The organism is Streptomyces sp. NPDC004134 (genome assembly GCF_042874195.1).
Taxonomy (GTDB): Bacteria; Actinomycetota; Actinomycetes; order Streptomycetales; family Streptomycetaceae; genus Streptomyces.
The window spans coordinates 287,087-335,922 of record NZ_JBIAMS010000006.1 but is presented as its reverse complement, the minus strand read 5'-3'; the positions used below and the strand labels follow the sequence as shown (position 1 = coordinate 335,922).

General features: G+C 74.0%; 48 protein-coding genes (1 of these 48 cut by a window edge). 39 read left to right on the top strand and 9 right to left on the bottom strand.

Annotated features, from left to right (window positions below; translation table 11 throughout):
- Together ACFYVJ_RS11745 and ACFYVJ_RS11740 are read left to right on the top strand one after the other, a co-directional pair.
- Positions 1 to 878: acyl-CoA carboxylase subunit beta (locus tag ACFYVJ_RS11745; RefSeq protein ID WP_388889336.1), on the top strand; the 878-nt coding region annotated here is incomplete at its 5' end.
- 223 nt (positions 879 to 1,101) lie between these two features.
- A complete protein-coding gene (locus ACFYVJ_RS11740; protein ID WP_388889333.1) occupies positions 1,102 to 1,929 on the top strand; it encodes a BTAD domain-containing putative transcriptional regulator in 828 nt (275 codons plus the stop codon).
- A 57-nt stretch (positions 1,930 to 1,986) separates the two neighbouring features.
- Here ACFYVJ_RS11740 and ACFYVJ_RS11735 read toward each other — a convergent pair whose 3' ends face one another.
- Positions 1,987 to 2,982: a BTAD domain-containing putative transcriptional regulator gene (locus ACFYVJ_RS11735; RefSeq protein ID WP_388889331.1), complete on the bottom strand. Its 996-nt coding sequence runs from the start codon at positions 2,980 to 2,982 to the stop codon at positions 1,987 to 1,989.
- Between the two features lie 398 nt (positions 2,983 to 3,380).
- Between ACFYVJ_RS11735 and ACFYVJ_RS11730 the strand changes: the two genes are divergently transcribed.
- Entirely contained in the window at positions 3,381 to 4,205 is an 825-nt protein-coding gene (locus ACFYVJ_RS11730; protein ID WP_388889329.1) for a BTAD domain-containing putative transcriptional regulator, read from the top strand.
- A 135-nt stretch (positions 4,206 to 4,340) separates the two neighbouring features.
- On the opposite strand, the gene ACFYVJ_RS11725 is transcribed toward ACFYVJ_RS11730, so the two are convergent.
- On the bottom strand, positions 4,341 to 4,625 hold the full coding sequence (locus ACFYVJ_RS11725; protein WP_388889327.1) for a DUF6059 family protein: 285 nt from the start codon (positions 4,623 to 4,625) through the stop codon (positions 4,341 to 4,343).
- Between the two features lie 213 nt (positions 4,626 to 4,838).
- On the opposite strand from ACFYVJ_RS11725, the gene ACFYVJ_RS11720 reads away from it, so the two are divergent.
- The 4 genes from ACFYVJ_RS11720 to ACFYVJ_RS11705 are packed head-to-tail and all read left to right on the top strand — an operon-like array spanning position 4,839 to position 9,092.
- Complete coding sequence (locus ACFYVJ_RS11720) at positions 4,839 to 5,795, top strand: SRPBCC family protein (protein WP_388889324.1); 957 nt, start codon at positions 4,839 to 4,841, stop codon at positions 5,793 to 5,795.
- Positions 5,792 to 7,537, top strand: coding sequence for an acyl-CoA dehydrogenase (locus tag ACFYVJ_RS11715; protein ID WP_388889322.1), 1,746 nt, complete (start codon positions 5,792 to 5,794; stop codon positions 7,535 to 7,537). The genes ACFYVJ_RS11720 and ACFYVJ_RS11715 overlap by 4 nt, the downstream gene beginning before the upstream one ends.
- A gap of 2 nt (positions 7,538 to 7,539) precedes the next feature.
- Complete coding sequence (locus tag ACFYVJ_RS11710) at positions 7,540 to 8,634, top strand: 4'-phosphopantetheinyl transferase family protein (RefSeq protein ID WP_388889319.1); 1,095 nt, start codon at positions 7,540 to 7,542, stop codon at positions 8,632 to 8,634.
- Positions 8,635 to 8,636: 2 nt separating this feature from the next.
- Positions 8,637 to 9,092, top strand: a complete 456-nt coding sequence (locus ACFYVJ_RS11705; protein ID WP_388889315.1) for a pyridoxamine 5'-phosphate oxidase family protein — start codon at positions 8,637 to 8,639, stop codon at positions 9,090 to 9,092.
- Between the two features lie 49 nt (positions 9,093 to 9,141).
- Here the strand turns inward: ACFYVJ_RS11705 and ACFYVJ_RS11700 are convergent, their stop codons facing one another.
- Positions 9,142 to 9,597: a nuclear transport factor 2 family protein gene (locus ACFYVJ_RS11700; RefSeq protein WP_388889313.1), complete on the bottom strand. Its 456-nt coding sequence runs from the start codon at positions 9,595 to 9,597 to the stop codon at positions 9,142 to 9,144.
- Positions 9,598 to 9,774: 177 nt separating this feature from the next.
- Between ACFYVJ_RS11700 and ACFYVJ_RS11695 the strand changes: the two genes are divergently transcribed.
- The 11 genes from ACFYVJ_RS11695 to ACFYVJ_RS11645 all read left to right on the top strand — a co-directional run bounded on the left by ACFYVJ_RS11695 (position 9,775) and on the right by ACFYVJ_RS11645 (position 20,974).
- Positions 9,775 to 11,235 carry an FAD-dependent monooxygenase gene (locus ACFYVJ_RS11695; RefSeq protein WP_388889310.1) on the top strand — a complete coding sequence of 487 codons (1,461 nt, stop codon included), beginning with the start codon at positions 9,775 to 9,777 and terminating at the stop codon, positions 11,233 to 11,235.
- A 51-nt stretch (positions 11,236 to 11,286) separates the two neighbouring features.
- On the top strand, positions 11,287 to 11,982 hold the full coding sequence (locus ACFYVJ_RS11690; protein ID WP_388889308.1) for an antibiotic biosynthesis monooxygenase: 696 nt from the start codon (positions 11,287 to 11,289) through the stop codon (positions 11,980 to 11,982).
- A gap of 31 nt (positions 11,983 to 12,013) precedes the next feature.
- Positions 12,014 to 12,346: a TcmI family type II polyketide cyclase gene (locus ACFYVJ_RS11685; protein ID WP_388889305.1), complete on the top strand. Its 333-nt coding sequence runs from the start codon at positions 12,014 to 12,016 to the stop codon at positions 12,344 to 12,346.
- Positions 12,343 to 13,614, top strand: coding sequence for a beta-ketoacyl-[acyl-carrier-protein] synthase family protein (locus ACFYVJ_RS11680; protein WP_388889303.1), 1,272 nt, complete (start codon positions 12,343 to 12,345; stop codon positions 13,612 to 13,614). Before ACFYVJ_RS11685 ends, ACFYVJ_RS11680 begins: the two co-directional genes overlap by 4 nt.
- Positions 13,611 to 14,849 (top strand): ketosynthase chain-length factor, encoded by a 1,239-nt coding sequence (locus ACFYVJ_RS11675; RefSeq protein ID WP_388889300.1) that lies wholly within the window; start codon positions 13,611 to 13,613, stop codon positions 14,847 to 14,849. Before ACFYVJ_RS11680 ends, ACFYVJ_RS11675 begins: the two co-directional genes overlap by 4 nt.
- Before the next feature lie 19 nt (positions 14,850 to 14,868).
- Positions 14,869 to 15,144: a phosphopantetheine-binding protein gene (locus ACFYVJ_RS11670; protein ID WP_101420559.1), complete on the top strand. Its 276-nt coding sequence runs from the start codon at positions 14,869 to 14,871 to the stop codon at positions 15,142 to 15,144.
- A 21-nt stretch (positions 15,145 to 15,165) separates the two neighbouring features.
- On the top strand, positions 15,166 to 15,951 hold the full coding sequence (locus ACFYVJ_RS11665) for an SDR family NAD(P)-dependent oxidoreductase (RefSeq protein WP_388889297.1): 786 nt from the start codon (positions 15,166 to 15,168) through the stop codon (positions 15,949 to 15,951).
- Between the two features lie 21 nt (positions 15,952 to 15,972).
- Positions 15,973 to 16,920, top strand: coding sequence for an aromatase/cyclase (locus ACFYVJ_RS11660; protein ID WP_388889295.1), 948 nt, complete (start codon positions 15,973 to 15,975; stop codon positions 16,918 to 16,920).
- 1 nt (position 16,921) lies between these two features.
- Entirely contained in the window at positions 16,922 to 18,541 is a 1,620-nt protein-coding gene (locus tag ACFYVJ_RS11655) for an FAD-dependent monooxygenase (protein ID WP_388889292.1), read from the top strand.
- 64 nt (positions 18,542 to 18,605) lie between these two features.
- Positions 18,606 to 20,120, top strand: coding sequence for an FAD-dependent monooxygenase (locus ACFYVJ_RS11650; protein WP_388889349.1), 1,515 nt, complete (start codon positions 18,606 to 18,608; stop codon positions 20,118 to 20,120).
- Positions 20,117 to 20,974, top strand: coding sequence for an alpha/beta hydrolase (locus ACFYVJ_RS11645; RefSeq protein WP_388889290.1), 858 nt, complete (start codon positions 20,117 to 20,119; stop codon positions 20,972 to 20,974). The genes ACFYVJ_RS11650 and ACFYVJ_RS11645 overlap by 4 nt, the downstream gene beginning before the upstream one ends.
- A gap of 63 nt (positions 20,975 to 21,037) precedes the next feature.
- On the opposite strand, the gene ACFYVJ_RS11640 is transcribed toward ACFYVJ_RS11645, so the two are convergent.
- Positions 21,038 to 21,907 (bottom strand): sigma-70 family RNA polymerase sigma factor, encoded by an 870-nt coding sequence (locus ACFYVJ_RS11640; RefSeq protein ID WP_388889288.1) that lies wholly within the window; start codon positions 21,905 to 21,907, stop codon positions 21,038 to 21,040.
- Between the two features lie 274 nt (positions 21,908 to 22,181).
- On the opposite strand from ACFYVJ_RS11640, the gene ACFYVJ_RS11635 reads away from it, so the two are divergent.
- From ACFYVJ_RS11635 to ACFYVJ_RS11625, 3 genes are all read left to right on the top strand, one after another.
- On the top strand, positions 22,182 to 24,362 hold the full coding sequence (locus ACFYVJ_RS11635; protein WP_388889285.1) for an MMPL family transporter: 2,181 nt from the start codon (positions 22,182 to 22,184) through the stop codon (positions 24,360 to 24,362).
- Positions 24,363 to 24,437: 75 nt separating this feature from the next.
- Positions 24,438 to 25,211 carry an SDR family oxidoreductase gene (locus ACFYVJ_RS11630; protein WP_388889282.1) on the top strand — a complete coding sequence of 258 codons (774 nt, stop codon included), beginning with the start codon at positions 24,438 to 24,440 and terminating at the stop codon, positions 25,209 to 25,211.
- 138 nt (positions 25,212 to 25,349) lie between these two features.
- Complete coding sequence (locus tag ACFYVJ_RS11625) at positions 25,350 to 25,808, top strand: carboxymuconolactone decarboxylase family protein (protein ID WP_388889279.1); 459 nt, start codon at positions 25,350 to 25,352, stop codon at positions 25,806 to 25,808.
- Positions 25,809 to 25,929: 121 nt separating this feature from the next.
- Here the strand turns inward: ACFYVJ_RS11625 and ACFYVJ_RS11620 are convergent, their stop codons facing one another.
- Both ACFYVJ_RS11620 and ACFYVJ_RS11615 read right to left on the bottom strand, forming a co-directional pair.
- Positions 25,930 to 26,709, bottom strand: a complete 780-nt coding sequence (locus ACFYVJ_RS11620; RefSeq protein ID WP_388889276.1) for a gamma-glutamyl-gamma-aminobutyrate hydrolase family protein — start codon at positions 26,707 to 26,709, stop codon at positions 25,930 to 25,932.
- A gap of 13 nt (positions 26,710 to 26,722) precedes the next feature.
- Complete coding sequence (locus ACFYVJ_RS11615; RefSeq protein WP_388889273.1) at positions 26,723 to 27,187, bottom strand: VOC family protein; 465 nt, start codon at positions 27,185 to 27,187, stop codon at positions 26,723 to 26,725.
- A 176-nt stretch (positions 27,188 to 27,363) separates the two neighbouring features.
- Between ACFYVJ_RS11615 and ACFYVJ_RS11610 the strand changes: the two genes are divergently transcribed.
- The 8 genes from ACFYVJ_RS11610 to ACFYVJ_RS11575 all read left to right on the top strand — a co-directional run bounded on the left by ACFYVJ_RS11610 (position 27,364) and on the right by ACFYVJ_RS11575 (position 37,021).
- Positions 27,364 to 28,881: an FAD-dependent monooxygenase gene (locus ACFYVJ_RS11610; RefSeq protein WP_388889271.1), complete on the top strand. Its 1,518-nt coding sequence runs from the start codon at positions 27,364 to 27,366 to the stop codon at positions 28,879 to 28,881.
- 254 nt (positions 28,882 to 29,135) lie between these two features.
- Positions 29,136 to 29,465, top strand: coding sequence for a 4Fe-4S dicluster-binding protein (locus tag ACFYVJ_RS11605; RefSeq protein ID WP_388889268.1), 330 nt, complete (start codon positions 29,136 to 29,138; stop codon positions 29,463 to 29,465).
- Positions 29,462 to 31,429, top strand: coding sequence for a hypothetical protein (locus ACFYVJ_RS11600; RefSeq protein WP_388889266.1), 1,968 nt, complete (start codon positions 29,462 to 29,464; stop codon positions 31,427 to 31,429). The genes ACFYVJ_RS11605 and ACFYVJ_RS11600 overlap by 4 nt, the downstream gene beginning before the upstream one ends.
- Entirely contained in the window at positions 31,426 to 32,853 is a 1,428-nt protein-coding gene (locus ACFYVJ_RS11595) for an amidase (RefSeq protein WP_388889263.1), read from the top strand. Before ACFYVJ_RS11600 ends, ACFYVJ_RS11595 begins: the two co-directional genes overlap by 4 nt.
- Positions 32,854 to 32,856: 3 nt before the next feature.
- Positions 32,857 to 34,353, top strand: coding sequence for a glutamine synthetase family protein (locus tag ACFYVJ_RS11590; RefSeq protein ID WP_388889261.1), 1,497 nt, complete (start codon positions 32,857 to 32,859; stop codon positions 34,351 to 34,353).
- A 58-nt stretch (positions 34,354 to 34,411) separates the two neighbouring features.
- Positions 34,412 to 35,701, top strand: a complete 1,290-nt coding sequence (gene purB, locus ACFYVJ_RS11585; protein ID WP_388889258.1) for an adenylosuccinate lyase — start codon at positions 34,412 to 34,414, stop codon at positions 35,699 to 35,701.
- A complete protein-coding gene (locus ACFYVJ_RS11580; RefSeq protein WP_388889255.1) occupies positions 35,685 to 36,089 on the top strand; it encodes a GNAT family N-acetyltransferase in 405 nt (134 codons plus the stop codon). The genes purB and ACFYVJ_RS11580 overlap by 17 nt, the downstream gene beginning before the upstream one ends.
- Before the next feature lie 68 nt (positions 36,090 to 36,157).
- Entirely contained in the window at positions 36,158 to 37,021 is an 864-nt protein-coding gene (locus ACFYVJ_RS11575; RefSeq protein ID WP_388889253.1) for a response regulator transcription factor, read from the top strand.
- A 45-nt stretch (positions 37,022 to 37,066) separates the two neighbouring features.
- Here the strand turns inward: ACFYVJ_RS11575 and ACFYVJ_RS11570 are convergent, their stop codons facing one another.
- Complete coding sequence (locus ACFYVJ_RS11570) at positions 37,067 to 38,098, bottom strand: ParB/RepB/Spo0J family partition protein (protein WP_388889250.1); 1,032 nt, start codon at positions 38,096 to 38,098, stop codon at positions 37,067 to 37,069.
- Between the two features lie 231 nt (positions 38,099 to 38,329).
- On the opposite strand from ACFYVJ_RS11570, the gene ACFYVJ_RS11565 reads away from it, so the two are divergent.
- The 3 genes from ACFYVJ_RS11565 (at position 38,330) to ACFYVJ_RS11555 (ending at position 41,837) form a co-directional block, all read left to right on the top strand.
- Positions 38,330 to 39,814: a multicopper oxidase family protein gene (locus ACFYVJ_RS11565; RefSeq protein WP_388889247.1), complete on the top strand. Its 1,485-nt coding sequence runs from the start codon at positions 38,330 to 38,332 to the stop codon at positions 39,812 to 39,814.
- A 3-nt stretch (positions 39,815 to 39,817) separates the two neighbouring features.
- Entirely contained in the window at positions 39,818 to 41,266 is a 1,449-nt protein-coding gene (locus ACFYVJ_RS11560; protein WP_388889244.1) for an MFS transporter, read from the top strand.
- 157 nt (positions 41,267 to 41,423) lie between these two features.
- A complete protein-coding gene (locus tag ACFYVJ_RS11555) occupies positions 41,424 to 41,837 on the top strand; it encodes an enediyne antibiotic chromoprotein (protein ID WP_388889241.1) in 414 nt (137 codons plus the stop codon).
- Between the two features lie 120 nt (positions 41,838 to 41,957).
- Here the strand turns inward: ACFYVJ_RS11555 and ACFYVJ_RS11550 are convergent, their stop codons facing one another.
- On the bottom strand, positions 41,958 to 42,410 hold the full coding sequence (locus ACFYVJ_RS11550) for a YdeI/OmpD-associated family protein (protein WP_388889238.1): 453 nt from the start codon (positions 42,408 to 42,410) through the stop codon (positions 41,958 to 41,960).
- Between the two features lie 168 nt (positions 42,411 to 42,578).
- On the opposite strand from ACFYVJ_RS11550, the gene ACFYVJ_RS11545 reads away from it, so the two are divergent.
- Positions 42,579 to 43,037 (top strand): carboxymuconolactone decarboxylase family protein, encoded by a 459-nt coding sequence (locus ACFYVJ_RS11545; protein WP_101420538.1) that lies wholly within the window; start codon positions 42,579 to 42,581, stop codon positions 43,035 to 43,037.
- Between the two features lie 32 nt (positions 43,038 to 43,069).
- Here ACFYVJ_RS11545 and ACFYVJ_RS11540 read toward each other — a convergent pair whose 3' ends face one another.
- Entirely contained in the window at positions 43,070 to 44,155 is a 1,086-nt protein-coding gene (locus ACFYVJ_RS11540; protein ID WP_388889235.1) for a methyltransferase, read from the bottom strand.
- 250 nt (positions 44,156 to 44,405) lie between these two features.
- Between ACFYVJ_RS11540 and ACFYVJ_RS11535 the strand changes: the two genes are divergently transcribed.
- The 6 genes from ACFYVJ_RS11535 to ACFYVJ_RS11510 all read left to right on the top strand — a co-directional run.
- Complete coding sequence (locus tag ACFYVJ_RS11535) at positions 44,406 to 45,521, top strand: ScyD/ScyE family protein (protein ID WP_388889233.1); 1,116 nt, start codon at positions 44,406 to 44,408, stop codon at positions 45,519 to 45,521.
- Between the two features lie 66 nt (positions 45,522 to 45,587).
- A complete protein-coding gene (locus tag ACFYVJ_RS11530) occupies positions 45,588 to 46,307 on the top strand; it encodes a ScbR family autoregulator-binding transcription factor (RefSeq protein ID WP_388889231.1) in 720 nt (239 codons plus the stop codon).
- Positions 46,304 to 47,023 carry an NAD(P)-dependent oxidoreductase gene (locus tag ACFYVJ_RS11525; protein WP_388889228.1) on the top strand — a complete coding sequence of 240 codons (720 nt, stop codon included), beginning with the start codon at positions 46,304 to 46,306 and terminating at the stop codon, positions 47,021 to 47,023. The genes ACFYVJ_RS11530 and ACFYVJ_RS11525 overlap by 4 nt, the downstream gene beginning before the upstream one ends.
- Before the next feature lie 308 nt (positions 47,024 to 47,331).
- Entirely contained in the window at positions 47,332 to 48,189 is an 858-nt protein-coding gene (locus tag ACFYVJ_RS11520; protein ID WP_388889225.1) for a DMT family transporter, read from the top strand.
- Positions 48,190 to 48,389: 200 nt separating this feature from the next.
- Entirely contained in the window at positions 48,390 to 48,740 is a 351-nt protein-coding gene (locus ACFYVJ_RS11515) for a hypothetical protein (RefSeq protein WP_388889222.1), read from the top strand.
- Positions 48,741 to 48,744: 4 nt separating this feature from the next.
- On the top strand, positions 48,745 to 48,836 hold the 5' end (the start) of the coding sequence (locus tag ACFYVJ_RS11510) for a hypothetical protein (protein ID WP_388889219.1). 808 nt of this gene lie beyond the right edge of the window; 92 of the gene's 900 nt are visible here — the first part of the coding sequence; its start codon is at positions 48,745 to 48,747; its stop codon lies beyond the right edge, outside the window.

Sequence of the window (48,836 nt, the reverse complement as noted above, 5' to 3'; positions counted from 1 at the left end):
TGTGTCACTTCGCGTATGACGACGAGGTGACGTGCCTGGAGGAGGTGCGGTATCTGCTGTCGATGCTGCCGCAGAACAACCGTGAGAACCCGCCGGGTGTGCAGGCGGAGGACCCCGCGGACAGGTCCGGGGATGTGCTGCTGGATCTGGTGCCTGCGGATGGCAATCGGCCGTATGACATGCGCAAGGTGATCGAGGAGCTCGTCGATGACGGCGAGTATCTGGAGGTGCACGAGCGCTGGGCGACGAATCTGATCTGTGCGCTTACCCGGCTGGATGGTCAGGTGGTGGGGATCGTCGCCAATCAGCCGCAGTCCCTTGCGGGTGTCCTGGACATCGAGGCGTCCGAGAAGGGTGCCCGCTTTGTTCAGATGTGCGATGCTTTCAACATTCCGATCGTCACCCTGCTCGATGTGCCGGGCTTCCTGCCGGGTGTGGATCAGGAGCACGGCGGGATCATCCGGCACGGGGCGAAGCTGCTGTATGCGTACTGCAATGCGACCGTGCCGCGGATCTCGGTGGTGCTGCGGAAGGCGTACGGCGGTGCGTACATCGTGATGGACAGCCAGTCCATCGGTGCCGACCTGACGTATGCCTGGCCGACCAACGAGATCGCGGTCATGGGCGCCGAGGGCGCGGCGAACGTGATCTTCCGGCGCGACATCGCGGCCGCGGACGACCCCGACGCCAAGCGCACCGACATGGTCAAGCAGTACAAGGCCGAGCTGATGCACCCCTATTACGCGGCCGAACGCGGCCTCGTCGACGACGTCATCGACCCGGCCGATACCCGCGCGGTACTGATCCGCTCATTCTCGATGTTGCGTACGAAACACGCGAATCTCCCCGCCCGTAAGCACGGCAACCCGCCCATGTAGTGCGGAACATCACATGTCACCGAAGAGCGGTGCTTTCTCCGGGCGCCGCAGCTCAACGCGATGCTCGCCAAGGGTGACAGTTTTGTCGACACGGTGATGCATTGACAAACAGACCGCTCCGTATCTTTAATCGAGTGATTCGCGTCACGGTGCACACTGTGATCAGGGGCAGCAGTGGACACGGGGCACGTCAAGCGTGGTCCGCTGCACAAATGGGGGAGCGATGAACATCGAAGTGCTTGGTCCGTTAACAGTGCACATACGGGGGAAAGTCGTTCTCCCGACGGCACCCAAACCGAGGAAGCTGCTCGCCATGCTGGCGCTGCGGGCCGACCGGATGGTGCCGATACCGGTCCTGATCGATGAGCTCTGGGGCGAGAACCCGCCGCGGAGCGCACGCACCACCATGCAGACGTACGTCCTCCAGCTTCGCGAACTCATCGGGGAGGCGCTGGAGCTGGGCGGCGGCGACCGCGCGGCCGCCAAGGACGTCCTGGTCACCCTGCCGGGTGGGTACCGGCTGGAGACCGGCGGCGGCAGCGTCGACTTTCGCGAGTTCGACCGCCGGGTGGTCGCCGGCTACCGCGCGTTCGACGCGGAGGACTTCCACGCCGCCGCGCGGCTGCTGCGCAGCGCGCTCTCGCTGTGGACGGCGCCCGCCCTCGCGGACGTCCAGTCGGGCCCGTACATCCGGATGGAGATCAACCGCCTGGAGGAGGCGCGCCTGTGCGCGCTCGACCGGCGGATGGAGGTCGACCTGCGCCTCGGCCGGCACCGGGAGGTCCTCTCGGAGCTGACGCTGCTCGTCAACCAGCACCGCACGCACGAGAGCCTGCACCGGCAGTTCATGCTTGCCCTGCACCGCTGCGGGCGGCGCGGAGAAGCGCTCAGCGCCTATCAGCGGCTGCGCGCCACGCTCGTGGAGGAGCTGGGCCTGGAGCCCTCGCCCCAACTGCAGCGGCTGCAGCGGGCCATCCTCACCTCGCGGGGGACGCAGGCCCCGGCGCGCGGGATGGTCAAGCGGCCGGTGGCGCCGGCCCGGCACGGATGACCGATGGGGTCAGCGAGCCGCTCGTCGCGCCCGCGGGCCGCGGTGGGCGGCCGTCGGTCAACGGCTGCCGGCGGGGCGGGCGGCGAGCTGGTCGAAGCGCTGGAGCAGCGCCTGATGGTCGCGGGTGAGCCGGTCGAGGTGACGCCGCAGGCGGGCGATCTCACCGTGCAGGGCACGGTCGCCGCCGTCCGCCGGCGCCGCGGCCTCTGTACGCGCACGGGGGTCCCGCGTGTCGGGGAGGGGCCCCATGGCGACGGCGAGCCGCGCCGGGTGCCCGGCGCAGTCCGGCGGATCGAGCGCCGGATCGTGGTCGAGCACCGCGCCGAGCCGGCCGCGGAGCGCCGGCCCCGGCTCGATGCCCAGCTCCTGGGCGAGCCGCGCGCGTGCCCTGTCGTAGACGCTCAGCGCGTCTGCCTGCCGGCCGCAGCGGTAGAGCGCCACCATCAGCAGGTCGTAGAAGCGTTCCCGCAGCGGGTGGTGGACCGTCAGCTCGGTCAGCTCGCCCGTGATCTCGTGGTGCCGCCTGGTCCGCAGGCACGCCTCGTACAGCGCTTCGAGCGCCACGAGCCGCGCCTCCTCCAACTGCGCCACCTCGCCGGCGCACATGTCGAGCGGCGCCCCCTCCAGTACGGGGCCCCGCCAGAGCGCCAGCGCCTGCCGCAGCAGCCGGGCGGCGCGTTCGGGATCGCGGTCGAGGAGTGAGCGACCCTCCAGCGCGGCCCGGCGGAACCGGCCCGCGTCCGTCGCCGCCCCGCCGAGGCGCAGCGCGTAGCCCGCCGCGCAGGTGGTGATCCACTCCTGCTGCGGCTCGTCGGGGCGGGAGGGGGGCAGGAGCCGGCGCAGCCGGCGGATGTGGGCCTGGAGGGCGTTGGCCTTGTTGGCGGGCGGGGTCTGGGCCCAGAGCTCGTCGATGAGCCGGCGGGCTCCTACCGTCCGGTTCGCCTTCGTGATGAGCGCACCGAGCAGCGCGCGCTGCTTGGCTCCGCTCGGCACGATGCGCAGACCGGTGCGCTCGTCGTGGACCTCCACGGAGCCCAGGATGCGAAACTCCATCGCTTTTACTCCTTGCCCCTTGGGCTCGAACCGGAACGAGTGCTCCCGCGAAAAAGCTCTGGTGGTGGAACTGATCGGGTTCTTCGCGGTGTTTATCCAACGAGGATCTTAGAGCCCCGGGAAGGTTGCGGCTTGTCTGCTCAAGCGGCTTCCAGGGCGTTGTGTAAGGAGACTCAAGTCTGCGGAGTGGTCATTCCTGAGTTCTGGGTCAAAGGAATTGGAGAGCCGCTTGAAGAGCGATCCAGGGGCAATGGGGGGAAGCCGGGATGGTTGTTAACGTGCTTCCTGCCATGGCTCGGGCGGAAGAGCGTCGGAGTCCCACGATGCGACAAAATCGACATCAACGGCCGGCTGCCTGTCCGGAAACGGCGGCGGCCGGGTGAGGTACGGAGGCAACCGTGCGCATGAAGGTTTTGGGTCCGCTGAACGCCGAGGTCAACGGGTCATCCGTGGTACCCACGGCCAGCAAGCCTCGTCAGATCCTGGCACTGCTCGCCCTTTATCCGGGGCGGGTTGTTCCGGTATCGACACTCATGGAGGAGATCTGGGGTACGAAACTGCCGGCGAGCGCGATGACGACACTGCAGACCTACATACTCCAGCTCCGCAGACGCCTCGGCACCGCGATGGGCCCCGATGCTCCCGGGACGGCGAAGGACATCCTCGCCACCCGGTACGGGGGTTACGTCCTGCAGATCCCGCCTGAACGGGTCGACGTCTACGAGTACGAACGCCTCGTGGCGGCCGGTCAGCGGGCCGTCGAGGAGCAGGGCGACGACCGGGAGGCGGCCGAGCTGTTCCGGCGCGGCCTCGACCTGTGGGACGGCTCCGCCCTCGTCGACATCCGGGTGGGCCCGGTCCTGGAGATCGAGGTGACCCGGCTGGAGGAGAGCCGGCTGGTGACCCGGGAGCGGTGCATCGACGCCGACCTGCGGCTCGGCCGGCATATCGAGCTGATCGCCGAACTCACCGACCTCGTCGCCCGCTACCCGCAGCACGAGGGGCTGCACTCCCAGGCGATGGTGGCCCTCTACCGATCCGGCCGTCAGGCGTCCGCGCTGGAGATCTACCGCCGGCTGCGCCGCCGGCTGATCGAGGACCTGGGCGTCGAGCCTTCCCCCCAGCTCCAGCGGCTGCACCACGCCATGCTGTCCGTCGACCCGCAGCTCGACGTCGCCGCGGGCCCCCGCCGGACGTCCACCTTCGACCTGTACGCCGTCTGACGTCCGTACGCCGTCCGAAGTCACCCGCCGCCCCGGCCCGTACGAGCCGCGCCGCGCCGGTGCCGCCGTGAGGCGCACCGCACGGCGAGCCGCCCGGCCACCGGGGCCGCCGAGACCCCCCACCCGCCGTTGCCGCTAGGGGGTGTCTTCAATCTCGCGCCGCAGACGGGAGATTGAAGACGGACCCCAGGGCCGCCGGTTCAGTTCCTGCTCGATGGACTGCTCCAGCGGGGTGAGGGCCATGCCGGGGCAGAGCCGTTCCGGATGGCCCGCCGGTGGCCCCTTTGGCTCCGCGGGCCGCTCCTCCGAGGCCGTCCCGGGCTCCCGGACCGCGCCCGTGTAGTGCGTGCCGAAGGCCACCAGGCAGCGGTACAGCTCCCGCGTCACGCACTTCCCGAGGGCTCGCACGAAGGCTCGCATGGAGGTGCTCACCCCTCCTTCCCGTGTCGGCCGGGTCCGTCGTCGTCACGTATCCGTCCGTACGTACCCGTCATCGGCACGTACACCCTCGGCGAGCCGGGTCGAGTGCCCTTCGAAGCCGCCTCAAGCGCCGCGCCGCAGGCTGGGCCGACGGCGCGAGCGGAACGCGAGCCGGGCGAGAGCCCGGCCGCCGGCCCGAGGAAGGGGCACCACATGCCGACGAGCGGCGTGCACCGCACCTGCCAGCGGATGGAGGTGGCGTCTCCCGCGGGCGTGGTCTACGGCCTCATCGCCGACGCGGGCCGGTGGCCGATGTTCTTCCCGCACCACATCCACGTGGAGCAGCTCGCCTTCGACGGCGGCGTGCAGCGGCTGCGGATGTGGGTGAGCGCCGCGGGCGAGATCAGGTCCTGGCACCTCGTCCGCTCGCTCGACGCGGTACGCAGACGCGTCGAGTTCCGGCTGGAGTTGCAGGCGGAGCCGGTGAGCGCGGTCGTCGGAAGCTGGAGCGTCGACCCCCTCGGCTCCGGGCGGGCCCGGGTGGCGCTGCGGCACCACTTCTTCGTCGCCGGGGACGCGGCCGACGACGTCGCCTGGGTGGTGCGGGCGATGGACGACACCAGCAGGGTCGAGCTGGCGCAGCTCAAGTCGCTCGCCGCCCGCTGGACCCGCCTCGACGACCTCGTGCTCACCTGCGAGGACTCCGTCCACGTCAACGGCCCCGTGGAGCGCGTCTACGACTTCTTCTACCGCGCGGGGCACTGGCCGCGGCGGGTCCCGCACATCTCCCGGGTGCGGTTGCGGGAGCGGCAGCCCGGGATCCAGACGATGGCCATGGACATCCGGGCGCCCGACGGCAGGATGCGCCGCTCGCAGTCGGTGCGCCTCGGCTTCCCGCACGCGGGGCGGATCGTCTACAAGGACACCGCGATGCCGTCGCTGATGGCCGCGCACACCGGCGAGTGGTCGATCGAGCCGGAGATCCACGGCGTACGGGTCGTCTCCCACCACCAGGTGGTGCTCCAGGAGGACGTCGCCCGCTCCCTCGACGGCACCAGGACCGGACTCGCGGCCGTCAGACGGCGCGTCAGGGAACGGCTGGGGCGCAGCAGCGTCGCCGCGATGAACCTGGCGAAGAGGCACGCGGAGAGCGCGGTCCGGCCTCGGTGACCGGCAGCCCGTCCACCCCGACCCCGCCGGCCGGCCCGGCGGCGGACCGCGCCGCCCGGCTGGAGGCGCTGCTCGGCGACCCGCGGGAGCCGCGCAACCCGCACGGGCGTGCCGCGCTGCTGCGGGCGGACGAGGCCGGCGAACTCCCGGCCGCCACCGAGCCGCTGCTCGTCGCGGTGTCGCTGGCCGCGGAGCTGGTGCCGCGCGCCCTCGGCGGCCGCCTCGGCGGACTCGACGGGCTCGACGGGCTCGCCGCCGTGCTCCGTCCCCTGGGGCGGCGGCACTTCCGGCTCGGCTGGACCCGGGGCGCGGCGCCGTTCGCCGCCGCGGCGGCGGTGTGGGCGGACGGCACCGAGGGGCAGCGCACGGCGACGGCGCACCTGCTGCTCGGCGGCGGCCGGATCGCCACGCTGGCGCGCGGGCCCGCGACCGGTGCGGCGGCGGCACGCGACGGGCTGCGGGCCCGGCCCGCGGGCGGCGGCTTCGTGCTCAGCGGGTACGGCACCGCCGTGCCGGAGGCGGACCGGGCCCGGGCGCTCCTCGCGTACGCCCGCACCGGCGGCTCCGCGGGACCCCGCAGCCACTCGGCGCTGCTGCTCGACGTCCGCGGGCTGCCCGCCGGGCGGCTGCGCCGCGGCCCGCGTTCGGCGGCGCCGTACGGCAGCTTCGCCCGCGTCGGCCTGGACGCCTGTCCCGTACCACGGTCGCGGCTCGTCGGGGAGGAGGGGGCCGGGGTGCCGCTGGAGGTGCGCACCGCGCAGGTCTCCCGGTGCCTGCTGCCCGCCGTGGCCGTCGGCGCCGTCGACAGCGTCCTGCGGGACGCGGTGGACGTCTCGTACGCGGAGGACCGCCCCGTGCGCCGCGGCGGGCGGCGGCACCGCGTGCTGGCGGGCGTCTTCACGGACCTGCTGACCGGGGACTGCCTCGTCCAGGCGGGGCTGCGCACGCTGACGTGCGCGCCGGAGAGCGCATCCGCCGTCGCCGCCGCGGCCCAGTACGTGGCCGCCGCCCTCTGCCGGGACGTCCTGGACGACCTCGCCGGGGCGCTGGGCGCCCGCGTGTACGAACCGGCGCCGGCCGGCGAGGCGTTCAGGCGGACGGCGCGCGACCTGGCCGCCGCCGGGCTCGGCCCGGCCGGGCAGCGCGGCAGCCTCGGCACGCTCGTCGCGCACCTGCGGCTGCTCGCGGCCGGCGTACCCGGCATCGAGCCGCACAGCGGCATCTTCCACCCTGGCCCGTCCGGCGCCCCCTTCGACGCCGCCCGGCTGGTGCCCGCCGCGCGCGCCGACGTGCTCACCGCGGCCCTCCTCCACGCCGCCGCCGGGACCCCGGCCGCGCGCGGCGGCGCGGCGGCGGCGCTGGCCCGGCTCACCGGCCTGTTCGCGGACGAGGTACGGGCCATGGGCCGCCGCTGCGCGGCGCTGCCCGGCGTCGGCACCACCGCCCCCGCGCTGCCCGAGGCACTGGTGCTCGCCGACCGCTATGCCTGGGTGCTCGCCGCCGCGGCGTGCGTGGCCGTGCGGCGGGAGCACGAGGGCCGCTCCTGGCTGGGCGAGCCCGCCTGGGCGCTCCTCGCGCTCGGGCGCATCGGCCGCAGGCTGGCCCTGGACGTACCGCCGCCCGGGGCGCGGACCGTCGACGCGGTCGTCGCCGAACTGCTGGGGCGCCACCGCCGGTTCCGCAGCTTCGACCTGTACGGCGTCCGCCTCGCCGGCGGGGGCGCGGCGTACGGGAGGCGATAGCCGTGGGCACGGCCGCGATCGCGGCACCGGTCCACCTGCCGGTGCCGGAGTACGCGGGGCGCGCGGTCACCCGGCGGCTGGCGCGGGACGGCAGCGTCGTCGTCTTCGCCACCTGGGGCGAATGGCTGCCCACGGTGCTGACCGTGCCGGGGCTGCGCGGCCTGCTCGGCAGCGACTGGCCGCGCTACCGGCAGCGCCCGCACGGCGCGGTGCGCTACCGGTTCGCCGCGGCCGGACTGCTGCTGCGGTTCGCGGCCGCCGCCGCGCTGCGCACCGAGCCGGGGGCGCTCGACCTCGCGCGCCGCCCCGGCGGCCGCCCGTACCTGCGCGGCCTGGAGGAGCTTGAGGTGACGCTCACGCACTCCGACGAACTGGTGGCGGCCGGGCTCAGCCGGGTCGGCCGCATCGGCGTGGACGCCGAACCGGCGGACCGGCGGCCGGCCCTGGACGCCGTACGCTCGCGGATCCTCACCCCGGCGGAGTCCGCCGACCTCGACCGGATGCCGGCGGGCCGGCGCACGGCGCACCTGCTGCGGCTGTGGACGCTGAAGGAGGCGTACGCGAAGGCCATGGGCCAGGGGCTGCGGATGGACTTCACCGCCTTCGGGTTCGGGCCGCGGGGGGATTCGCTGCGCCGCCGGAACGGCACGGCCGCGCCGGGCTGCGGCGACTGGGCGTTCGCCACCCACCGGGTGCTGGGCCGATATCTGCTGAGCGTGGCCAGGCAGGACGCCGGCCGCGGCGACGGGCCGGGCGACGCGGCGGGCACCGGGCTCGACCCGGCCGCGCTGGCCGTCGAGTCGGCGCCCGCACCGATCGCGCCCGAACGGCGTGCGGCGGGTGCCGCGGCGGTGCCCGAGCCCGGTTCCACGGTGCGTCGAGCCGGTCTTCAGGCACCTCTCCATCGAGCCCTTAGCGCGGCGCGTGAAGCTGCTCTGACGGCGCGACCGCCGACGGACTCCGAGGAGGGGACCATGGACGAAGAGGATTCCGTGATCCGTCCGACCGACATCCCGCAGCCCGCCCCGATGCTCAGGCTGCCGGGCTGCGACGACGACGATCCGACGGAACCGAACGTGGTACGGGGGATCGACTGACCATGACGCTGTCCCACCGCCCCGAGGCAGCGCGCGGCCAGGAAGGACCCGAGGCCGTGCCCGCGGCCCCGCCCGAGGTCACGCCGGGCGTCGCCGCCTTCCTGACCGCGCCGCACGCCGCCGTGCTCACCACCCTCAGGCAGGACGGGTCCCCGCACCTCGCGCCGGTGCGCTTCACCTGGGACCCCGCCGCGGGCCTCGTCCGGGTGCTGACGGTGCGGACCGCGCGCAAGGCCCGCAACCTGCTGGCCGGTCCGGGGGCGGCGACCGCGCTGTGCCAGGTCGACGGCTTCCGGTGGGTGACGCTGGAGGGCCCGGCCGAGGTCTCGGACCACCCCGCCCGGGTCGAGGAGGGCGTGCGCCGGTACGCCGAGCGCTACTGGTCGGCGCCGCCGAACCCGCCCGGGCGGGTGGTCGTGGAACTGCGGGTCGAGCGGGTGATGAGCCTCAACTGCTAGCCGGTGGGCGGCGGCCCCCGCCGGAACCCGGGGGCCGGCCCCCGGGACGTCAGCTCCCGGGCGGCGTCCCCTCCAGCCAGATGACGGTGAACTCCAGCAGCGTGAGCCGCCACCGGCCGTCGTCCGTGCGCCGGGCCTCGCCGCTCACCCCGGTGCCGGTGACGAAGAGCGGCGGCCGGTCGCCGCCCGGGTGGTGCACGTGCGTGGAGACGAGGTTCGCGCGCAGTCTCGCCGTGTTCCCGCGGACGTCGGTCACCACGGGCGAGTGCAGATGCTGGGTGCGTGCGAACGCGGCGAGCGACGCGCGGTGCCATTCCGCCATGCCAGAGATGCCCTCGTGCCGGCTCATCGGGAACACCACCGCGGCGTCCTCCGTGAAAAGCCCGCGGGCCCAGTCGTCGTCCAGTTCCCCGGTGTCGAGACCTATCAGATAGGCATCCACGAGTCCGGCCACGGCGGCGGCGTCGAGAAATGCGGGAACGGCAGGTGATTCGGTGGAAGTCATGGCACGAGGATGCTCCAGGGACCTGCCGGGGCCAAGCACGGATGTCCTTCCTCTGACATTCTTGACGTTCTTCTGTAATTTACTGTCAGAGTTCTGTACTGATTCGCCTTTACCGCTCGTGAGCCGCCTGCCCATACTCGTCTCAACACCCGTGGGAACGACGACAGTTGGGCGACGATGGATAATCATGACGCAGATGTGGTCATCGTGGGCGCCGGGCCCACCGGACTCATGCTCGCGGGCGAATTGAGCCTGCACGGAATATCGGTCGCGGTGCTCGAGAGGCTCACCGAGCCCATGCGGCAGTCCCGGGCCCTGGGCTTCTCCGCCCGTACGATAGAGGAATTCGCGCAGCGCGGTCTGCTCGGCCGGCTCGGCGACGTGGACGTCATTCCCGTCGGGCACTTCGGCGGCGTACCGCTCGATTACCGCGTGCTCTCCGGCGGTTCCTACGGCGCCCGCGGAATTCCGCAGTCGCGCACCGAGGCCATGCTGGCGGGCTGGATCGGCGAACGCGGCGTCGAGGTGCGCCGCGGCGTCGAGGCGAGCGGCCTGGCGCAGGACGCGGACGGGGTCACCCTCACCCTCGCGGACGGCGGCAGCCTGCGGGCGCGGTACGTGATCGGCTGCGACGGCGCGCGCAGCGTCGTGCGCACCGCCGCGGGCATCGACTTCCCCGGTACGGAGCCCGCCGTCGAACTGCGCTTCGCCGACATCTCCGGGGTGCAACTGCGGCCCCGGTTCAGCGGCGAGGCGGTGCCCGGCGGCATGGTGATGGTGCTGCCGCTCGGCCCCGACCGCTGCCGCATCATCTACTACGACCGCCGCGAGCCGCTGCGCACGAGCTCCGAGCCGATCACCTTCGCGGAGGTCACCGAGGCGTTCGGGCGGCTGGCCGGCGAGGACATCTCCGGCGCCACCCCGCACTGGGTCAGCTCCACCACCGACGTCAGCCGGCAGGCGGCCGAGTACCGGCGCGGCCGGGTCTTCGTCGCCGGCGACGCCGCCCACATCCACTTGCCGATCGGCGCGCAGGGTATGAGCGCGGGCGTCCAGGACGCGGTCAACCTGGGCTGGAAGCTCGCCCTGGTGCTCAAGGACCGGGCCCCCGACGCGCTGCTGGACACGTACCACGCGGAGCGCCACCCGGTCGGCGCGCGCATCCTCGCCAACACCCTCGCGCAGCGCATCCTCTACCTGGGGGACGACGAAGTCACGCCGCTGCGCGACGTGTTCGCCGAGCTGACCCGGCACGACGAGGTGCAGCGGCACCTGGTCGGCATGGTCACGGGCCTGGACATCAGGCACGACATGGGTCCCGGCGCGCACCCGCTGCTCGGCCGCCGGCTCGAGGACGCCGAGCTGGTCAGGGACGGCTCGAAGACCACCGTGTACGAGCTGCTGCGGACCGGCCGCGGCGTGCTCCTCGACCTCTCCGGCGGCCCGCGGCTGCGGGCGGCGGCCGGCGGCTGGGGCGACCGGGTCGACGTGGTGGCCGCGGAGCCCGGCGAGGGGCTGCCGGAGAGCACCGCGATCCTCGTCCGCCCCGACGGCTACATCGCCTGGATCGCCGGGACCCGGGAGGGTGCGGCGGGCCTCGACGAGGCGCTCACGCGCTGGTTCGGCCCCGCGGCCTGACCCCCGGCACCGTACGCAAACCCGCTTCTGCACCGACTCAAGGAGACACGCATGCCCATTCTCTCCCCCGAGGACAAGCACCTGACGGTCCTCAACCTGTTCACCACCGACAAGCCCGAGAACCAGGACCGGCTCATCACGGAGATGCGGAAGATCGTCGACACCGCCGCCTTCGAGGGCTGGCTCTCCTCCACCGTGCACGCAGGCCAGGAGAGCCCGGGGACCGCCAACTTCATCCAGTGGCGCAGCGGCGAGGACCTGGAGGCGCGGTACGCGGGCGAGGAGTTCAAGCACCGCACGCTGCCCGTCTTCGGCGAGATCACCACCTCGATCCGGCTGCTGCAGAACGAGATCGTCTACACCCAGCGCCACCCCTCCCAGGGGAGCGTCACCGAGGTGTCCCCCGACCGCGACGACTTCACCGTCATCGAGGTCTTCAAGACCACCGAGGAGAACCAGGCGCGGCTCGTCGAGGCGCTGGCCGAGGGCCAGAAGTGGCTGGTGGACGTGCCGGGTTACCGCTCCCACACGGTCTTCCGCGGCCTGCGCGCCCGCTTCCTGGAGGGCGCCTTCGCGGTCGTCTACTCCCAGTGGGAGAGCAAGGAGGCGCACGACGCCTACCGCACCCGGCCGGAGGCCGACATGTCGGAGACCCGCCGCAACTCGGAGGCGACGCTCAAGTCGCTGGCCACCGAGCGGGACTGGAACTCCTACCGCGTGGTGCACAGCCGCAAAGCCGGTGAGTGACCGCCCGCGAGCAGCACGAGGAGACAGAGCCATGCACCGCAGCACCCTGATCGTGGCCCGGATGGCGCCGGACTCGGCGGCCGACGTGGCCCGGCTGTTCGAGCGGTTCGACGGGACCGACATGCCCGGGCGCATGGGCACCACGCGCCGGCAGCTCTTCAGCTTCCACGGGCTCTACTTCCACCTCCAGGACTTCGCGTCCGACGAGGGCGAAGAGCGCATTGAGGGGGCCAAGGACGACCCCCGCTTCGTGCGCATCAGCGACGACCTCAAGCCGTACATCGAGCCGTTCGACCCCGTGACCTGGCGCTCGCCGCGCGACGCCATGGCCACCCGCTTCTACGCCTGGGAGGCGGGCGCATGACCGAGCGTCGCGTCGTGATCACCGGGATGGAGGTGATAGCGCCCGGCGGGGTCGGCCGGGAGGCGTTCTGGGAGGAGATCAGCGAGGGCCGTACGGCGACCCGCGGCATCACGTTCTTCGACCCCGCCCCGTTCCGGTCCCGCGTCGCGGCGCAGATCGACTTCTGCGGGCTCGACCACGGGCTGAGCCCGCAGGAGGTACGCCGCATGGACCGCGCGGCCCAGCTCGCGGTGGTCGCCGCGCGCAACGCGGTCGCCGACAGCGGCCTCGACCCGGCGGGGCTCGACCCCTTCCGGGTCGGGGTGACGGTCGGCAGCGCCGTCGGGGCGACGATGAGCCTCGACAGCGAGTACCGGGTCGTCAGCGACGGGGGCCGGCTGGACCTCGTCGACCACCACTACGCCGTACCGCACCTCTACAACCACCTCGTGCCCAGCTCCTTCGCGACCGAGGTGGCCTGGGCGGTCGGCGGCCAGGGGCCCACCGCCGTGGTGTCCACCGGCTGCACCTCCGGCATCGACGCCGTCGGCTACGGCGTCGATCTGCTGCGCGAGGGCTCCGTGGACGTCATGGTGGCGGGGGCCTCGGATGCGCCGATCTCGCCGATCACCATGGCCTGCTTCGACGCGATCAAGGCCACCACGCCCCGCCACGACGAGCCGGAGCGCGCCTCCCGGCCCTTCGACGGCACCCGCAACGGCTTCGTCCTGGGCGAGGGCAGCGCCTTCTTCGTCCTGGAGGAGCTGGAGAGCGCGAAGCAGCGCGGCGCGCGCATCTACGCCGAGATCGCCGGCTACGCCACCCGCTCGAACGCCTACCACATGACCGGACTGCGCCGCGACGGCGCCGAGATGGCCGAGGCGATCCGGCTCGCGATCGACGAGGCCAGGCTCAACCCCGAGGACGTCGACTACGTGAACGCGCACGGCTCGGGCACCAAGCAGAACGACCGCCACGAGACCGAGGCGTTCAAGAAGAGCCTCGGCGACCACGCCTACCGCACGCCGGTCAGCTCGATCAAGTCGATGGTGGGGCACTCGCTCGGCGCCATCGGCTCCATCGAGATCGCCGCGTCCGCCCTGGCGATGCGGCACGACGTCGTGCCGCCCACCGCCAACCTGCACACTCCCGACCCCGAGTGCGACCTCGACTACGTGCCCCTGACCGCCCGCGAGCACCGGGTGGACACCGTGCTGACCGTCGGCAGCGGTTTCGGCGGCTTCCAGAGCGCCATGGTGCTCGCATCCCCGGAGAGGAGCCCCCTATGACCGCGGTCGCGGTCACCGGCCTGGGCATCGCCGCGCCCAACGGCCTGGGCACCGCCGACTACTGGGCGGCCACCCGCGGCGGCAAGAGCGGCATCGGCCGCATCACCCGGTTCGACCCGTCCGGCTATCCGGCGCGGCTGGCGGGGGAGATCCCCGGCTTCGTCGACGCCGACCACCTGCCCAGCAGGCTGCTGCCGCAGACGGACCGCGTCACGCGGCTCGCGCTGACCGCGGCCGACTGGGCGCTGGCCGACGCGGGCGTCGACACCGGGGCGTTCGACCCGCTGGACATGGGCGTGATCACCGCCAGCCACGCGGGCGGCTTCGAGTTCGGCCAGTACGAGCTGCAGAGCCTGTGGTCCAAGGGCAGCCAGTACGTGTCCGCGTACCAGTCCTTCGCCTGGTTCTACGCGGTCAACAGCGGCCAGATCTCCATCCGGCACGGCATGAAGGGGCCCAGCGGCGTCGTCGTCACCGACGAGGCGGGCGGTCTCGACGCGCTGGCGCAGGCCCGCCGGCAGATCCGCAAGGGCACGCCCCTGGTGGTCTCCGGCGCCGTCGACGCCTCGATCTGCCCGTGGGGCTGGGTGGCGCAGTTGGCCGCCGGGCGGATGAGCGAACGCGACGAGCCGACGCGCGCGTACGTGCCCTTCGACCGCGACGCCACCGGCTACGTGCCGGGGGAGGGCGGCGCGATCCTCGTCCTGGAGGACGCCGCCGCCGCCCGCGCCCGCGGCGCCCGGAGCTACGGGGAGATCGCCGGCTACGGCGCCACCCTGGAGCCGGGCCCCGAGGCCGGCCCCGGGCCCGTACACCGGCGGGCGCTGCACCGGTCGATCGAGATCGCCCTGGCCGACGCGGGACTGGACACCGGCGACGTGGACGTGGTCTTCGCCGACGGCGCGGGCGTGCCCGAGGAGGACGCGGCCGAGGCCGAGACGCTGTGCGAGGTCTTCGGGCCGCGCGCGGTGCCGGTCACCGTGCCCAAGTCGATGACCGGCCGGCTCTACTCCGGCGCCGCGTCGCTGGACGTGGCGGCCGCGCTGCTGGCCATGCGCGACGGCGTCATCCCGCCCACCGTGCACGTCGACCCCTGCCCCGAGTACGACCTGGACCTCGTCCTGCACCAGGCCAGGCCGGCCGCGGCGCTGCGGCACGCGCTCGTACTCGCCCGCGGCCACGGCGGGTTCAACGCCGCCATGGTGCTGCGCGCCCACCCGACCACCACCGGCTGAGACGGACGGACGGATACCGATGACCGACAAACCCTTCACCCTCGACGACCTCAAGCGGGTCCTGCTCCAGGCCGCCGGCGCCGACGAGTCCACGGACCTGGACGGCGACATCCTCGACGCCACCTTCGAGGTCCTGGGCTACGAGTCGCTGGCGCTGCTGGAGACCGCCGGCCAGATCGAGCGCGAGTACGGGATCTCCCTCGACGACGACGCGCTGGCGGACGACCTGACCCCGCGCACCCTGATCGACCTCGTCAACGGCCACCTGGCCGCGGCCCGCGCCACCACCGCCTGAGCGAACAGTGAGGAAGAAGCCATGACACACCAGCCGGCACGCGTCGCCCTCGTCACCGGCGCGACCAGCGGCATCGGCCTGTCCGTCGCCACGCTGCTCGCCTCGCAGGGCTATCAGGTGTTCCTCGGCGCCCGCACCGAGGACGGCGTCGTCGCCACCGTGAAGTCCCTGAAGGACAAGGGGTACGACGTCGAGGGCCAAGTGCTCGACGTCCGCGACACCGACTCGGTCGAGAGCTTCGTCCGGGCCGCCGTCGAGACCTTCGGCGACGTCGCCGTCCTCGTCAACAACGCCGGCAGGTCCGGCGGCGGCGTCACCGCCGACATCGCCGACGAACTGTGGGACGACGTCATCGACACCAACCTCAACAGCGTCTTCCGCATGACCCGCGCCGTGCTGACCCTCGGCGGGATGCGCAATCGCGACACCGGCCGCATCATCAACATCGCCTCGACCGCGGGCAAGCAGGGCGTCGTGCTCGGCGCCCCCTACTCGGCCTCCAAGCACGGCGTCGTCGGCTTCACCAAGGCGCTCGGCAACGAGCTGGCGCCCACCGGCATCACCGTGAACGCCGTCTGCCCCGGCTATGTCGAGACGCCGATGGCGCAGCGGGTGCGGCAGGGCTACGCCGCCGCGTACGAGACGACCGAGGCCGCGATCCTCACCAAGTTCCAGGCGAAGATCCCGCTCGGCCGCTACAGCACCCCCGACGAGGTCGCCGGCATGGTCGGCTACCTCGCCTCCGACACCGCCGCTTCCGTCACCTCCCAGGCGCTGAACGTCTGCGGCGGCCTCGGCAACTTCTGACCCCGGCAAGGAGCAGCCGTCATGACAACTCGCGAGGTCGAGCACACGATCGAGATCAGTGCTCCCGCCGACACCATCTACACCCTGCTGGCCGACGTGGGCCACTGGCCGCGGATCTTCCCGCCGACGATCTACGCCGACCGGGAGGAGACCGGCCCGGACGAGGAGCGCATCAGGATCTGGGCCACCGCCAACGGCGCGGCCAAGAACTGGACGTCGCGCCGCTTCCTGTACCCGGCGGAACGCCGCATCCGGTTCCGCCAGGAGGTCAGCACCCCGCCGGTCGCCGAGATGGGCGGCACCTGGATCATCGAGAAGCTGGGCCCGGGCGCCTCGCGGGTGCGGCTGCTGCACGACTACCGGGCGATCGGCGACGACCCGGACGACCTGGCCTGGATCGACCGGGCCGTGGACACCAACAGCACCACCGAGCTGGCCTCGCTGAAGGAGAACGTCGAGCGGGCGCACGCGGCCGACCGGGACGAGCTGACCTTCTCCTTCTCCGACGAGGTACGGATCGAGGGCACCGCCAAGGACGCCTTCGACTTCGTCAACGAGGCCGGCCAGTGGCCCGAGCGGCTGCCGCACGTGGCGACCGTGCGCTTCAGCGAGGACACCCCGGGGCTGCAGTCCCTGGAGATGGACACCCGGGCGAAGGACGGCTCGACGCACACCACCAAGTCCTACCGGGTGGCCTTCGCGCCGCACCGGATCGCCTACAAGCAGGTGACGCTGCCCGCGCTGATGACCCTGCACACGGGGATATGGACCTTCGAGGAGGACGGCGACGGCGGTTCCGTCACCGCCACCTCCCAGCACACCGTCACCCTCAACACCGAAAACATCGCCCGCGTCCTGGGCGAGCAGGCCACCGTGGCGGACGCCCGCCGTTACGTCCAGGGCGCGCTGAGCGCCAACAGCAGCGCCACCCTGGGGCACGCCAAGGACTACGCGGAGCGGATGGCCTGAGATGAGCGCGCAGGACGGCGTCCCGGGCGTACGGGCCGGGGGTTCCTCGCGGACCACCCGGCTCGACGCCCAGGTGATCATCGTGGGGGCGGGGCCCGTGGGGCTGATGCTGGCGGGCGAACTCAGCCTGCGCGGCGTCCGCGTGGTGGTCGTCGAGCAGCGGCACGGGCCGACGACCGAGTCGCGGGCCTCCACCCTGCACGCCAGGACCATGGAGATCTTCGACTCCCGCGGGCTCCTCCCCGATGTCGGCAACCCGCCGAACGCCACCCGCGGCCACTTCGGCGGCATCCCCCTCGACCTGACGCTGCCCGGCGCGTACCCGGGGCAGTGGAAGGTGCCGCAGGCCAAGACGGAGTCGGTGCTGGAGGAGTGGGCGCTGTCGCTGGGTGCCGACATCCACTGCGGCACCCGGCTGCGGGTGCTGGGGGTCACGCAGGAGGGCGACTCCGTCGAAGCCGAGGCGGTCGGCAGAAACGGCGAGGTGGTGCGGCTGCGGGCCGCGTACCTCGTCGCCTGCGACGGCCAGGACTCGACGGTACGCAGGCTGACCTCGGCCCCGTTCCCCGGCCGCGGCGCCGCCCGCGAGCTGCTCCGCGCCGACGTGGCCGGCATCGACGTGCCGGACCGCAGGTTCGAGCGGCTGGACCGCGGTCTCGCGATCGCCGCCCGCCGGGAGGACGGCGTGACCCGGGTGATGGTGCACGAGTTCGGTGCCCCGGTACGCGCCTCGGGCGAGCCGGACTTCGCCGGATTCTGCGCCACCTGGCGGCGGGTGACGGGCGAGGACATCAGCGGCGGCACCCCGCTGTGGGTCAACAGCTTCCACGACGCCAACCGGCAGCTCGCCTCGTACCGGCAGGGCCGCATCCTCTACGCGGGGGACGCCGCCCACCAGCAACTGCCCATCGGCGGCCAGGCGCTGAACCTCGGCGTGCAGGACGCCTTCAACCTGGGCTGGAAGCTCGCCGCCGCGGTCCACGGCCGGGCCCCGGCGGGACTGCTCGACTCGTACCACACCGAACGGCACGCGGTCGGCCGCGCGGTGCTCGGCAACATCCGCGCGCAGGCGCTGCTGCTGCTGGGCGGGCACGACAACGACCCGCTGCGCACCGTGCTGACCGAACTCATCGGCCACGAGGCGGTACGCACCACCCTCGCCGGCGCCGTCAGCGGACTCGGCATCCGCTACGACGTCGGCGGCCCCCCGCACCCCCTGCTCGGCGCGCGGCTGCCGCACGCCCGGCTCCTGGTGGCCGGCGCCCCGCGGACCACGGCGGAGCTGCTGCGCTCCGGCCGCGGGCTGCTGCTCGGCCTCGGCGGCGCGCCGCCGGACGGCGCGGACGGCTGGGCGGACCGGGTGGACGTGGTCGCGGCGGAGCCGGAGACCGCGCCGGCAGCCGCCGCGGCCGGCCGACTCGACGGCGCCGGCGCCCTGCTCGTACGCCCCGACGGCTACGTGGCCTGGGCCGGCGACCGGCGCGGCGACGGGCTGGCGGAGGCGCTCGGGCGGTGGTTCGGCGCACCCGGCGAGGCGCACGGCCGCACCACCGCCGCCGGCACCGCCCGGCAGACGGAACGCACCCACACCCCGGCCCCCGCGCACCACGGGCCGGCCTGACGGACACGAGAGGGACGACGTGGATACAGATGTGATCGTCGTCGGCGCCGGCCCGACCGGGCTGATGCTGGCGGGAGAGCTGCGGCTCGGCGGGGCCCGCGTGGTGGTGCTGGAGCGCCTCGCGCGGCCGACGGGACAGTCGCGCGGACTCGGCTTCACCGCGCGTGCGATGGAGACGTTCGACCAGCGCGGGCTGCTGCCCCGCTTCGGGCAGGGCGAGACGCTGGAGATCAGCCCGATGGGGCACTTCGGCGGCGTGCAGTTCGACTACACGGTGCTCGCTGACGGCCACTTCGGCGCCCGCGGCATCCCGCAGAACGAGACCGAGGCGGTGCTGGAGGAGTGGGCCGCGGAGCTGGGCGCGGACATCCGCCGCGGCACCGAACTGGTGGAGATCGCCGACGGGTTCCTCGACGGCGGCCACGTGGAGGTGGCCGTCGCCACGGCCGGCGGCGTGGAGCGGCTGCGCGCCGCGTACCTCGTCGGCTGCGACGGCGGCCAGAGCCGCACCCGCAAGTTCGCCGGGTTCGACTTCCCCGGACTGCCCGCGACCCGCACGATGTTCCTCGCCGACGTGCTCGGCTGCGACCTCAAGCCCCGCTTCCTCGGCGAGCGGCTGCCCAATGGCATGGTGATGGCGGCGCCGCTCCGCGAGGGCGTGGACCGCATCATCGTCTGCCCGCACGGCGCGCCCGCCCGCGACCGCGACGACGACGTCACCTTCGCCGAGGTGGCGCGCGCCTGGCAGCACATCACCGGCGAGGACATCAGCGGCGGCAGCGCCGACTGGGTCAGCTCGTTCAGCGACGCCACCCGGCAGGTCGGCGAGTACCGCAGGGGCCGGGTGCTGCTGGCGGGCGACGCCGCCCACATCCACCTGCCGGCCGGCGGCCAGGGTCTGAGCACCGGCGTGCAGGACGCGGCGAACCTCGGCTGGAAGCTGGCCGCGGAGATCCGCGGCGCGGCCCCCGCGGGGCTGCTCGACAGCTACCACGCGGAGCGGCACGCGGTCGGGCGGCGGCTGCTGATGAACACCCGGGCGCAGGGCATCGTGTTCCTCGGCGGGGAGCAGTCGGACCCGCTGCGGGAGCTGTTCACCGAGTTGATCGGCGGCTACGACGACGTCAAGCGGCACCTGGCCGGCATCGTGAGCCACCTCGACATCCGCTACGACCTCACCGCGGCGGACGGTGCGGACGGTTCGGGCGGTACGGAAGGCGCCGGCACCCCCGGCTCCGCCGCCCCGGCGCACCCGCTGCTCGGCCGGCGGATCGGCAAGCGCCCGCTGACCGGTGCCGGCGGCGACACCGACACCGTACGGCTGCTGCGCGGCGGCCGCGGCGTGCTGCTCGACCTCGCCGACGACGCCGCCCTCAGGGCCGCCGCGGCGCCCTGGGCGGACCGCGTCGACGTGGTGACCGCGGTCGCCAAGCCGCCCGAGGACGGCGACGACCTGCTCGCCGGCGCCGGCGCCGTGCTCGTCCGCCCCGACGGCTACGTGGCCTGGGTCGGCGGAGACAAGGAGAAGGATCCCGCGGCCGCCCTCGGCCGCTGGTTCGGCGCCGGCCGGAGCGCGTGACCACCGACCCGCGGCCCGTCGTCCTGGAGGCGGCCGGCACCCGGCTGTCGGCTCTGCTCAGCGAGCCGGCCGGGGACCGGCCGCCCCTGGCGACGGTCGTCGCCCTGCACGGCGGCGGCATGACGGCCTCGTACTTCGACGCCCGCGCCCGCCCCGGCCTGTCGCTGCTGGAGCTGGGCGCCACCCTCGGCTTCGCCGTGCTGGCCGTGGACCGCCCCGGCTACGGCCGCTCGGCGGCCGAACTGCCGGAGGGCGTCAGCCTGTCGCGGCAGACCCGGCTGCTGCGGGCCGCGCTCGCCGGCTTCGCCGGGCGGCACCCGACCGGCGCCGGGATGTTCCTGCTGGCGCACTCGTACGGCGGGAAGCTGGCCCTGTCGCTGGCCGCCGCGGCGGGCGCCGGGGACCGGCTGCTCGGCCTGGACGTCTCCGGCTGCGGCCACCGGTACGCGGCCCTGCCCGGCGCCCCCGCGGCGGCGGGCCCGTCGCGGCGCGACACCCTCCGGCACTGGGGACCGCTGCGGCTCTACCCGCCGGGCACCTTCCGCGCGGGCCGCGGCATGACGACGCCGATGCCGGGACGGGAGGCGGCCGGACTGCCGCGCTGGCCGCGGCTCTTCGCCCGGCTGGCGCCCCGGGTCCGGGTGCCGGTGCGGCTCACCTTCGCCGAGCACGAACGCTGGTGGCGGCACGGGGAGCCGGATCTCGCCGACCTGGCGGGCCGGTTCACCGCCAGCCCGCGCGTCCAGGTGGACCGGCAGCCGGGCGCGGGACACAACATCAGCCTCGGCTGGACGGCCCGCGCCTACCACCTGCGGGCGCTGGCGTTCCTCACGGAGTGCCTGGACCCTGCCTGACGGATCCCGCCCGGCCGCCCGGGCGCGCGGGGCGTCGTGCGCCGACGGGCCCCCTGCGGCCGGTCAGCCCGCGACCACCACGAGGTCGGGCGCGTCCAGTCGCTCCCGGTCCGCCACCAGGTCCATCGCCGTGATGACGTCGTCCTCGACGGTGAAGCGGAAGACCACCGCGGGCCGCCCGCCCGTCTCCCACACCGCGCCGGCCACGCCGTCGACGAGCGCGGCGCGGGCGAGCAGCGCCCGGCCGGAGAAGCTCTTCGCGACGTCGTGCGCGCCCCGTACGACCGCGGTGGCGCCGAGGGCCACGGACGCCCCGTCGGCGTTCATCACCACCTCGGGGGCGAGCAGGTGCAGCAGGCGGTCGAACTCGCCGCCGCGGGAGGCGGCGAGGAAGGCGTCCACGATCTCGCGCTGCCTGCGCAGGTCGGGCAGCGGCACCGCGCCCTGCACCCGGCGCCGGGCCCGGCTCGCCGACTGCCTCGCCGCGGCCGGGCTGCGGTCCACGATCGGGGCGATGTCGGCGAAGGGCACGGCGAACATGTCGTGCAGGACGAAGACCAGCCGCTCCACCGGGTCCAGCGTGTCGAGCACCACCAGCAGGGCGAGCCCCACCGAGTCGGCCACGACGGCGGCCTGTTCCGGGTCGGCGGCCTCGGTGTCCGCGGCCGCGGCCGGGGCGCGGAACTGCTCCTCCAGCATCTCCTCGCGGCGTGCGCGGGCGCGCAGCATGTCGAGGCAGACCCGGCCCACCACGGTGGTCAGCCAGCCGTCGAGGTTCTCCACCGCGTCCGGGTCGCTGCGGTGCAGCCGGATCCATGCCTCCTGGACCGCGTCCTCCGCCTCGCCCGCGGAGCCCAGCATGCGGTGGGCCACCGCGTGCAGCCGCGGCCGCTTCCGCTCGAACTGCCGCGCCAGCCACTCCCGCTCCGCCATGTGCCTCCTCCGTCCGGGCGCCGCCCGCGGGGCGTGCGCGCTGCACCTGTCACATCTTCACGGTGCGGTGCGTCATAGCAGTGACGATCCCCAGAGCAGGCGTGGCGGGAGCGGGGCACACCGACCCCCTGCCACGACCGCGGCGGACGGCGAGCCCGGGCCCGGCTCCGCCGTCCGCGGTCGATCCCTTCCACCCGAGCGGCGACGACGCGTCGTCGTTCCTTCCACCCCGGACGAGCCGCGGCATCGGCTCTCGACACCCGAGCGAGCGTGTATGGCAACCCACCAAGCGGCACCCGGTGAACGCGCCGGCCTGAACACCCGTTCCCGCCTGACTGCCCGGTACGCGGGGCTGGTCTCCGGCCGCCGGACGAAATGGGCCGTGCTCCTGCTCTGGCTGCTGCTCGTCGGCGTGGGCGGCTCGCTGGCGAGCAAGCTGGGCGACGTACAGGACAACGACCCCGCGACCTGGCTGCCCTCCAGCGCCCAGTCCACGCAGGCCGTGGAGCTGGCCGAGGAGCACTTCGCGGACAAGGACAGCAGCTCGGCCGTCGTGGTCTACGCCCGCGGCGACGGCCTGACGGACGCGGACCTCGGCAAGATCGACGCCGACCGGGCCGCGCTCGCCGGCGAGTCCGGCGTGGGCGAGGTGGCGGCGCCCGCGGTCTCGGAGGACGGCAAGGCCGCCTTCCTGACCGTGCCGCTGCGCACGCACCCGAGCGACAACAAGGTGCTGACCGACGGCGTGGACCAGACCCGGGCGACGGCCGAGGACGGCGCCGCCGAGGGGCTGGACGTCCGGATCGCCGGCGAGGCCGGCAACATCGCCGACTACGACGAGATCTACGCCGGCATGGACGGGGCGCTGCTCGGCGCCGCGCTGGCCGTCGTCACGATCCTGCTGCTCCTCACCTACCGCAGCCCCGTGCTCTGGCTGATCCCGCTGACCGCCGTCTTCCTCGCCAGCCAGGTGGCCAGCGGCGTCGTCTACGTCCTCGCCGAGCACGCGGGGCTCGTGGTCAACGGGCAGAGCGCGTACATCCTGCTCATCCTCTCGGTCGGCGTGGGCACCGACTACGCGCTGCTGCTCATCGCCCGCTACCGCGAGGAGCTGTACCGGCACGAGGACCGGCACGAGGCGATGGCCGTCGCCGTGCGCCGCTCCCTGCCCGCCATCGCCGCGTCCGCCGCGACCGTCGGGATCGCCACCCTCTGCCTCGTCTTCGGCAGCATGAACTCCACCCAGGGCCTCGGCCCGGTCGTGGCCATCGGCGTCGTCGTGGTCTTCCTCGCCATGACGTCGATGCTGCCCGCCCTGCTCGTGATCCTCGGCCGCTGGCCGTTCTGGCCCTACGTGCCGCGCCACGAGCCCGGCGCCGATGCCGCCGCGCCCGGCAGGGCCGGGGTGTGGACCCGGGTCGCCGGGCTCGTCGGGCGCCGGCCCCGGGCGGTGTGGGCGGTGGCCGCCGCCGCGCTCGCCGCGCTGGCCCTGGGGACGATGACCGTGGAGACCGGCCAGACCCAGGAGGAGCAGTTCACGAAGACCGTCGACTCCGTCGAGGGCCAGGAGCTGCTGGCGGCGCACTTCCCGGCCGGCTCGTCCGCGCCCGCGGAGGTCTACGTACGGGACGGCGGGGCGGGCGACGCCCTGCGGGCCGTGCAGGACGTCTCCGGCGTGCAGTCCGCCGAGTCCGCCGGATCCCGGGGCGGCTGGACCCGGGTCACCGCCGTCCTCGGCGACGCCCCGGACACCGCGGCCGCCAAGGACACGGTCGAGCGGATGCGCGACGCGCTCGACGGCGCGGGCGGCGAGGCCGCGGACGCGGTCGTCGGCGGCCGCACCGCCGTGCTGCTCGACACCGCCGATGCCCAGGCCGACGAGGAGATGCTGCTCATCCCGCTGATCCTCGCCGTGGTGCTGGTCATGCTCGTGCTGCTGCTGCGGGCCCTGGTCGCGCCGCTCGTGCTGCTGGCGTCCGTGGTGCTCTCGTACGCCGCCGCGGTCGGCGCCGCCGCGCTGCTCTTCCAGGCGCTCGGATACCCGCGCATCGACCGGGGCCTGCTGCTCTTCGGCTTCCTGTTCCTGGTCGCGCTGGGCGTCGACTACACGATCTTCCTGATGACCCGGGTGCGCGAGGAGGTGCGCGCCCGCGGGCACCGCGAGGGCGTCCTCGCCGGACTCACCGTCACCGGCGGGGTCGTCACCTCCGCCGGCGTCGTGCTGGCCGCGACGTTCTGCGTGCTGGCACTGGTCCCCACGGTGACGTCGCTCCAGCAGGGCCTGCTGGTGGCGGTCGGCGTACTGCTGGACACCTTCCTGGTCCGCAGCCTCCTCGTGCCCGCGCTGGCACTCCACATCGGCCCCCGCGTCTGGTGGCCGGGACGCCTCGAAGCCGCGGCGGAGCGGCCGGCCGGCGAACCGGTCAGCCCCGCCAGGGCCGACGTCGGCGTGTGACCACAGACCCCCTCCGGGCGCGGGAGCCGATTCCCCCGTCCGTCACCCCACCACCCACGGATGTGAGGACAACAGATGTCAGAGCCGATTCTGGTCACCGGCGGCACGGGCACACTCGGCCGCCAGGTGGTCTGGCGACTCCGGGACGCCGGGCGTGACGTGCGGGTCCTCAGCCGGCGCGCCCAGGAGGGCGCGGCGAAGGTCCCGGGCGTCGAGTACGTCCAGGGCGACCTGCTGAAGGACCAGGGCATCGCCGAGGCGCTCGACGGCGTACGCATCGTCATGCACTGCGCCAGCGACAAGAAGGGCGACGAGAAGGCGACCGCCAACCTGGTGCGTGCCGCCGGCGCCCTCCCGGAGCCGCCGCACCTGCTGTACGTCTCCATCGTCGGCGTCGACGACGTGACGTTCGGCTACTTCAAGTCCAAGCGGGACTCCGAGCGCGTGATCACCGACTCCGCGCTGCCGTGGACGATCATGCGCGCCACGCAGTTCTACGACCTGATCCTCAAGGGCGCCAAGTCCGGCGCCCGGTTCCCCGTGGTGCCGGTGCCCGCCGGCTTCCTGGTGCAGCCCATCGACCCGGACGAGGTCGCCGCCCGGCTGGTCGAGCTGGCGCTCGGGAAGCCGGCCGGGCGGGTCCCCGACATGGCCGGGCCCGAGGTGACCAGCGCCGCCGATCTGATCAAGCGCTACCTGCACGCCAACAGCCGGCGCAAGAAGGTGCTCCAGCTCTGGATGCCGGGGCTCGGCAAGATCAAGGCCGGCAAGCTCCTGGTGCAGGACGGCAAGGGCCAGGACGGGCGCAGGACCTGGGAGGAATTCCTCGCCGCCAAGGCGGGGGCGTAGCGGCAGGTGCGGCCGGCGGCCGGGTATGCGGGCATTCCTGTCACATGTCCAGGCCGCCGGACGTCATAGCTGTGGGTACGGGACGTGGGACGTCCCGGCCGGCAGCAACCCAGGCATCTTCGGAGGAGGAGAATTCCGATGGAATCGCGTATCAAGAATCCCGCAGTGATTCTTCCTGACGCCATGCAGCCCATTCAGGACGCTTTCAAGGCGGCATTCGGCGGCAGTGTGCCGAAGGCCACCCTCGATCTCGTCCATCTGCGGGCGAGTCAGATCAACGGCTGCAGCACCTGCGTGGATTCGGGTTCCCGCAACGCGCGCAAGAGCGGGGAGACCGACGAGCGGCTCGCCGCCGTCGCCGCCTGGCGGGAGGCGCCCTACTTCACGGACGCGGAGCGCGCCGCCCTGGCGCTGACCGAGGCGGCCACCCGGCTCGCCGACCGCAGCGACCCGGTGCCGGACGCGCTGTGGGACGAGGTCGCGGAGCACTACGACGAGAAGGGGCTCGCCGCGCTCGTCCTGATGATCGGTGTGACCAACCTGTTCAACCGGCTGAACGTCGCCACCCGCCAGGTGGCAGGCGCGTGGGGCGCCTGACGCAGGTTTCCCCATCCGGTCCCGGCCTCCGCGCACGACCCCCGTGGTGCGCGGGGGCCGGACGGCTGCTGCCGCCCGGCCCCGTGCCCCCCCGGACCGCGCCCGCCGGGCGCCCGGTCCTTCAGCCCGCCGCGCCCGCCCCGTCGCTGCCGCGGGCCCCGCGGGTTCCGCGGTGGTGCCGGGCGGCCTCCACGAGGGCGAGGAACGGGCGGTCGTCGTCGCTCTCCTCGGCGTGCCACTGCACCGTGACCCCGAAGGGGTGGTCCGGCACCTCCACGGCCTCGACGATCCCGTCCGCCACCGACCACGCCGTCGCCCGCAGGCCCTTGCCCAGCACGTCGACCACCTGGTGGTGGTGGCAGGGCACCGTGGCCGCGTCCGACCCGAAGACCTTCGCGATCCGGCTGCCGCCCTCCAGCGACACCCGCTGGTCCCCGTAGTCGCGCAGCCCGGGGGAGTGCCCGGTGTGCCCGATCAGGTCGGGAAGGTGCTGGTGGAGGGTGCCGCCGCGGAGCACGTTGAGCAGTTGCAGGGCGCGGCAGATGCCGAGGAACGGCACGTCCAGGCGCAGCGCCTCGGCGATGACCGCCAACTCCGCCTCGTCCCGTACCGGGTCGACCGACTTGGTCTCCGGGTGCCGCTCGGCGCCGTAGCGCGCGGGCTCCACGTCCGGGCCCGCGAGCAGCAGCAGGCCGTCGAGTCCCGCGACCGCGCTCGCGGCCTCCGGTAGCGGCGGCAGCACCACGGGCGTGCCGCCGGCCCGCGCGACGCGGTCGACGAACTGCTGCGGGGTGAAGGTGGCCCGCATGTCGAAGACGGCCACCTTGATGTCCGACGTGGCCGCGGTGATGCCGATGACGGGCCGCCCGGCGCCGTCGGGACGCTCGCTCGCTGTCGTCATGGGCCGGGCCACCCTACGCGCGGCCGTTCGGGGCGGACTCGGACAGGTTGATGCGCCACGACACCCCGAACCGGTCGTTCACCCACGCGAACCTGGCGCTGAAGCCGTACGTCCCGATCGGCATGATCACCTCGCCGCCCTCGGCGAGGGCCGCGAAGACCCGGTCGAACTCGGCGGCGGAGTCGCACTGGACGTACACGGCCGTGGCGGGCGTGAACGCGTACGAGTCCCAGGGCGCGTGGTCGTGCCCGCGGGCCGGCGGCCTGGGCATGTTGATGCACATGAACGCCTGGCCCGCGAGCGTGAATACGGCGTGCTGGAGCGTGCCCTCTTTCCAGCCGGCTTCCTCGGCGCCGGCGCGTATGACCCGTACCACCTCGGAATCGTCGAACAGCGACGTATAGAGTTCCACCGCCTCTTCCGCGTCCTCTTTGAATGCCAGAAAAGTCGTGAGCTTCTGCCGGGCATGTGCGGCCATGGACGGCTCCTCTTCTTGTCGGGCGCGCGTGGGAGTTCCCCTGCCGGGATCGCACGTTAACCCGCCGCCGCGGGCGTTCAACTGCTCAATTCGCCACTTGAACGAAGCGGTACAGGAGTCATGCTCTGGGCGGTGAAAGGCAGTGGCCTGCACAGGAACTCGGCTTGGAGGCAGTAATGACAGAAGTGGTGATCGCGGGCGCGGGGCCGGTCGGGCTCATGCTCGCGGGCGAACTGCGGCTGTGGGGCGTGGACGTCGTCGTGTACGAGCGGCTGGGCGAGCCCAGCGGCGAGTCCCGCGGGGTGGGCTTCACCCGCCGGGCGGCCGAGACCTTCGACCAGCGCGGGCTGATGGAGCGGCTGGGCGAGGTGGAGATCGGCACCCAGGGCCACTTCGGCGGCGTACGGATCGACTTCCACGCGCTCGACGACGTCCACTTCGGCACCCGCGGCGTGCCGCAGTACCGCATCGAGGACATGCTCGACGCGTGGGTGCGCTCCCTCGGCGGGCGGATCGAGCGCGGCCACGAGGTCACCGGCTTCCGGGAGACCGCGGACGGCATCGTGGTGGCGACCGAGGGGCCCGGGGGGCCGGCGGAGACCCACGCGCGGTACCTGGTCGGCTGCGACGGCGGGCGCAGCGTCGTCCGCAAGCTCGCCGGCATCGACTTCCCCGGCCTCGAGGCCACCCGGGGGATGTTCGTGGCGGACATCGCGGGCTGCGACATCCGGCCGCGGCCCATCGGCGAACGCGTCGAGGGCGGCATGGTGATGGCCATCAGCCTGGAGGACGGCGTGGACCGCATCATCATCCACCCCGACGGCCAGCCCCCGCACGACCACAGCACGGGCGAGGCGACGTTCCAGGAGGTCGCCGACTCCTGGGAGCGGCTGACCGGGCAGTCCGTCCACCACGGCGAGGTGCGCTGGGTGAGCGCCTTCACCAACACCACCCGGCAGGCCGCCGAGTACCGGCGCGGCCGGGTGCTGCTCTCCGGCGACTCCACCCACGTGCACGTCCCCGCGGGCGCGCAGGGGCTGAGCGTGGGCGTGCAGGACGCCGTCAACCTGGGCTGGAAGCTGGCCGGTACGGTCCTCGGCTGGGCGCCCGAGGGGCTGCTGGACACGTACCACGCGGAGCGGCACCCGGTCGGGCAGCGACTGCTGCGCAGCACGCTGGCGCAGTCGCAGCTCTACCTCACCGGACCCGAGATGGAGCCGATCCGGCAGGTGATGCGGGAGCTGGCGGCCATCCCCGCGGCGGCGACCGCGCTCGCCGGCATGGTCAGCGGCCTGGAGGTGAACTACGACGTGGGCGCCACCGGGCACCCGCTGCTCGGCGTCCGCCTGCGGCCCGACCTGAAGCTGGAACGGGCCGACGGCAGCCGCACCACCGCCGTGGAACTCCTGCACCCGGGCCGGGGCGTGCTGGTCGACACCGGGCCGTCCGGCCGGCACGCCGCGGCCGCCGCCGGGTGGGGGGACCGGGTGGACGTCGTCCGCGGCTCGTGGCAGCCCGGCGCCTGGGCGGAGAGCCGGCAGCTCGGCTCCGTCCTGGTCCGTCCCGACGGGTACGTCGCCTGGGCGGAGCCGGACGGCGGCGACCTCGCGGAGTCGCTGCGGCGCTGGTTCGGGGCCGCGGGCAGCTCCGCCGCGGAGCCGGCGCGGGCCGGCAGCGCGGGCGCGCACGGCTGAGGGACGGCCGCGCGCACGTACGCCCCGGGCCTCGTACGTCACCCCCCGGGCCCGGGGCGCCGGCGCGGAGTCCAGCGGACCACCAGCCGCGCTCATGGGGTGGTCGAGACCGTGCGGCGAGCATCGGCACCGCGGCACCCCGCGTGCCCCGTACCACTCTCAGATTCCCCCGGGCCGGCAGTGCCGCCGGCGACATCCGGACTGCGGAGCCTCCCGCCGCGGTCGCACCCCGCTGACTCGAAGGGTGACCACCCGTGAACGACGACAACGCACCGGCCGCCAACGCCGAGCGCACCGAGCGGATCGCCACGCGGTCCCGCGCCGCCAACTGGAAGAAGCCCCCGCGGCGTATCGAGACGTCGGAGTGCATCACCTGCGACAGTTGCCTGCGGAGCTGCCCCGAGGAGTTCGGCGCCATCTTCGACCGCGGCCTCGACGTCGTGATCGTCCCGGAGCTCTGCTCCGGCTGCCCCGTGTGCGTACTGGAGTGCCCGGTCGACTGCATCTACGTCGACGAGGACTGGGCGCCCACGGACGACTCCATGTGGAGCCACGTCGAGGTCACTCCGGTGAGCGCCCCGTGACCGCCCCCGCACCCCGCGACGGGTCGCGCGAGACGCGCCGGGCCGCCAACGCCCGCAAGCGCATCAGCCGCCGCCCCAGCCGCCTCGGCAGCCCGGCGGGCGCCACGCCCAAGCCCGACCGCGAACGGGAGCCGGGCGCCGGCTTCACCGGGCTGCTGGAGCGCGCCTGGGCACGGGCGCGGCAGGCCGGGGGACCGCGCGCCGCGGCCGGCGTCCTGCTCACCCTCGACGGACACGTGCCCGCCGAGGTGCAGTTGCGGGCGCTCGGCACGGTGGAGGAGGCCGCGTTCAAGGCGCTGTGGGGCCTCACCTGGCGTACCGGCGAGCCCGCCGCGGACCCGGCCGCCGACGCCGCGGCGGATGAAGAGGAGGGCGACGAGCCCGTCTTCACGGGCGAGTTGGCGCTCGCCCGCAGCGGCCGGGTGGCCGTACGGGCGCCCTCGCAGCCCCCGCTCCGCCAGCAGGACCTGGTCGGCGGCTCCCTGCGGGTGCCGTGGTCCGGCCGGGCCGTACGCGCGTACCGGCGCGAGCTGGCCGCCGCCACCGCCCGGCGCGCCGACGAGGTCGCGCACTGCCGCGCCTGGCTCGCGGAGCAGGGCGAGGCGGGCCGCGACGAACTGCTCGGCCTGGCCACGGAAGCGGCCCTGCGCACGGCGCCGTTCGTCCTCTACCAGGAGGAGAAGCAGTACACGAACTTCCGCGACCAGAACAACATCACCGGCAAGACCCTCTTCCCCGGACACCCCGACTGCGCGCTGAGCAGCCTCCGGGGCCTGCCGCTCGACCTCTGGTCGGCACACGACGTGCAGCTCCTGGTCTGCCTCGTCCTCCTCATCCGCTCGGCGGGGCCCGGCCGGGTCGAGGAGGCCAACGGCACGCAGCTCAGCCTCGACCACGTCGCGGCCATGCTGGAGCGGGTCAGGAGCGGCTACGCCGCCGCCCCCGGCGGCCCGTCCATTCCGAGTGCCGCGGCGCCGGACGTCGCCGCGCTCGACACGCTCGCCACGACGCTCGGCACCGTCCGCAAGGCGTTCCCCGGCCGGGTCCAGCTCTACCGCGAGATCCACGGCGCCCTCATGCACAAGACCGAACGCGTCGCCGCCCCGCCGGCGGCCCGGGCGCACCGCCACGAGCGGGACATCTGCGCCCGCCTCAGCGAGCGGCTGCCGCTCGCCGGCGGCACGTTCGAGGCGCTGGCGGACGCCGCCGCCGGGGCGCCGGAGTGGCTGGCACGGCCGCACGGCGCGTTCGGCAGCGGCCTGGAGTCGCTGGTGTACGAGACCGTCGCGGCGAGCGCCGACGTGTTCCGTACGGACTTCGCGATGAGCCGCGGCATGCGGTCGCTGCCCGCGCTCGTCGCGAGGCTGCGGGCGGAGAGCTGGGCGGAGATCTGCGGCTGGGACATCACCCGTTACTTCTGCTGCGTGGTGCCCGTGCCGGAGGCGCGCCGGCACTTCGGCGACTCCGCCACCGCGATGGCGGACGCGGCGTGGGCCATGTCCTCGCGGATGCAGTACAACTCCTGGCACTTCATCGCTGGCAACCTGCCGCCTACCGGAGAAGTCCTGGCCCGCGACCACTTCGTGCCGCCCACCATCCCCGACATCGCCTTCTTCTCCGACCAGCACCACCACGGCCACGTCACCAACAAGGTCCGCTTCTCCATCCGTTCGCCGCAGGCCGTGGAGGTCGCCGGGCGCCGGTTCAACGGGTTCGTGGACCTGCGGCTGCTGCGCTGCGACGGCACTCCCTTCGACGAGCAGGACCTGCTCGCCGCGCACCGGGTGTCCGGGCTCGTCGGCCGGGTGACCGGGCTCGCCGCGGAACTGGCCGCCGCCGGGGAGCCGGTGGAGGTCACGGCCTTCGACGCCGGCTGGCACCGGGCCGTCATCGCGGGGGCTCCGGCCGCCGAGCAGACCGCCGGGGCCGCCGGGGCCGCGGGCAGAGCGAACGGCCGCTCGTGACGGCGGGGCAGAGCGCGGGGTCCGCTCCGGGACCCGCCCGGCTCAGGGAGCTGCTGGCCGCCGGTGAACTCACCGCGGAGCGGCACGTACGGACCGTGCTGGAGGCCATCCGCGCCGACACCACCGGCGCGTACGTCGCCGTCGCAGGCGAGGGCGCGCTGCACGCGGCGCGGGAGGCGGACGCGCTGATCCGCGCGCGGGGCGCCGCCGCCTGGCTGGAGCGGCCCCTGCTCGGGGTGACGGTGTCCGTGAAGGACCTGCTGCAGACCGGCGACCTGCCCACCGGCCGCGGCTCGCTGCTCCCCAACACCCGCCCGCCCGAGGACACGCCCGCCGTGGCGCGGCTGCGCGCGGCCGGTGCGGTCGTCGTCGGCAAGACCGCCACGTCGGAGTACGGCTGGAGCGCGAGCACCGTCGGCCGCGTCGGCCCGCCCGTACGCAATCCGTACGACCCCCGGCGCACCGCGGGCGGCTCCAGCGGGGGCGCCGCCGCGGCGGTGGCGACGGGGCTGTGCGACGGGGCGCTCGGCACGGACGGCGCGGGCTCGGTCCGTATCCCCGCGGCGTTCTGCGGCGTCGTCGGCTACAAGCCCTCGTACGGCCGCATCCCCTACGTCCCCGGCAGCATCGAGCGGCTGTCCCACCAGGGCACGCTGGCCCGCCGCGTCGAGGACGCCGCCGCGCTGGCCGCCGTCGCGGCGGGACCGCACCCGCACGACCCGGACTCCGCCCTCGGCTCCCTCGAACCGGAGCGCTCCTCGCGCCGCCTGCGCGTCGGCTGGGTGGAGTACGAGCGGACGAGCGCCGGCGTCCGCGAGGTCACCGAACGGGCGCTGGCGGCGTTCGCGGGACGCGGGCACCGGGTGGAGCGGATCGAGGTCCGCTGCGCCGGGCTGTACCCGGCGCTGGTCGACATCCTCGCGGTCGCCGAGGCGGCCTCCACCGGACCGGAGGACGAGGAACTGTGCGACCCCGGCCGTCTGGAGGTGGTCCGCCACGGCCGCACCCTCAGCGGCACCGCGGTGATCCGCGCCGAGGAGGTGCGCCACGCGCTGCGCACGAAGCTGCGCTCGGTGATGGACCGCTACGACGTCCTGGCGATGGCCACCGTGCCGGTCGAGCCGTTCGACGCCGGGGCCATCGCGCCCGGGTGGGCCGCCGACCCGCGCGACCTGCTGTGGCTCGCCTGGTCCCCGGCCACCTACCCGTTCAACATGACCGGCCAGCCGGCCGTCTCGGTCCCGGCGGGTCTCACCCCCGCGGGACTGCCCGCCGGGGTACAGGTGGTCGGTCCCGTGGGCGCCGACGCGCTGGTGCTCGCGACCGCCGCGCGGCTGGAGACCGACCTCGGCGTGCTGCAGGACCCGTGGGCGGCGCAGCCGCCACCCGCACCCGCCGCCCTGCCCGTCGTCGAAAGGATCTGAGCCGTGTACTCCAGAAAGTGGCGCTCGCCGTCGGGCGAGGAGAGCGTGGGGCGGCCGTCGTTCGTCGCCGACCACGACCTGTGGACCGACGAGCAGCGCGCCGTCGCCGGCCGGATCGAGGCCGAGCTGGGCCAGCTCGAACTGGTCCGCCTCGTCTACGGCGACCCGCACGGGCTGGTCAGGTCCAAGACCCTGACCGTGCCGGCGTTCCGCTCCGTGCTCCGCCACGGCATGAACTTCAGCCCGGGGCCCTTCCTCTTCGACACCGGCCACGCCGTCGCCGTCGACTTCCTCGGCGACCCGGGCATCGGCGTCGAGGAGATCGCGGGTGCCGGGAACTTCATCCTGGTGCCCGATCCGCTGACGTTCCAGGTGCTGCCCGGCACCGAGCCGCGCACCGCCTGGGTCATCGGCGACGAGTACCTGCGCGAGGGCACCCCGCACCCGCTGTCGTCCCGCGCCGTGCTGCGCGCCGTGGAGCGGCGGTACGGGGCCCGCGGCCTCGAACCGCTCCTCGGGCTGGAGGCGGAGTGGTACCTCACCCGGCGGCTCGACGACGAGCCCGGCAACGAGGGCAACGGCTTCGGCACCCAGGGCCGGGCGCCGCGGGTCGCGGCCGTCAACGCGGGCTACCAGTTCAACCTGGACTTCCGCTACGACTCCGTCGCCGCCGTCGCCGATCCGCTGGCGCAGTGCCTCACCGCGCTCGGCCTGCCGCTGCGCTCGATGGAGCACGAGTCGGGACCCGGCCAGGTCGAGACGACCTTCGCGCCGATGTCGCCGCTCGACACCGCCGACGCCATGCTGCTGTTCCGCACGGTCACCAAGCGGCTCGCCGCCCGCCGCGGCTACCACGCCTCGTTCATGTCGCTGCCGAAGCTGCCCTCCTTCGACCCCAGCGGCTGGCATCTGCACCAGTCCGTACGGGAACCGGCCACCGGTCGCAACCTGTTCGGCGCCGAGGGGCTCTCCGGCGGGCTGTCCCCGGAGGGCAAGGCGTACACCGACGGGCTGCTGTCCTGGGCGCGGGAGCTGCTCCTGCTCTCGGTGCCCACCGTCAACGGCTACCGCCGCCTCGACTCCGCCCACACCCTGGCCCCGACCCGGATCGGGCTGAGCGTGGAGGACCGCACCGCGATGCTGCGGGTGGCCGGCGGCGGCGCCAACGCCCGGATCGAGAACCGCATGGGCGAGCCGTGCGCCAACCCGTACCTGAACATCGCGGCGCAGCTCTTCGCCGGACTCGACGGGCTGGAGGGCGGCACCGGCGGCCCGCCCGCGGACCCCGGCGCCGGGCTCGTGCCGCAGTCGCTGCGCGAGTCGTTCGAGGCGTTCCGCGCCGGCCGCGCCGGGCAGTTGCTCGGCGCACCGCTGACGGCCTGCCTGACGCGGCTGAAGGAGAGCGAACTCGACCGCTTCGAGACCTGGTGCGCGGCGACCGGCGCGCCGGCCGGCGAGGTCACCGACTGGGAGCAGCGCGAGTACTTCGAGGCGTACTGAATCCGGGGCGTACCGAATCCGAGGCGTACGACGAACGACGACGGGACGGGTGGCACAGATGATTCCCCGCTACACGCTGCCGGACATGGGGCGGCTCTTCTCCGATCAGGCACGGTACGAGACCTGGGTACGGGTCGAGATCCTCGCCTCCGAGGCGCAGGAGCGGCTCGGCCGCGTCCCCGCCGGGGTGGTCGACGACATGCGCGGGGCGCCGGTGCCCGCCGCCGCGAGGGTCGCGGAGCTGGAGCGCGAGCGCGACCACGAGGTGCTCTCCTTCCTCGCCGCCTACTGCGAGGGCCTGCCCGACGCCTCGGCCCGCTGGGTGCACCTCGGCATGACCAGCTACGACCTGGTGGACACCGCCCTCGGCCACACCCTGGCCACCGCCTGCGACCTGCTCACCGGGGCCGCCCGGGAGCTGCGGCGCACGCTGGTCGGCCGGGCGCTGGAGCACTGGGACACGGTGATGATCGGCCGCACCCACGGGGTGCACGCCGAGCCCACCACCTTCGGGCACAAGCTGGCCGGCTTCGCGTTCGGCGTCGACCGGTCGCTGCGCCGGCTCGCGGCGGCGCGCGACGCGGTGGCGGTCGGCACGGTCTCGGGCTCCGTCGGTACGTACGCGCTCATCGACCCGGCGGTGGAGGCGCACGTCTGCGCGGCCCTCGGGCTCGGCGTCGAGGACTGCCCCAGCCAGGTCGTCGCCCGCGACCGGCACGCCCAGTTGCTCCAGGCCGTCGCCGCCCTCGGCGCCTGCGTGGAGCAACTCGCCCTGGAGCTGCGGCTGCTCCAGCGCACCGAGGTCGCGGAGGTGGAGGAGGGCAGGTCCGCGGCGTACCAGGGCTCCAGCGCCATGCCGCACAAGCGCAACCCGACCACCAGCGAGCGGCTGTGCGGCCTCGCGCGGCTGCTGCGCGGCCACGCCACCGCGGCGCTGGAGAACGTCCCGCTGTGGCACGAGCGGGACCTCGCCCACCAGTCGGTCGAGCGGGTGATCCTGCCCGACAGCCTGACCGTGGCGCACTTCCAGGCGACGAAGGCCGCCGAACTCGTCGCCTCGCTGCGGGTGCACCCCGAGCGGATGCGCGCCCACATCGACCAGACCGCGGGACTCGTGCACAGCTCCGCGGTCCTCGCCGGACTGCTGACCGACGACGGCGCGGAGCGCGAGCGCGCGTACCGCGCCGTGCAGCGGGCCGCCGACCGTACGGTGGCCACCGGGGAGCACTTCGGCGCCACCCTCGCCGGCGAGGGCATCACCGCCGGCGACCTGCGCCCGGAGCGCTTCCTGACCCGGCACGACGTGATCCGCGACCGATTGGAGAAGCTCGGTGCACTGGAAGACTGAACGCGCCGCAGGCGCCTCGCTGGACCTCGACGAAGTACTGGCGGTCTACCGGGACTCGGGGCTCGGCGAGCGGCGGCCGGTCGACGACCGGGAGCGGATGGCCACGATGGTGCGCGAGGCCAACCTCGTGGTCGTCGCGCGCGACGAGGGCGGCGCGCTCATCGGCCTCGCGCGCAGCGTCTCCGACTTCGCCTACGTCACGTACCTCTCCGACATCGCCGTCGTCCGCGCCCACCAGCGCGCGGGCGTGGGCCGCGCGCTTATCGACGCCACCGTGGCGGAGGCCCCGGCGGCCAAGCTCGTCCTGCTGTCCGCGCCCGCCGCCCGGGACTACTACCCGCACATCGGCTTCACCCGGCACGACTCCGCATGGGTGCGCAGCACGTAACCACCGCGTGCGGCGCCGCGGCCCGCGGCCCGTCCGCCCACCTGCCGAGCACACCACACGGGGGAGGCATGACCCAGATGACGTCGCAGGTGCTGCCCGGCCTGCGCCCGCCGGTGACCGGGACCACCGCGCCCGAGGTCCCGCCGGACGCCGGGACCCCGATCACGGCAGCCACGGCAGCCACGGCAGCCACGGCAGCCACGGCAGCCACGGCAGCCACGGCGGCCGCGGGGGCGGGCGCCGGGGGAGCGGCGCCGGCCGCGGGGCCCGCGGGCCGGCGCATCCTGGTGGTCGACGGTGACCCCGCCACGGGCGAGTCGCTGATGGCCCAGCTCCGCCGCTACGGCCACGAGCCGGTGGGGGCCGAGCGGGGCGGCGCCGCGCTGCGGGCGCACCAGGACACGGAGATGGTGCTCCTCGACCTCGAACTCCCCGACCTCGACGGCCTGGAGGTGTGCCGGGGCATCCGCGCGGTGAGCCATGTGCCGATCATCATCGTCACCGGCCGGGAGTCCGAACTCGACTGCGTGCTCGGCCTCCAGGCCGGCGCGGACGACTACGTCACCAAGCCGTACGGGATGCGCGAGCTGATGGCCCGTATCGAGGCCGTGCTGCGCCGCTCCCGGCCGCCGCAGCCCGCGGCCGGCCGGCACCTCAGGCACGGCTCGCTGCACATCGACGTGGCCTCCCGCCGGGTCACCGTCGGCGGTACGGAAGTCGCGCTCACCCGCAAGGAGTTCGACCTGCTCTGCCTGCTCGCCTCCCACCCGGACACGGTGATCCCGCGCAAGCAGCTCCTGCAGCGGGTTTGGGGCGACTCGTGGTCGCGGCGCACCGTCGACACGCACGTCAGCAGCCTGCGCGGCAAGCTCGGCGGCAGCGGCTGGGTCGTGACCGTCCGGGGGGTGGGGTTCAAGCTGGGCCACGCGTGACGGCACGCGCCGGGCGGCGCGTGCCGTGGGGGCCCGCGGGGGCGGTCAGCGCACGGCGCCGACCGCCCCCGCCGGTCGTCCCGCGCCCAGTTCGCCCGCCAGGTCGCGCCACAGCCCCGCGTAGCCCCGCAGCAGCTCGGCCAACTGCTCCTTGCAGTGCGGCGGCAGGTTCACGGTGATCTTCTCGCGGTCCCGCGCGATGAGGTGGCAGGCGTCGAGCATGCGCAGGACCGTACGGCCCGTCTCCGTCATCCGCAGCGAGGGGTCGCGGCACAGCGAGTCGAAGATGACGAAGAGTTCCCCCGGCGACAGCGCGGGGACGGGCGGCGGCGCCGGCTCGCGGGCCGGCCGCTGGGCCGCGGGCTCCTCCCGCTGCCCCACCGGTACGGGGTCGTCGCCGCGGCGCAGCCGGTCCCGTACGTCGGCGACGGTGGCCGGCGAGATCCCGGCGCGCCGGGCGATCGACCGCAGCGACGCTTCCGGCTCCTCGCCCAGCAGCTTCGCCGCCAGCTCCCGGCCCGGCGCGGAACGGAACGGCCTGCGCCTGCCGTCGAGCCCGATCCGCGGCGCGTCGTGCGCCTGCCCCCGGGCGCGGCCGCGGATCTCGGCGACCGTCCGCGCGGACAGCCCGGCGACGGCCGCCACCGAGCGGTCCGACCACTGCGGCCGGGCGGTCAGGATGCGCAGCGCCGAGGCGATGCGGTCGTCCCGCGACAGGGGCAGCCCCTGGGCCACGTTCATCGCGACGGCCAGCAGCCGCGCGTCGCTCTCCGAGCCGTCGAAGAAGCGCACGCCGATGGACGCGGCACCGTTGAGCCGGGCGGCCCGCAGCCGGTGCCGGCCGTCGATCACGGCCATCCGCCCGCGGTGCACCAGGATCGGCGGCAGCTCCGCCTCCACCTCGGAGAGCGCCAGCGCGTAGCCGGCGTCCACGCCCGCGGCGCGCGGGCTGAACGTGACCACCAGACTGGCGACGGGCACCCTTTCGACCGGCAGGTCGCGGACCGCCTCGCGGAGCGCGAGCAGGGTGTCGGAGCCGCCCGCCCGCTCGGCGCGCACGATCTGGTTGATGAGCACAGACTCCTCCAGTGGCAGTCGGGGTCCGGCGGCGCGGCCCGTGCACGACGACGGAACCGCTGTCTCGACTCGAAGGCTCCCAGGGCGATCTGACGGCCCGCTGACACGGGGCTGACACGGCGCCGGGGCCCTGCCCGGGACCGGCCGCCGCGCGACCCGTACGCGAGTCGGCCCTGCTGGACTGCCGCTGCTCCCGGTCCGGGGAACGCACGTCCAGAGCTGGAGGAGACCATGGTCACCCGCCGCAGGGCCCTCGCCGTCGGCGTCGCAGCCGGGAGCACCGCGCTCACGGGCGCGGGGCTGCTCCCGCTCGCGAACGCGGCGCACCGGGCCGCGCCCGACGCCCCTGACACCGCGACCGCCGGCACCCCCTCCGCCGGGGCCGCGCCCGCGGCGGTCGCGAAGTTCGCCGTCCCGATGCCGGTCCCGCCCGTCCTCGCGCCCACGTACACCGTCGGCAGGGCATCCGTCTACCACGTCACGATGAAGAAGGTGCGGAAGGAGATCCTGCCGGGCCTGCCCACCGACGTCCTCACCTACAACGGCCACTTCCCCGGACCGACCATCCGGGCCCGCCGCGGCGGGCCCGTCGTCATCAGGCAGCGCAACACCCTCGACATGCCGACGGCCGTCCACCTGCACGGCGCCGCCGTGCACCCGGTCAACGACGGCCACCCCATGGACACCATCGCCCCCGGCGCCGAGCGGCTGTACTTCTATCCCAACCAGCAGCCGCACGCCCCGCTCTGGTACCACGACCACGCGCACCACATGGAGGCCGAGCACGTCTACCGCGGTCTGTCCGGCTCCTACCTGCTGACCGACGACACCGAGTCCGCGCTGCCGCTGCCCGGCGGGCAGTACGAGGTCGTCATCGCCGTGCGCGACGCCCGCTTCGACGACACCGGCGGGCTCGTCTACGCGATGGGCGACCGCGCCCGCAACACCCTGCTGGCCAACGGCGCCCCGTACCCGTACTTCCGGGTCGCCGCCCGCAAGTACCGGCTGCGGCTGCTCAACAGCGCCAACGTGCGCTCCTTCGACCTGCGGCTCGCCGACGGCGGCACCTTCCAGCAGATCGGCTCCGACGGCGGCCTGCTCACCGCGCCGTACACCACCGACAGGGTGTTCCTCTCCGCGGGCGAACGCGCCGACGTCGTCGTGGACTTCTCCCGCTACCCCGTCGGCAGCAGCGTCGTGCTGCGCAACGCCGTCGGCCCCGGCACCCCCGAGCAGACCGGCGAGGTGCTGCGCTTCGACATCGTGCGCACCGCCGCCGACCCCAGCTCCGTGCCCGCCCGGCTGCGCACCCTGCCCGACCGCCCCGAGCCCACCGCGGGCCGCACCGTCGACCTCAGCATGACGGAGGACGGCAGCACCCCGCCCGCCGCGTACATCGACGGGAAGGTCTACGACCCGGGGCGGGTGGACGCCGCCGTCACCCACGGCGCCCACGAGGTGTGGACCGTCACCAACTCCAACCGCGTCGCCGCGCACAACTTCCACCTGCACCTGGTGCAGTTCCGGGTGCTGGAGCGCGGCGGGCGGCCGCCGTCGCCGGCCGAGTCGGGGCTGAAGGACACCGTGTTCCTCGCCCCCGGCGAGACGGTCAGGCTCCAGGCGTCCTTCGACACCTACCGCGGCGAATTCCCGTACCACTGCCACATGCTCGACCACTCCGCCATGGGCATGATGGCGACGATGAGGATCGGCTAGGCCGTGGCCGCCACGACGGACCGCGCCGCGCCCGGACCGCGGGCCCGCCTCCGGGCCGGCATCCGCGTCACGCTGCTGCCGCTGCTCCTCGCGCTGCTGCTGTCGTCCCTGGACACCATGGTGATCGGCACCGCCATGCCGACGATCGTCGGGGACCTGGGCGGCGCCGGGCAGTTGGCGTGGACGGTCACCGCGTACACGCTCGCCGCCGCCGCGACGACCGCCGTGTGGGGCAAGCTCGGCGACCTGCACGGCCACCGCGGGGTGCTGCTGGCCGCGCTGGGCGTGTTCGCCGCCGGCTCCGCGCTCTGCGCGGCCGCCCAGGACATGGGCCAGCTCATCGCGTTCCGCGGCCTCCAGGGCCTGGGGGCGGGCGGCATCGCGGTGGGCGCGATGTCCGTGCTCGGCGAGCTGGTGCCCCCGCGCGAACGCGCCCGCTACGCGGGCATGATCACCAGCGTGCTCGCGGTGTCGATGATCGGCGGCCCGCCCGTCGGCGGCCTCGTCACCGACCACCTCGGCTGGCGCTGGGTCTTCCTGCTCAACCTGCCGCTCGCGGCCCTGGCCATGGGCCTCGCCGTCCTGCTGATCCGGGTGCCGGCGCGGCCGCCGCGGGCAGCCGCGCCCGTACGCGCCGACTACGCCGGGGCCGCCCTGCTGGCCGCCGGGGTCACCGCCTTGGTCCTGGCCACCACCTGGGGCGGCGGCGCGTACGCCTGGGGCTCGCCGGTGGTCCTCGGCCTGGCCGGGGGCGCGGTCGTGGCGCTCGCGGGCTTCCTCGCCGCCGAGCGCCGGGCAGCGGAACCGGTGCTGCCGCTGCGCCTGTTCCGTATCCGCAACTTCGCGCTGATGTCGGTGCTCGCCTTCCTCACCGGTTTCGTCATGTTCGGCGCCGTGCTCTACCTGCCGCTCTACCAGCAGGCGGCGCAGGGCCTGTCCGCCACCGGGTCCGGACTCCTGCTGCTGCCGATGCTCGCCACCCTGCTGCTCGTCTCCCAGCTCTCCGGCAGGTACACGGCGCGCACCGGGAGCTACCGGTCCGCGCAGGTGGCGGGCGGCGCCTTCATGCTGGCCGGCACCCTCCTGCTCACCCGGCTCGGCACCGGCACCTCCCGGCTGACCACGGGCGTGTTCATGGCGGTGCTCGGCGTCGGCATGGGCTTCCTGACCCAGATCGTCGTCACCGTCGCACAGAGCAGCGTCCACGTACGGGAGATGGGCGCCGCCTCGTCGGCCGTCACCCTCTGCCGCACGCTGGGCAGTTCCCTCGGGGTCGCCGTCATGGGCGCGCTCTCCGGCGGTCTCGGCGAGCACGGCACGCCCGCCGCCGCGGCGGCCGCGGAGGGCGTGCGGTCGGCCTTCTGGGCGGCGGTCGCCGCGGCCGCGCTCACGCTGCTCGCCGCGCTGTGCGTACGCGAAGTGCCGCTCGGCGGCGCCGGGCCGAAGAGGTGAAGGGGACCGCCGATACGTACGGCAGCCGCGGATTGTGACACCCCGGCAGGACCGGACTTCCACTCGCGATCAACCGCGGCTCCTCCGTCACGGCCGACGCTGGAGCCGTCAGTCGCACCACCCCGCGAAGTCGACACCTGAGAGGCAGGGAGATCACATGCCCGCACGCCGTACCCGCCTGGCCACCGCCGGAGTCCTCGGCGCCGCCGCAGCGTTGGGCGCCCTGGCGGCCAGCCCGGCGGCGGCCGCCGCCCCGGCCGTCACGGTGACGCCGAGCACCGGGCTCGCCGACGGCCAGACGGTGTCCGTGAGCGGCTCCGGCTACGTCGCCGGCAGCGCGATCGGCGTCAGCGAGTGCGTCCGCGACACCGTGTGCGCGGACGACACCGTCCACACCACCGCCGCCGCGAACGGCACCTTCTCGGCCCAGTACGTGGCGCGCAAGCAGTTCCAGGCCACGGACTGGAGCACCGGCCAGACCATCACGGTGGACTGCGCCGTGGAGCAGTGCCAGATCGTGGCCTGGGAGCAGGAGATCGGCCCGATCGCCCAGCCCATCTCCTTCGGCTGAAGCAGCGCCGGCACCCGGCCGGTGAGCCCGCAGGGATGACGGCGCCGCGTACCGCCCAGGGCCCGGGCGGTGCGCGGCGCGCGTCGCCCGTACCGCACGGCCGGCGCGCCGCCCGTGCCGTCAGCTCCCCGGCCGCTCCTCGCCGGTCAGCTCCGCCAGCACCTTGGCCACCCGCCGCTCCCGGGTCGCAGCCGTCTTCGCGCCCTCCACCGCCCGGACATGGCGGCGCTTGTGGGTCGGCGCCAGCCCGTCGTACGCGGCCCTCGCCCCCGGGTCGGCGTCCAGCGCGGCGGTCAGCTCGGGCGGTTCGACGATCTCCCGCGGCTCGGTGTCCAGCGTCACCTCCGCCTCCACCTCCTCGCCCTGCACCACCCCGCTCGCCTTGCGGTGGGCCGCGCTGACCCCGACGACGTACCGGCCGCCCATCGGCGCGATCCGCGTCCGCCACGAGTGGCCGTTGATCTCCACCACCACCGGCGGCCGCCGGCCCGCCCCGAAACCGTCGACCACCTCGTCCGGCACCTCGAACCCGGTCGCGTTGCCGGCGGGTTCGATCGTCGTACGGAACCTCATCGTTGCTCTCCGTCCTGGGGGTGAAGGTGCCGGGCGCGGTGTCCGCCGTCACACTCTTCCGCTGCCGCGCGTCATGGAGATGACGGATGGCACCCGGCCGACGTGACAGCGCCGCGGCGCGCCCGGCCCCCGGCCGTCCCGACCCTACGTGCGACAGCGAGGAGCGAGATGCAGGCGCGAATAGCCAGTCCCACGGCCGCGGTACCCGGTGCCGTACCGGCGCTGCGGGCGCTGGGCGAGGCACTGAAGCGGTCCGGGGTTCCCGAGAGCACCCTGCTCCTCGTCTATCTGCGCACCAGCCAGATCAACGGGGCGAGCTGGAACGTCGACCGGCACGCCGCCGAGATGCGCGCCGCGGGGGAGCCGCCCGAGCGGATCGCCGCCGTCGCCGCCTGGCGCGACGCCCCGTACTACAGCGACGCGGAACGGGCGGCGCTGCTCCTGGCGGAGAGCGCCGCCCGGCTCGGCGACCGGCCGGACGCCGTCCCCGACGCCGTCTGGCACGAAGCCGCCCGCCACTTCGACGAGAGCCAGCTCGCCACCCTCGTCCTGGCCTCGGGCTTCTGCAACCTGTGGCACCGGGTCGTCGCCACCACCCGGCGGCCGGCCGGGCAGCCGCCGGGATGAGCCCCGGCACCCCGCCGGCGCACCGGGCGGGCTCAGATCCGGCTCGCCTCCACGACGGAGATGGCCGCGGGCGTCTGCACCACGCGCTCCACCTGCAGCCCCGCCTGCGCCAGCAGCTCCCCGTACAGCGCCTCGGTCCGCTCCCGGCCGCCGACGAGCAGCATCAGCCACAGGTCGACGAGCTTGCCCGAGTGCGGCGCGTTGCGCTTGTCCGGCAGCACCATCTCCATGATGAGGACCCGGCCGCCGGGGTTCATCGCCTTCCGCACGTTGGTGAGGATCTCCACGGCCTGCGGCTCCGGCCAGTCGTGCACGATGTGCTTCAGGACGTACGCGTCCCCGCCCTCCGGTACCGGGTCGAAGAGCCCGCCGTCCGCGATCGTGCACCGGTCGGCGACGCCCTCCTTCTCCAGGAAGGCGGCCGCGCCGTTCTCCCCGACGCGGGGGTCGGACAGCACCCCGCGGGCCTTGGGCGACTTGCGGAGCACCCCGGCGAGGAAGTCGCCGCGGCCGCCGCAGAAGTCGACGACGGTGCGGAAGCGGGAGAAGTCGTACGCGGCGAGCAGCGGGTCCGTCTCCGTCGCCGACATCGAGCCCATGCCGCGGATGAAGACGCCCCCGTACTCGGGGTTCTCCTCCAGGTACTCGAACGCGCCCATGCCGCGGAGCTTCGGCAGGCTCGGCTCCCCGGTGCGTACCGCCTCGGCGAAGTGCGCCCAGTCCTCCCAGTGCGTGGGATGGCCCATCAGCAGGGCGATGCCGTTCATCGACATCGGCGCGTCCGGCAGCAGCGCCCGGGCCATCGGGGTGAGCGCGAACCGGCCGTCCTTCCGCTCGGTGAAGATCCCGTACGTCGCGAGGAGGCGCAGTAGCCGGCGCAGCGACTCGGTGTCGGTCTCCGTCCTCTCGGCGAGCCGCGCCACCGGCAGCGGCCCGTCCGCCAGCGCCTCCGCGACCCGCAGTTCCGCGGCCGCGTAGATCGCCTGGGAGACCATGGCGCCCTGCGCCAGCTCCAGCAGCGCGAACGGCGGCGGCGCCATCTTGCGGGTCAGCGACTGCAGTGCGGAGCGAATCCCTTCGACGACGCGGACGAGACGAGCGGGGGGCAGCGGTGGCATCGGATTCCTCCGTAAGGCGAGTTCCCGTCTTTCCCGGATTCGCCGACGGTAGGCCAGCGCACCGCGGACTTCCACGTGTCCAATTCCGGCGCGAAAACGGAGTTCAGCTTGAGCCCCGCTTGACGAGCGGGAGATTGTCCAACTGCGCCCGCTGCGCAGTCGAACAGCGCACGACGTAATACCGCGGCAGTGTTTATGGTGTCGCGGATTGCCCATATCAAGCCCGCTCCGTGCGGCAAGAAGGAGTGAGATGTCGAGCAAGAACAGGAAGTGGAAGAGGGCTGTCCTGTCCGCCGGCGTGCTGGGCGGTGTCACCGCGGTGACGCTGCCCGCGCCCGCGGTCGCCGACGAGACCGAGCCGGCGATCGAGGTCGTGGCCGATGAGCTGAACAACCCGCGCGGGCTGCACGTGGACCGGCACGGGCGGATACTCGTCGCCGAGTCCGGCAAGGGCCAGGCGGGCTGCGAGGCCGGCAAGCAGTGCGTCGGCGCCACCGGTTCCGTCTACCGCATCGACGGCCGGAAGCAGGGCCGCGTCGTCAACGGGCTGCCGTCCCTCGCCGCCGGGGTGGCCAACCCGCAGCAGCCCATCTCGGCCACCGGCCCCGTCGACGTGGAGCCGGGCGCCTTCGGTTACGTCGTCCTCAACGGCGGTGGCAACACCAACGAGTTCCGCGCGGGCCTGGGCGCCGGGGCCAAGCACCTCGGCACCCTGCGGCACACCGCCGGCCACACCGTCGCCGACCTGGTCGACTTCGAGACGCGGATGGACCCCGACTGGGTGCTCGGCGAGCCGCCCACCCCGAACGAGCCCTCGTCGGTGCAGAGCAACGCCTGGCGGCTGGCCAAGACGGCCAAGGGCGGTTACCTGGCGACCGACGCGGCGGGCAACGACCTGCTGGACATCTCCGCGTTCGGCTCGATCCGCGCCGAGGCCGTCTTCCCCGGCAACACCGTCAACGGCCAGCTCTCCGAGGCCGTACCCGGCGGCGTCGTCGAGACCCGCGACGGCACCGTCTACGTCTCCGACATGGGCGCCCTCAAGCCCGGCGCGGCCCGGATCTGGAAGATCGCACCCGGTCACCGCCCCGTGGTCTTCGCCGAGGGCCTGACGGCCGTCAGCGACCTCGCCCTGGACAAGTCCGGCGACCTCGTCGCGCTCACGATCACCGGCGGCTACGGGGCCGAAGGCCCCAAGCCCGGCGCGATCAACGTGGTCGACACGGCCACCGGCGACGTGACCCCGGTCGAGACCGGCGACCGGCTGACGATGTCCTCGGGCGTCGCCGTCGGCCCGGACGACGAGATCTACGTGACCAACAACTCGGTCGGGACCAGCGGCGAAGTACTCAAGATCACCCGCTGACCACCGCCGGCGTCCGTCACCGGCCGGCCGGCCGGTGACGGACACCCCCGCCCACTGGCTACTACCATGGGCGGCTTCCGGGAGCACTTGTTCGAGTCGGTGAGGTCCATGGCGGGAGTGCGGCAGGCGCGGGCGATGCGGACCCGCCAGGCGATCATCACGGTGGCCGCCGAGGTCTTCGACGAGTACGGCTACGACAGCGCCAGCCTCAGCCGGATCGTGCAGCGCGCGGGCACCACCATGGGCGGTCTCTACTTCCACTTCGAGTCCAAGCAGACGCTGGCCAAGGCCGTACTCGCCGCGCAGGGCCCGCAGCAGTGGCTGCTCCCGCCCGGGGCCAACGGGCTGCAGCAGCTCATCGACGTCACCATGCGCCTCGCCCACGAACTGCGCACCAACGTCGTGCTCAGCGCCGGCCTGCGGCTGACCTTCGAGCGCAGCGGCCTGGAGAGGGACGGCTCGACCCTCCACCACCTGTGGACCGACCACCTCCGCAGCCAGATGGCCGCCGCCCGCGCGGCCTCCGAACTGCTGCCCGAGGTCGACGAGGCGGAGTGCGCCCACATGCTGATGGGCGCGTACTTCGGCATCCAGGTGCTGTCACAGGCGACCACGGGCCGCGCGGACCTGCCGGAGCGGGTGGCGGCGCTGTGGCGGTACCTGCTGCCGGGGATGGCGACGGCGGCGGCCCGCGAGCGGCTGGAGATCCGCCCGTACGAGGACCCGGCCGCGGCCCCGTCCGCACCGGTACCGCCGACCCGCGGGGGAGCCGAGGCGGACGGATGAGGCTCACGGTCCTGGGAGCCACGGGCGCCACCGGCCGGCTGGTGGTGCGCCGCGCCCTGGCCGACGGCCACCGCGTCACCGCGGTGGTCCGCGCCCCCGCCAGGCTGCCGCTGACCGGCGAGGCCCTGGACGTCGCCACCGTCGAGGACGTCACCGACCCGGAACCCCTGACCGAACTGTGCCGGAACCGCGACGCGGTGCTGTCCTGCCTGGGCCCCACCACCCGCCGCGCCCCTGCCGTCCTCGCCCCCGCCGCCCGCGCGCTGGTCCGCGCGGCGGAGGCGGCCGGCCTGACCCGTACGGTCGTCGTCAGCGCGGCCCCGGCCGGCCCGCCGGCACCGGACGAGGGGGTGCTGGGCAGGCGGATCGTCCTCCCGCTGGTACGGGCCGTGTTCAGGGACGTGTACGCGGACTCGGCGGCGATGGAGGAGGAGTTGGCCCGCAGCACCCTGGACTGGACGGCCCTGCGCCCGGGCCGCCTGACCAACGCCCCCGCCACGGGCCACTACCGCCACCGCATCAGCCACCAACGTCCCCACCACCGGCTCCCTGCCCCGCGCCGACCTGGCCCACGCCATGCTGGACCTGCTTCCGCAGGAGGCGACGAGGCGCCAGGTGGTGGGCGTAGGACCCGCACCGAGGAGAAAAGGGCGCCATGGAGAACCCGCCGCTTGAATACCCGGAACTGCGGACGACTTTCCTCGCTCCCGGCGTGAACGCGGTGCTTGTGCCGGCGGACCGGATCACTCTTTGCCGTACGCGGCATTGACGGACATCCCCATTCGCACCGGCACCCGGCCAATGCGAATATCGCCCCCCTGAAGTGCCGCGCGCCTCCGGCAGCCCCCGCCCCCCCCGGAATCCGTACCGCCCCCGCTCCCCACGGCTGTGAAGCGGTGTATCGGCGGCGTCCCAGGGCGAGCCGGAGGGCCGTGGGAAGCGGCGGGGGGTACGGTCCGGACGTAGTGACGCAGATGCTCCCTGATCGGCAGGGCAGCCGGCACCTACCGCGCGGATAACCGACATGCTCGTTCTCGCCGTGGCCTTCGCGGTCCTCGGTGCCGCCAGCAACGCCGCCGGCACCGCGTTCCAGCGCAAAGCCGCCGCCACCGTGCCCCAGGGCGGCGGTCTGCGGCTGCTTCTCGCGCTGGCGCGCAAGCCGGCGTGGCTCATCGGCATCGCCGGGGTCACGGTGGCGGCCGTCAGCCAGGCGGTGGCCCTGGCCAACGGCCCGCTGTCCCTGGTGCAGCCGGTCTTCATCCTGGAACTGCCCTTCGCCCTGCTGTTCGGCACCTTCCTGCTCCACCGCCGGCTGCCGGAGCAAGGCTGGTGGGCCGTGGCCGCCGTAGTCGCGGGACTCGCACTGGCGCTCGGCGCCGCCGCCCCGACCGGGGCCCGGGACCTCGCGCCGATGACCCGCTGGATCCCCGCGCTGATCGCCTGCCTGGGCGCGATGGCCGCCGCGGCGGCCATCAGCGTCCGCAGCCACTCCGGCCTGCTGCGCGCCGTCGTCCTCGGCGGGGCGGCCGCTGTGGGCAACGCCCTGACCGCGGCCCTGCTCAAGACCGCCACCTTCACACTGATCCAGGACGGCCTGCTGGCCTTCCTGACGACCTGGCAGACCTACGGCTTCGTCGTGTGCGGCATCGGCGCCGTGCTCCTCCTGGAAAACGCCCTGCAAGCCGGCTCCCTCGCCGCCTCCCAGCCGGCCCTCACGATCGGCGACGCCACGGTGAGCCTGGCCCTCGGCATCTTCCTCTTCGACGAGAGCATCCGCCTGGGCTGGTGGCTGCTCCCGGCCTGCGTCGGCGTCGCCATCGTCCTGGTCGGCGTCCTCACCCTGGCCCGAGCCGTCCCCAACATCCACACCACCACCGGCTGACCCCCACCGGCGACCCGTTCCCTCCGCCCGTACCCGGGTGTCTGAGAGTTTCCTGTGAATGGTGGCTTCGGCCGCCGTTGGCCGGTTCGGGTCCTAGGCTGAGCGTTTCTGTCAACTCCTGTGGGAACGAGGGGCGTTCGCGTTGGGCGATCTGGTTCGAGGAGGGCGGTGTCGCGCACTGCTCGCTCACCGTCGCCGCGATGGAGTCCGGCCACACCAGCGCCGAGGCGGCGGCGCTCGGCCTGCGCGAGGTCTTCGGGCGCCGGCCCAAGCACGACGTGCGCTGGCTCGACCTGCCCTGCGGCCCGGCCGTCGCCGTGGTCACCGTCAAGGCGCTCACGATCGACGGCGAGTACACGGAAACCGGCGAGGACACGCGGCTGATCACCGGTCAGATCCAGGTCTACGTCCCGTTCCCCACCGGTCCGTACATCGCGGTGTTCACGCTCGACACCAGCGCGATGAACCAGTGGGACGATCTCAGCGAACTGATGGCGGAGATCGTGAAGTCCGTGGCTTTTCCTGAGCCAGAAGGTACGGAGGGAGGCTGACGGCATGGACTGGTATCCGGACGGGGACGAGACGCTGCAGTGCCGGGTACGGGCGGACTTCGCCGCCGGCGTGGCGCCGCGGGTGGCGGGCGCGCG

Coding starts and splice junctions, on each gene's coding strand:
- ACFYVJ_RS11530 (WP_388889231.1), top strand. CDS start 45,588: ATGGGCGGCTTCCGGGAGCACTTGTTCGAGTCGGTGAGGTCCATGGCG.
- ACFYVJ_RS11550 (WP_388889238.1), bottom strand. CDS start 42,410: ATGAGGTTCCGTACGACGATCGAACCCGCCGGCAACGCGACCGGGTTC.
- ACFYVJ_RS11665 (WP_388889297.1), top strand. CDS start 15,166: ATGACACACCAGCCGGCACGCGTCGCCCTCGTCACCGGCGCGACCAGC.
- ACFYVJ_RS11725 (WP_388889327.1), bottom strand. CDS start 4,625: ATGCGAGCCTTCGTGCGAGCCCTCGGGAAGTGCGTGACGCGGGAGCTG.
- ACFYVJ_RS11615 (WP_388889273.1), bottom strand. CDS start 27,187: ATGGCCGCACATGCCCGGCAGAAGCTCACGACTTTTCTGGCATTCAAA.
- ACFYVJ_RS11635 (WP_388889285.1), top strand. CDS start 22,182: ATGGCAACCCACCAAGCGGCACCCGGTGAACGCGCCGGCCTGAACACC.
- ACFYVJ_RS11690 (WP_388889308.1), top strand. CDS start 11,287: ATGCCCATTCTCTCCCCCGAGGACAAGCACCTGACGGTCCTCAACCTG.
- ACFYVJ_RS11630 (WP_388889282.1), top strand. CDS start 24,438: ATGTCAGAGCCGATTCTGGTCACCGGCGGCACGGGCACACTCGGCCGC.
- ACFYVJ_RS11575 (WP_388889253.1), top strand. CDS start 36,158: ATGACCCAGATGACGTCGCAGGTGCTGCCCGGCCTGCGCCCGCCGGTG.
- ACFYVJ_RS11660 (WP_388889295.1), top strand. CDS start 15,973: ATGACAACTCGCGAGGTCGAGCACACGATCGAGATCAGTGCTCCCGCC.
- ACFYVJ_RS11515 (WP_388889222.1), top strand. CDS start 48,390: ATGGAGTCCGGCCACACCAGCGCCGAGGCGGCGGCGCTCGGCCTGCGC.
- ACFYVJ_RS11655 (WP_388889292.1), top strand. CDS start 16,922: ATGAGCGCGCAGGACGGCGTCCCGGGCGTACGGGCCGGGGGTTCCTCG.
- ACFYVJ_RS11650 (WP_388889349.1), top strand. CDS start 18,606: ATGCTGGCGGGAGAGCTGCGGCTCGGCGGGGCCCGCGTGGTGGTGCTG.
- ACFYVJ_RS11670 (WP_101420559.1), top strand. CDS start 14,869: ATGACCGACAAACCCTTCACCCTCGACGACCTCAAGCGGGTCCTGCTC.
- ACFYVJ_RS11695 (WP_388889310.1), top strand. CDS start 9,775: ATGGATAATCATGACGCAGATGTGGTCATCGTGGGCGCCGGGCCCACC.
- ACFYVJ_RS11740 (WP_388889333.1), top strand. CDS start 1,102: ATGAACATCGAAGTGCTTGGTCCGTTAACAGTGCACATACGGGGGAAA.
- ACFYVJ_RS11700 (WP_388889313.1), bottom strand. CDS start 9,597: ATGACTTCCACCGAATCACCTGCCGTTCCCGCATTTCTCGACGCCGCC.
- ACFYVJ_RS11735 (WP_388889331.1), bottom strand. CDS start 2,982: ATGGAGTTTCGCATCCTGGGCTCCGTGGAGGTCCACGACGAGCGCACC.
- ACFYVJ_RS11540 (WP_388889235.1), bottom strand. CDS start 44,155: ATGCCACCGCTGCCCCCCGCTCGTCTCGTCCGCGTCGTCGAAGGGATT.
- ACFYVJ_RS11720 (WP_388889324.1), top strand. CDS start 4,839: ATGCCGACGAGCGGCGTGCACCGCACCTGCCAGCGGATGGAGGTGGCG.
- ACFYVJ_RS11680 (WP_388889303.1), top strand. CDS start 12,343: ATGACCGAGCGTCGCGTCGTGATCACCGGGATGGAGGTGATAGCGCCC.
- ACFYVJ_RS11705 (WP_388889315.1), top strand. CDS start 8,637: ATGACGCTGTCCCACCGCCCCGAGGCAGCGCGCGGCCAGGAAGGACCC.
- ACFYVJ_RS11675 (WP_388889300.1), top strand. CDS start 13,611: ATGACCGCGGTCGCGGTCACCGGCCTGGGCATCGCCGCGCCCAACGGC.
- ACFYVJ_RS11525 (WP_388889228.1), top strand. CDS start 46,304: ATGAGGCTCACGGTCCTGGGAGCCACGGGCGCCACCGGCCGGCTGGTG.
- ACFYVJ_RS11545 (WP_101420538.1), top strand. CDS start 42,579: ATGCAGGCGCGAATAGCCAGTCCCACGGCCGCGGTACCCGGTGCCGTA.
- ACFYVJ_RS11535 (WP_388889233.1), top strand. CDS start 44,406: ATGTCGAGCAAGAACAGGAAGTGGAAGAGGGCTGTCCTGTCCGCCGGC.
- ACFYVJ_RS11520 (WP_388889225.1), top strand. CDS start 47,332: ATGCTCGTTCTCGCCGTGGCCTTCGCGGTCCTCGGTGCCGCCAGCAAC.
- ACFYVJ_RS11565 (WP_388889247.1), top strand. CDS start 38,330: ATGGTCACCCGCCGCAGGGCCCTCGCCGTCGGCGTCGCAGCCGGGAGC.
- ACFYVJ_RS11685 (WP_388889305.1), top strand. CDS start 12,014: ATGCACCGCAGCACCCTGATCGTGGCCCGGATGGCGCCGGACTCGGCG.
- ACFYVJ_RS11625 (WP_388889279.1), top strand. CDS start 25,350: ATGGAATCGCGTATCAAGAATCCCGCAGTGATTCTTCCTGACGCCATG.
- ACFYVJ_RS11555 (WP_388889241.1), top strand. CDS start 41,424: ATGCCCGCACGCCGTACCCGCCTGGCCACCGCCGGAGTCCTCGGCGCC.
- ACFYVJ_RS11620 (WP_388889276.1), bottom strand. CDS start 26,709: ATGACGACAGCGAGCGAGCGTCCCGACGGCGCCGGGCGGCCCGTCATC.
- ACFYVJ_RS11640 (WP_388889288.1), bottom strand. CDS start 21,907: ATGGCGGAGCGGGAGTGGCTGGCGCGGCAGTTCGAGCGGAAGCGGCCG.
- ACFYVJ_RS11610 (WP_388889271.1), top strand. CDS start 27,364: ATGACAGAAGTGGTGATCGCGGGCGCGGGGCCGGTCGGGCTCATGCTC.
- purB (WP_388889258.1), top strand. CDS start 34,412: ATGATTCCCCGCTACACGCTGCCGGACATGGGGCGGCTCTTCTCCGAT.